General features: G+C 43.5%; 69 protein-coding genes (1 of these 69 only partly in view). 16 read left to right on the top strand and 53 right to left on the bottom strand.

Features of this window, described 5'->3' with window-relative positions; all coding sequences use genetic code 11:
• The 3 genes in view from cysN to cobA are tightly spaced (at most 59 nt apart) and all read right to left on the bottom strand, a layout consistent with a single transcriptional unit that may run on beyond the window.
• On the bottom strand, positions 1–627 hold the 5' end (the start) of the coding sequence (gene cysN, locus KI742_RS02635) for a sulfate adenylyltransferase subunit CysN (protein WP_285385112.1). It extends 804 nt beyond the left edge of the window; only the first 627 of its 1,431 coding nucleotides appear in the window; the start codon lies at positions 625–627; the stop codon falls past the left edge of the window.
• A gap of 18 nt (positions 628–645) precedes the next feature.
• Positions 646–1,554 carry a sulfate adenylyltransferase subunit CysD gene (gene cysD / locus KI742_RS02630; protein ID WP_005379592.1) on the bottom strand — a complete coding sequence of 303 codons (909 nt, stop codon included), beginning with the start codon at positions 1,552–1,554 and terminating at the stop codon, positions 646–648.
• Between the two features lie 59 nt (positions 1,555–1,613).
• Positions 1,614–2,489 carry a uroporphyrinogen-III C-methyltransferase gene (cobA, locus tag KI742_RS02625; RefSeq protein WP_167415651.1) on the bottom strand — a complete coding sequence of 292 codons (876 nt, stop codon included), beginning with the start codon at positions 2,487–2,489 and terminating at the stop codon, positions 1,614–1,616.
• A gap of 275 nt (positions 2,490–2,764) precedes the next feature.
• Here cobA and cpdB point away from each other — a divergent pair, with 275 nt between their 5' ends.
• A complete protein-coding gene (cpdB, locus tag KI742_RS02620) occupies positions 2,765–4,726 on the top strand; it encodes a 2',3'-cyclic-nucleotide 2'-phosphodiesterase (RefSeq protein WP_167415650.1) in 1,962 nt (653 codons plus the stop codon).
• Between the two features lie 97 nt (positions 4,727–4,823).
• Positions 4,824–5,402: a Crp/Fnr family transcriptional regulator gene (locus KI742_RS02615; protein ID WP_033906009.1), complete on the top strand. Its 579-nt coding sequence runs from the start codon at positions 4,824–4,826 to the stop codon at positions 5,400–5,402.
• Positions 5,403–5,456: 54 nt separating this feature from the next.
• Here the strand turns inward: KI742_RS02615 and dbpA are convergent, their stop codons facing one another.
• Positions 5,457–6,836 (bottom strand): ATP-dependent RNA helicase DbpA, encoded by a 1,380-nt coding sequence (gene dbpA, locus KI742_RS02610; protein WP_005379583.1) that lies wholly within the window; start codon positions 6,834–6,836, stop codon positions 5,457–5,459.
• A 142-nt stretch (positions 6,837–6,978) separates the two neighbouring features.
• On the opposite strand from dbpA, the gene KI742_RS02605 reads away from it, so the two are divergent.
• Positions 6,979–7,440: a GNAT family N-acetyltransferase gene (locus KI742_RS02605; protein ID WP_167415719.1), complete on the top strand. Its 462-nt coding sequence runs from the start codon at positions 6,979–6,981 to the stop codon at positions 7,438–7,440.
• A 91-nt stretch (positions 7,441–7,531) separates the two neighbouring features.
• Here the strand turns inward: KI742_RS02605 and KI742_RS02600 are convergent, their stop codons facing one another.
• On the bottom strand, positions 7,532–8,128 hold the full coding sequence (locus KI742_RS02600) for a LysM-like peptidoglycan-binding domain-containing protein (protein WP_017820296.1): 597 nt from the start codon (positions 8,126–8,128) through the stop codon (positions 7,532–7,534).
• A 232-nt stretch (positions 8,129–8,360) separates the two neighbouring features.
• On the opposite strand from KI742_RS02600, the gene KI742_RS02595 reads away from it, so the two are divergent.
• Positions 8,361–8,981 carry an FKBP-type peptidyl-prolyl cis-trans isomerase gene (locus KI742_RS02595; protein WP_005383137.1) on the top strand — a complete coding sequence of 207 codons (621 nt, stop codon included), beginning with the start codon at positions 8,361–8,363 and terminating at the stop codon, positions 8,979–8,981.
• A 153-nt stretch (positions 8,982–9,134) separates the two neighbouring features.
• A complete protein-coding gene (locus tag KI742_RS02590; protein WP_017820297.1) occupies positions 9,135–9,614 on the top strand; it encodes a DUF2780 domain-containing protein in 480 nt (159 codons plus the stop codon).
• 135 nt (positions 9,615–9,749) lie between these two features.
• Here KI742_RS02590 and rplQ read toward each other — a convergent pair whose 3' ends face one another.
• From rplQ to rpmE, 29 genes are all read right to left on the bottom strand, one after another.
• Positions 9,750–10,130: a 50S ribosomal protein L17 gene (rplQ, locus tag KI742_RS02585; protein ID WP_005383141.1), complete on the bottom strand. Its 381-nt coding sequence runs from the start codon at positions 10,128–10,130 to the stop codon at positions 9,750–9,752.
• A 26-nt stretch (positions 10,131–10,156) separates the two neighbouring features.
• On the bottom strand, positions 10,157–11,149 hold the full coding sequence (locus KI742_RS02580) for a DNA-directed RNA polymerase subunit alpha (RefSeq protein ID WP_005383143.1): 993 nt from the start codon (positions 11,147–11,149) through the stop codon (positions 10,157–10,159).
• Positions 11,150–11,173: 24 nt separating this feature from the next.
• A complete protein-coding gene (gene rpsD, locus KI742_RS02575) occupies positions 11,174–11,794 on the bottom strand; it encodes a 30S ribosomal protein S4 (protein WP_005383146.1) in 621 nt (206 codons plus the stop codon).
• A gap of 27 nt (positions 11,795–11,821) precedes the next feature.
• Positions 11,822–12,211, bottom strand: coding sequence for a 30S ribosomal protein S11 (gene rpsK / locus KI742_RS02570; RefSeq protein ID WP_001118870.1), 390 nt, complete (start codon positions 12,209–12,211; stop codon positions 11,822–11,824).
• A gap of 18 nt (positions 12,212–12,229) precedes the next feature.
• The gene (gene rpsM, locus KI742_RS02565; protein WP_005383154.1) at positions 12,230–12,586 is read right to left on the bottom strand and encodes a 30S ribosomal protein S13; all 357 of its coding nucleotides are present in this window, start codon (positions 12,584–12,586) and stop codon (positions 12,230–12,232) included.
• A gap of 149 nt (positions 12,587–12,735) precedes the next feature.
• A complete protein-coding gene (rpmJ, locus tag KI742_RS02560; RefSeq protein WP_000868186.1) occupies positions 12,736–12,849 on the bottom strand; it encodes a 50S ribosomal protein L36 in 114 nt (37 codons plus the stop codon).
• A 38-nt stretch (positions 12,850–12,887) separates the two neighbouring features.
• Positions 12,888–14,222 (bottom strand): preprotein translocase subunit SecY, encoded by a 1,335-nt coding sequence (secY, locus tag KI742_RS02555; RefSeq protein WP_005379562.1) that lies wholly within the window; start codon positions 14,220–14,222, stop codon positions 12,888–12,890.
• Positions 14,223–14,242: 20 nt separating this feature from the next.
• Positions 14,243–14,677, bottom strand: a complete 435-nt coding sequence (gene rplO / locus KI742_RS02550; protein ID WP_005383155.1) for a 50S ribosomal protein L15 — start codon at positions 14,675–14,677, stop codon at positions 14,243–14,245.
• Positions 14,678–14,682: 5 nt separating this feature from the next.
• A complete protein-coding gene (rpmD, locus tag KI742_RS02545; protein WP_005379565.1) occupies positions 14,683–14,859 on the bottom strand; it encodes a 50S ribosomal protein L30 in 177 nt (58 codons plus the stop codon).
• Between the two features lie 7 nt (positions 14,860–14,866).
• Positions 14,867–15,370: a 30S ribosomal protein S5 gene (gene rpsE / locus KI742_RS02540; RefSeq protein WP_004745894.1), complete on the bottom strand. Its 504-nt coding sequence runs from the start codon at positions 15,368–15,370 to the stop codon at positions 14,867–14,869.
• A 14-nt stretch (positions 15,371–15,384) separates the two neighbouring features.
• Positions 15,385–15,738, bottom strand: a complete 354-nt coding sequence (gene rplR, locus KI742_RS02535; protein ID WP_005379568.1) for a 50S ribosomal protein L18 — start codon at positions 15,736–15,738, stop codon at positions 15,385–15,387.
• 9 nt (positions 15,739–15,747) lie between these two features.
• Positions 15,748–16,281, bottom strand: coding sequence for a 50S ribosomal protein L6 (gene rplF, locus KI742_RS02530; protein WP_005379570.1), 534 nt, complete (start codon positions 16,279–16,281; stop codon positions 15,748–15,750).
• Between the two features lie 13 nt (positions 16,282–16,294).
• Positions 16,295–16,687, bottom strand: coding sequence for a 30S ribosomal protein S8 (gene rpsH / locus KI742_RS02525; protein WP_005379572.1), 393 nt, complete (start codon positions 16,685–16,687; stop codon positions 16,295–16,297).
• Positions 16,688–16,716: 29 nt separating this feature from the next.
• On the bottom strand, positions 16,717–17,022 hold the full coding sequence (gene rpsN, locus KI742_RS02520) for a 30S ribosomal protein S14 (protein ID WP_004410442.1): 306 nt from the start codon (positions 17,020–17,022) through the stop codon (positions 16,717–16,719).
• 17 nt (positions 17,023–17,039) lie between these two features.
• Positions 17,040–17,579 (bottom strand): 50S ribosomal protein L5, encoded by a 540-nt coding sequence (gene rplE / locus KI742_RS02515; protein ID WP_005379573.1) that lies wholly within the window; start codon positions 17,577–17,579, stop codon positions 17,040–17,042.
• Positions 17,580–17,602: 23 nt separating this feature from the next.
• Complete coding sequence (gene rplX / locus KI742_RS02510) at positions 17,603–17,920, bottom strand: 50S ribosomal protein L24 (protein ID WP_005379574.1); 318 nt, start codon at positions 17,918–17,920, stop codon at positions 17,603–17,605.
• Between the two features lie 13 nt (positions 17,921–17,933).
• Positions 17,934–18,305 carry a 50S ribosomal protein L14 gene (gene rplN, locus KI742_RS02505; protein WP_004410450.1) on the bottom strand — a complete coding sequence of 124 codons (372 nt, stop codon included), beginning with the start codon at positions 18,303–18,305 and terminating at the stop codon, positions 17,934–17,936.
• 162 nt (positions 18,306–18,467) lie between these two features.
• Entirely contained in the window at positions 18,468–18,722 is a 255-nt protein-coding gene (gene rpsQ, locus KI742_RS02500; protein WP_005379575.1) for a 30S ribosomal protein S17, read from the bottom strand.
• Positions 18,722–18,913: a 50S ribosomal protein L29 gene (gene rpmC / locus KI742_RS02495; protein ID WP_005379576.1), complete on the bottom strand. Its 192-nt coding sequence runs from the start codon at positions 18,911–18,913 to the stop codon at positions 18,722–18,724. Before rpmC ends, rpsQ begins: the two co-directional genes overlap by 1 nt.
• The gene (gene rplP / locus KI742_RS02490) at positions 18,913–19,323 is read right to left on the bottom strand and encodes a 50S ribosomal protein L16 (protein ID WP_005379577.1); all 411 of its coding nucleotides are present in this window, start codon (positions 19,321–19,323) and stop codon (positions 18,913–18,915) included. Before rplP ends, rpmC begins: the two co-directional genes overlap by 1 nt.
• An 11-nt stretch (positions 19,324–19,334) precedes the next feature.
• Complete coding sequence (gene rpsC, locus KI742_RS02485) at positions 19,335–20,033, bottom strand: 30S ribosomal protein S3 (RefSeq protein WP_005383161.1); 699 nt, start codon at positions 20,031–20,033, stop codon at positions 19,335–19,337.
• 18 nt (positions 20,034–20,051) lie between these two features.
• Positions 20,052–20,384: a 50S ribosomal protein L22 gene (rplV, locus tag KI742_RS02480; RefSeq protein ID WP_005383164.1), complete on the bottom strand. Its 333-nt coding sequence runs from the start codon at positions 20,382–20,384 to the stop codon at positions 20,052–20,054.
• 10 nt (positions 20,385–20,394) lie between these two features.
• The gene (rpsS, locus tag KI742_RS02475) at positions 20,395–20,673 is read right to left on the bottom strand and encodes a 30S ribosomal protein S19 (RefSeq protein ID WP_004394525.1); all 279 of its coding nucleotides are present in this window, start codon (positions 20,671–20,673) and stop codon (positions 20,395–20,397) included.
• A gap of 21 nt (positions 20,674–20,694) precedes the next feature.
• Entirely contained in the window at positions 20,695–21,519 is an 825-nt protein-coding gene (rplB, locus tag KI742_RS02470; RefSeq protein WP_005383168.1) for a 50S ribosomal protein L2, read from the bottom strand.
• A 15-nt stretch (positions 21,520–21,534) separates the two neighbouring features.
• Positions 21,535–21,837 (bottom strand): 50S ribosomal protein L23, encoded by a 303-nt coding sequence (rplW, locus tag KI742_RS02465; protein ID WP_004398471.1) that lies wholly within the window; start codon positions 21,835–21,837, stop codon positions 21,535–21,537.
• Complete coding sequence (gene rplD, locus KI742_RS02460; protein ID WP_005379556.1) at positions 21,834–22,436, bottom strand: 50S ribosomal protein L4; 603 nt, start codon at positions 22,434–22,436, stop codon at positions 21,834–21,836. The genes rplW and rplD overlap by 4 nt, the downstream gene beginning before the upstream one ends.
• Before the next feature lie 17 nt (positions 22,437–22,453).
• Positions 22,454–23,083 (bottom strand): 50S ribosomal protein L3, encoded by a 630-nt coding sequence (rplC, locus tag KI742_RS02455; RefSeq protein WP_005379555.1) that lies wholly within the window; start codon positions 23,081–23,083, stop codon positions 22,454–22,456.
• A 14-nt stretch (positions 23,084–23,097) separates the two neighbouring features.
• Positions 23,098–23,409: a 30S ribosomal protein S10 gene (gene rpsJ / locus KI742_RS02450; protein ID WP_004410492.1), complete on the bottom strand. Its 312-nt coding sequence runs from the start codon at positions 23,407–23,409 to the stop codon at positions 23,098–23,100.
• Positions 23,410–23,865: 456 nt separating this feature from the next.
• Positions 23,866–24,087: a 50S ribosomal protein L31 gene (rpmE, locus tag KI742_RS02445; RefSeq protein WP_005379546.1), complete on the bottom strand. Its 222-nt coding sequence runs from the start codon at positions 24,085–24,087 to the stop codon at positions 23,866–23,868.
• 296 nt (positions 24,088–24,383) lie between these two features.
• On the opposite strand from rpmE, the gene priA reads away from it, so the two are divergent.
• The 7 genes from priA (at position 24,384) to rraA (ending at position 33,177) form a co-directional block, all read left to right on the top strand.
• A complete protein-coding gene (gene priA, locus KI742_RS02440; RefSeq protein WP_167415648.1) occupies positions 24,384–26,588 on the top strand; it encodes a primosomal protein N' in 2,205 nt (734 codons plus the stop codon).
• Between the two features lie 303 nt (positions 26,589–26,891).
• Positions 26,892–27,920: a DNA-binding transcriptional regulator CytR gene (gene cytR, locus KI742_RS02435; RefSeq protein WP_254901949.1), complete on the top strand. Its 1,029-nt coding sequence runs from the start codon at positions 26,892–26,894 to the stop codon at positions 27,918–27,920.
• Positions 27,921–28,145: 225 nt separating this feature from the next.
• Entirely contained in the window at positions 28,146–28,694 is a 549-nt protein-coding gene (ftsN, locus tag KI742_RS02430) for a cell division protein FtsN (RefSeq protein WP_017820300.1), read from the top strand.
• A gap of 115 nt (positions 28,695–28,809) precedes the next feature.
• Positions 28,810–29,361, top strand: coding sequence for an ATP-dependent protease subunit HslV (gene hslV, locus KI742_RS02425; RefSeq protein ID WP_005383176.1), 552 nt, complete (start codon positions 28,810–28,812; stop codon positions 29,359–29,361).
• Positions 29,362–29,384: 23 nt separating this feature from the next.
• Positions 29,385–30,716, top strand: a complete 1,332-nt coding sequence (gene hslU, locus KI742_RS02420) for an HslU--HslV peptidase ATPase subunit (RefSeq protein ID WP_047101881.1) — start codon at positions 29,385–29,387, stop codon at positions 30,714–30,716.
• Positions 30,717–31,676: 960 nt separating this feature from the next.
• Positions 31,677–32,594 carry a 1,4-dihydroxy-2-naphthoate polyprenyltransferase gene (locus KI742_RS02415; RefSeq protein WP_154204879.1) on the top strand — a complete coding sequence of 306 codons (918 nt, stop codon included), beginning with the start codon at positions 31,677–31,679 and terminating at the stop codon, positions 32,592–32,594.
• A 76-nt stretch (positions 32,595–32,670) separates the two neighbouring features.
• Positions 32,671–33,177 carry a ribonuclease E activity regulator RraA gene (gene rraA, locus KI742_RS02410; protein ID WP_005379537.1) on the top strand — a complete coding sequence of 169 codons (507 nt, stop codon included), beginning with the start codon at positions 32,671–32,673 and terminating at the stop codon, positions 33,175–33,177.
• Positions 33,178–33,312: 135 nt separating this feature from the next.
• Here rraA and zapB read toward each other — a convergent pair whose 3' ends face one another.
• On the bottom strand, positions 33,313–33,555 hold the full coding sequence (gene zapB, locus KI742_RS02405) for a cell division protein ZapB (RefSeq protein ID WP_005379536.1): 243 nt from the start codon (positions 33,553–33,555) through the stop codon (positions 33,313–33,315).
• Between the two features lie 348 nt (positions 33,556–33,903).
• On the opposite strand from zapB, the gene glpX reads away from it, so the two are divergent.
• The 3 genes from glpX (at position 33,904) to KI742_RS02390 (ending at position 36,925) form a co-directional block, all read left to right on the top strand.
• Positions 33,904–34,911, top strand: coding sequence for a class II fructose-bisphosphatase (glpX, locus tag KI742_RS02400; protein ID WP_005383180.1), 1,008 nt, complete (start codon positions 33,904–33,906; stop codon positions 34,909–34,911).
• A gap of 882 nt (positions 34,912–35,793) precedes the next feature.
• A complete protein-coding gene (locus KI742_RS02395; protein ID WP_005379532.1) occupies positions 35,794–36,414 on the top strand; it encodes a metalloregulator ArsR/SmtB family transcription factor in 621 nt (206 codons plus the stop codon).
• Between the two features lie 160 nt (positions 36,415–36,574).
• Positions 36,575–36,925 (top strand): DUF3135 domain-containing protein, encoded by a 351-nt coding sequence (locus KI742_RS02390; protein WP_154204880.1) that lies wholly within the window; start codon positions 36,575–36,577, stop codon positions 36,923–36,925.
• On the opposite strand, the gene KI742_RS02385 is transcribed toward KI742_RS02390, so the two are convergent.
• From KI742_RS02385 to KI742_RS02370, 4 genes are all read right to left on the bottom strand, one after another.
• The gene (locus KI742_RS02385; protein ID WP_373417460.1) at positions 36,919–37,185 is read right to left on the bottom strand and encodes a GIY-YIG nuclease family protein; all 267 of its coding nucleotides are present in this window, start codon (positions 37,183–37,185) and stop codon (positions 36,919–36,921) included. The two genes, KI742_RS02390 and KI742_RS02385, sit on opposite strands and share 7 nt — an antisense overlap.
• An 861-nt stretch (positions 37,186–38,046) precedes the next feature.
• Positions 38,047–38,211, bottom strand: coding sequence for a hypothetical protein (locus KI742_RS02380; RefSeq protein WP_155486696.1), 165 nt, complete (start codon positions 38,209–38,211; stop codon positions 38,047–38,049).
• 391 nt (positions 38,212–38,602) lie between these two features.
• Complete coding sequence (locus KI742_RS02375) at positions 38,603–39,025, bottom strand: DUF805 domain-containing protein (protein WP_213872537.1); 423 nt, start codon at positions 39,023–39,025, stop codon at positions 38,603–38,605.
• A 162-nt stretch (positions 39,026–39,187) separates the two neighbouring features.
• On the bottom strand, positions 39,188–39,535 hold the full coding sequence (locus tag KI742_RS02370; protein WP_017820736.1) for a 5-carboxymethyl-2-hydroxymuconate Delta-isomerase: 348 nt from the start codon (positions 39,533–39,535) through the stop codon (positions 39,188–39,190).
• A 269-nt stretch (positions 39,536–39,804) separates the two neighbouring features.
• Here KI742_RS02370 and tpiA point away from each other — a divergent pair, with 269 nt between their 5' ends.
• Entirely contained in the window at positions 39,805–40,575 is a 771-nt protein-coding gene (gene tpiA, locus KI742_RS02365; protein ID WP_005384863.1) for a triose-phosphate isomerase, read from the top strand.
• Between the two features lie 95 nt (positions 40,576–40,670).
• Here tpiA and KI742_RS02360 read toward each other — a convergent pair whose 3' ends face one another.
• From KI742_RS02360 to KI742_RS02295, 14 genes are all read right to left on the bottom strand, one after another.
• Positions 40,671–41,837, bottom strand: coding sequence for a nucleotide sugar dehydrogenase (locus tag KI742_RS02360; protein WP_213912282.1), 1,167 nt, complete (start codon positions 41,835–41,837; stop codon positions 40,671–40,673).
• 151 nt (positions 41,838–41,988) lie between these two features.
• Positions 41,989–44,088 (bottom strand): YjbH domain-containing protein, encoded by a 2,100-nt coding sequence (locus KI742_RS02355; RefSeq protein WP_225491712.1) that lies wholly within the window; start codon positions 44,086–44,088, stop codon positions 41,989–41,991.
• Positions 44,089–44,256: 168 nt separating this feature from the next.
• Positions 44,257–46,245, bottom strand: coding sequence for a nucleoside-diphosphate sugar epimerase/dehydratase (locus KI742_RS02350; protein ID WP_262636643.1), 1,989 nt, complete (start codon positions 46,243–46,245; stop codon positions 44,257–44,259).
• Between the two features lie 275 nt (positions 46,246–46,520).
• Positions 46,521–47,696, bottom strand: coding sequence for a DegT/DnrJ/EryC1/StrS aminotransferase family protein (locus KI742_RS02345; protein ID WP_258484465.1), 1,176 nt, complete (start codon positions 47,694–47,696; stop codon positions 46,521–46,523).
• Positions 47,697–47,705: 9 nt separating this feature from the next.
• On the bottom strand, positions 47,706–48,125 hold the full coding sequence (locus KI742_RS02340; RefSeq protein WP_138939732.1) for a MaoC family dehydratase: 420 nt from the start codon (positions 48,123–48,125) through the stop codon (positions 47,706–47,708).
• Position 48,126: 1 nt separating this feature from the next.
• Complete coding sequence (locus KI742_RS02335; protein ID WP_138939731.1) at positions 48,127–48,774, bottom strand: acetyltransferase; 648 nt, start codon at positions 48,772–48,774, stop codon at positions 48,127–48,129.
• Entirely contained in the window at positions 48,771–49,367 is a 597-nt protein-coding gene (locus KI742_RS02330) for a sugar transferase (RefSeq protein WP_258484464.1), read from the bottom strand. The genes KI742_RS02335 and KI742_RS02330 overlap by 4 nt, the downstream gene beginning before the upstream one ends.
• A complete protein-coding gene (locus tag KI742_RS02325) occupies positions 49,351–50,481 on the bottom strand; it encodes a glycosyltransferase family 4 protein (RefSeq protein WP_258484463.1) in 1,131 nt (376 codons plus the stop codon). Before KI742_RS02325 ends, KI742_RS02330 begins: the two co-directional genes overlap by 17 nt.
• Positions 50,471–50,791, bottom strand: coding sequence for a hypothetical protein (locus tag KI742_RS02320; RefSeq protein WP_285445294.1), 321 nt, complete (start codon positions 50,789–50,791; stop codon positions 50,471–50,473). Before KI742_RS02320 ends, KI742_RS02325 begins: the two co-directional genes overlap by 11 nt.
• A gap of 8 nt (positions 50,792–50,799) precedes the next feature.
• Positions 50,800–51,624, bottom strand: coding sequence for a hypothetical protein (locus KI742_RS02315; RefSeq protein WP_285445293.1), 825 nt, complete (start codon positions 51,622–51,624; stop codon positions 50,800–50,802).
• A 3-nt stretch (positions 51,625–51,627) separates the two neighbouring features.
• On the bottom strand, positions 51,628–52,965 hold the full coding sequence (locus KI742_RS02310; RefSeq protein ID WP_258484462.1) for a hypothetical protein: 1,338 nt from the start codon (positions 52,963–52,965) through the stop codon (positions 51,628–51,630).
• Entirely contained in the window at positions 52,955–53,845 is an 891-nt protein-coding gene (locus KI742_RS02305; RefSeq protein WP_285385107.1) for a glycosyltransferase family A protein, read from the bottom strand. Before KI742_RS02305 ends, KI742_RS02310 begins: the two co-directional genes overlap by 11 nt.
• A gap of 6 nt (positions 53,846–53,851) precedes the next feature.
• The gene (locus tag KI742_RS02300; protein ID WP_285385106.1) at positions 53,852–55,054 is read right to left on the bottom strand and encodes a lipopolysaccharide biosynthesis protein; all 1,203 of its coding nucleotides are present in this window, start codon (positions 55,052–55,054) and stop codon (positions 53,852–53,854) included.
• Positions 55,044–56,081 (bottom strand): NAD-dependent epimerase/dehydratase family protein, encoded by a 1,038-nt coding sequence (locus KI742_RS02295; protein WP_285385104.1) that lies wholly within the window; start codon positions 56,079–56,081, stop codon positions 55,044–55,046. The genes KI742_RS02300 and KI742_RS02295 overlap by 11 nt, the downstream gene beginning before the upstream one ends.
• Positions 56,082–56,121: the final 40 nt, after the last annotated feature.

The following is a 56,121-nucleotide window of genomic DNA, read 5'->3' as shown; positions in this document are numbered from 1 at the left end:
CCCTTCAAGCGCTGAGATCGGGATGATTTGAATATCAATATCCCCTGTCAGATTCTCAGAGAACTTCAAATACTCGTCGCGGATCTCTTCAAAGCGCTCTTGGGAGTAATCCACTAAGTCCATCTTGTTGATCGCCACAACAAAGTGCTTCAAACCCAACAGGTTGGAAATGAAAGAGTGACGACGAGTTTGATCGAGAATGCTCTTACGTGCATCAACCAGAATCACAGCTAAGTCACATGTCGATGCACCTGTAGCCATGTTACGTGTGTACTGCTCGTGTCCAGGAGTATCTGCAATGATGAATTTACGTTTCTGCGTCGAGAAATAGCGGTAAGCCACATCAATCGTGATCCCCTGCTCGCGCTCAGCTTGTAAGCCATCGACCAACAACGCAAGGTCAGGCTTTTCACCCGTGGTGCCCACACGTTGGCTGTCTGAGTGCACTGCCGCTAGCTGATCTTCATAAATTTGTTTTGAGTCATGGAGTAAGCGACCGATTAATGTACTTTTACCGTCATCCACCGAGCCACAAGTCAAGAATCTAAGTAACGACTTGTACTGGTGTTGTGTTAAATAGCCTTCGATACCAAGCTCGGCTAATTGAGCTTCAACTGCACTGTTCATTATCTTTCCTTAGATCCTTTAGAAGTAACCTTGACGTTTCTTAAGCTCCATCGATCCTGACTGATCGTGGTCGATCGCTCGGCCTTGGCGCTCACTCGACGTTGCCACCAGCATCTCTTCGATAATGCCAGTTAAAGTGTTTGCTTCAGACTCGATGGCCCCGGTCAATGGATAACAACCAAGGGTACGGAAGCGCACGCTCTTCTCTTCAATCACTTCACCCGGTTGAAGCTCCATACGATCATCATCCACCATGATCAGCATGCCATCGCGTTCAACAACTGGGCGTTTGTCCGCGAGGTAAAGCGGCACGATCTCGATGTTTTCTAAATAGATGTATTGCCAGATATCAAGCTCAGTCCAGTTAGACAGTGGGAATACACGAATGCTCTCACCCTTATTAACCTGACCGTTGTACGTCTTCCATAGCTCAGGACGTTGGTTTTTAGGGTCCCATGTATGGTTCTTATCGCGGAATGAATACACGCGCTCTTTCGCCCGTGATTTCTCTTCGTCGCGGCGCGCACCACCAAAGGCAGCATCAAAACCGTACTTGTTCAGCGCTTGTTTTAAGCCTTGAGTCTTCATGATGTCAGTGTGCTTAGAAGAACCATGAACAAACGGGCTACAGCCCATGGCTAGACCTTCTGGATTCTTATGTACCAAAAGCTCAAAACCGTATTTGGCCGCGGTGCGATCACGAAATTCAATCATCTCGCGGAACTTCCAATCGGTGTCAACATGCAGCAATGGAAATGGAATCTTACCTGGGTAAAAAGCTTTACGCGCAAGGTGCAGCATCACTGATGAGTCTTTACCAATCGAATACATCATGACTGGGTTATCAAACTCAGCCGCAACTTCACGGATGATGTGGATACTCTCCGCTTCGAGTTGTTTAAGGTGAGTTAAACGTTGTTGGTCCATGTTTTGTATTTCCTTTTTAAGCTTGAAGGCGCATTACGTCTCTAATCTTTGGTCTGAAATTATATGGAGTTGGCAATAGCACTTTTGTTGAATTCAGTACTAGACAAAAACCAGTCTAACTTTTGAGACAGTCGCACTACCTCTCCGACAACAATCAAAGATGGCGACTGTGCTTCCTTCGATAAATCAGAGAGTTGGGAGAGTTCTCCCGTAAATACTTTTTGTTGAATCTGCGTGCCACGCTCAATAATGGCAATCGGAGTCGACGCTGAACGACCATGCTTAATGAGTTGATTCTGAATATAGTGTGATTTCATCAGCCCCATGTAGATCACTAAAGTCTGATTCCCACGCGCCAAAGTGGACCAATCCATCTCATCACTTTCTTCTTTCAAGTGGCCAGTCACAAAGATGGCCGATTGCGCATAATCACGATGAGTCAGTGGAATACCAGCATAAGCGGTTGCGCCAGCTGCTGCGGTAATGCCAGGGACAACTTGAAAACGAACGCCGGCATCAGCAAGCACTTCTAACTCTTCACCACCACGACCGAATACAAACGGATCCCCACCTTTAATGCGCACTACTTTGTAGCCCTGCTTGGCAAAATCCACCAAAAGCTGATTCGTCTTCTCCTGCGGCACACTGTGATGCCCAGCTCGCTTCCCAACGCACACCAAAATCGTATCGCTTGGAATCAATGCCATGATTTCTTCAGACACCAAGTAGTCGTACAAAACCACGTCAGCTTGCTGCAAGCAGTTCAGTGCTTTCACCGTCAGAAGTTCAGGATCGCCTGGTCCTGCACCTACTAAGGCAACTTCACCAGGCTGTAGCGATTGCTTTGCAAAACGAGTAACACCAGCGACTGGGTTGTCAGAAACTAACCAGGGCTTTGGTTTAGGAAAAGAAGTGACTGAATCGTTCGTTGCCATGTGCTTGCTCATCGTCCATTGATATCGTTATGCAAGCATTATGGCGGGGCGTTTATATTACCTGAAATTCTAAAATTTCATTTTTTATTCAAAAATCTGCTAAGAAGTTTTTGTTTGGTCTCATTCAAAAGCGTGAAAAAGTCGGCGGTTAATATAAATAAGGTTCAGTAAACTGATTAATGTTCACAGTTTTCTGTATCTTTATCATCGAGTTGCATCTGTGTTTGATACATTACGCAGTACGATTTCCCCTTATCATTGAATTGGAGCACCAAATGAAAGTGGCAGTTCATCCTATTTCCCTCGCAGTATTAAGTGGCATGCTAACGCTTGCTGGCCCAGCAATGGCCGATACCATCAAGCTTCGTATTATCGAAACTACCGACATTCACACCAACGTGATGGATTACGATTACTACAAAGACCAACCATCACAGCAAATCGGTTTAAGTCGCGCTGCGACAATAGTGAAACAGGCTAAGTCTGAGGCAGAAAACACGGTACTAGTAGATAACGGCGATTTAATTCAGGGCAGCCCAATGGGCGATTACATGGCGGCAAAGGGGATTAATCCCGGCGACGTGCACCCAGTCTACAAAGCGATGAACAAGCTAGACTACGATGTGGGCAACATTGGCAATCATGAGTTCAACTATGGCTTAGATTTCCTACAAACGACGTTGAAGGGGGCAAACTTCCCTTACATCAATGCAAACGTATTTGATAAACAAACCGGTGAGCATTACTTCAAGCCTTACCTCATCAAAACTCACACATTTACAGACACAAACGGCGAAGCGCATCAAATAAAAGTGGGTTACATCGGCTTTGTACCACCACAAATTATGGTGTGGGATAAGAAAAACTTAGAAGGCAAAGTCTTTGCTAAAGACATTAAGGAAACAGCAGAGAAACTGATTCCTCAAATGAAGAAAGAAGGCGCAGACGTGATTGTGGCGATTCCACACTCGGGCATTTCTACTGATCCATACAAGCTAGGCGCTGAAAACTCTGTTTACTACCTCACAGAAGTTGAAGGTATTGATGCGATTGCTTTTGGCCACTCTCACGCCGTCTTCCCAGGGAAAGACTTCGCAAACCTACCTGGTGTTGATATAGATAAAGGGACCATCAATGGTGTAACGTCCGTGATGCCGGGCCGCTGGGGAAGTCACGTAGGTGTGATGGATTTGATGCTGAAAGAGAAAGACGGCAGATGGCAAGTCGTCGAAGGCCAAGCAGAAGCACGCCCTATCTTCGATAAAGTAAATAAGAAGTCATTAGCTAAAGCCGATGAAGATATTGTGAAAGCGTTAGAAGAAGATCACAAAGGCACTCGTGAATTTGTAAACCAACCAATCGGCAAAGCAAATGATGTCATGTACAGCTTCTTGGCATTAGTGCAGGACGACCCCACCATTCAAATCGTTAACCTTGCTCAGAAAGACTACGTAGAACGCTTTATTCAAGGCGACCCAGACCTTTCTGACATTCCAGTACTGAGTGCGGCAGCACCATTTAAAGTCGGCGGTCGTAAGAACGATCCGAATAACTTTACAGAAGTCGAATCCGGTCAGCTCACCTTCCGTAATGCGGCCGATCTTTACTTATACCCAAACACCTTGGTTGCGATGAAAGTGAAAGGTAAAGAAGTTCGCGAATGGCTAGAGTGCAGTGCGGGTCAATTCAACCACATCGACATCAACAATCCTAAACCGCAATCTTTGATTGATTGGGATAATTTCCGTACTTACAACTTCGATGTTATTGATGGGGTTAACTACCAAATCGACGTTACCCAACCGCCGAAGTACGATGCGGATTGTAAAGTGATTAATCCAGATTCTCAGCGTATTGTGAATCTGACGTTCAATGGTAAGCCTGTCAATCCGAAGCAAGATTTCATCATCGCAACCAATAACTACCGTGCTTATAGCAATACTTTCCCTGGTACAGGCCCAGATTTCATTGCATTTGACGCACCAGATGAAAACCGCTCTGTCGTCGCCACTTATATTTCTCGCGTGAGTGAAGAAAAAGGAGAAGTGACACCAAGCGCTGACAACAACTGGTCTTTCGCACCGATTAAGTCCGATAACAAGCTAGATATTCGTTTCGAAACCTCCCCTAGCGATAAAGCGGCGCAGTTCATCAAAGAGAAAGGACAATACCCAATGAAACGCGTGTCAACAGACGACATTGGTTTCGCAATTTATCAAATCGATCTGAATAAATAAGGTTGATTTGACAGCAACACTAAGCGGCTCTCATGAGCCGCTTTTTTGTTATCAATAAAACCCGTTAAAATAAAGAAAACCGTTTCCGAGTTATCACATGCACAGCGATCTTTTTTCAGACTTAGTCAATCATGGCTTTTTAGAGACAGAAGCAAACCAACTTATTGAAAATGGTGAGTTGCTCGAACTGCCTACACGCCACATTCTTAATCACCAAGGAGAGTTGAGCTCACACCTTTACTTCATCATTGAGGGGTTATGCCACGCAAGCTATCTCACGGAGCACGGCAAAGAATTCAGTAAAGAATTTTATTGGGAGAAGGACTGGGTTATCGGGTTTGAGAGCATAATAAAGGACCAACCTTCGCCTTACTTATTGGAAACGCTGAGCGCTTGTCAGCTATTTTGCTTGCCAATTGAAACGTTGCATCACTGGCGAGCAGAAAAGCACGCCATTTACTTAAAGCTACTCGAAAACCAACTGGTTAATAAAGAGAATAAAGAACGCTTTATGTTGCTCTACTCTCCAGAGGAACGATATCAATTATTTTGCGCTCATTACCCAGATTTAAAGCAACGTATTACCGATAGTCAAATTGCGGCCTACCTGGGCATTACGCCAATCAGTTTGAGTCGAATCAAAGCACGCTTAACCAAAGATCACACTCTCAAATAAACTCAAAAAAGAAAAAAGCTCTTCAAACGAAGAGCTTTTTCTCTGCTATTTGAGCTATTTAAGAATTCGCGCCCGGAACTGGCGCCCTTTCATCTTGCCGTTACTAATGGTTTGTAGAGCCTTTTTAGCCACAGATTTTTCGACGGCAACATAAGCGCGCACAGGGAACAGGTGAATCTTTCCGACTTGAGAGCCTGGAATACCATTTTTTCCTGTCAAACAACCTAAAATATCACCCGGTCGTACTTTCTGTTTCTTACCGCCATCAATGTTAATCGTCACCATTTTCGCTTGGTATGGCTGCTGATTTGATTTGGCAGGCAATGTTGCTGGTACCACGTCCATCTCTAGGTATTCTTCAATACGAGCTACACGTAAACCGTCTTTCTCACCAAAAAAGCTGAACGCTAAACCTTTACTACCCGCACGACCTGTACGACCAATACGGTGCACATGAACCTCAGGATCGCGCGATAGCTCAAAGTTAAAGACAGCGTCAAGATTATCAACGTCCAAACCACGCGCCGCAACGTCTGTTGCAACAAGGATAGACACACTCTTGTTAGCAAACTGCACCAATGCTTGGTCGCGTTCACGCTGCTCTAAGTCCCCATGGATATCGATAACGCTGAATCCTTTGTGATGCAACTCATCTGCGACACTTTGAACTTCTTTTTTGGTATTACAAAAAACCACCGCGGACTCTGGTTGGTGAGTCAGCAGCAAATTCGCCAACGCTTCATCACGTGCTTCCGAGCCTTCAACTTTATAGAAGTACTGCGCAATGCTTGAGGTATCATGCGTCGATTCCACCTTAATCACTTCCGGTGTCTGCATTATACGCTGCGCAATTTGCTCAATTTTTTCTGGAAAAGTAGCACTGAAAAGTAGAGTTTGACGCTGCTTTGGCGCTGCATCGATGATTGCATCTAATGCGTCTTGGAAACCCATGTCCAACATGCGATCAGCTTCATCTAGCACCAAGGTATTCAGTTCGCTAAGATCAATTCGGCCTTTCTCAAGGTGATCCAAAATACGACCAGGTGTACCAACTAGAATATGCGCACCATGCTCCAGCGAACCAATTTGTGGCCCCATTGGCATCCCACCGCAGAGAGTAAGCACTTTAATATTATGAATGCCGCGACCTAAAGTACGAATTTCCTTCGCTACTTGGTCTGCAAGCTCACGTGTTGGACACAATACTAATGACTGGACACGAAAGCGTTTGACGTTGAGGTTCGATAAAACCCCTAAACCAAATGCAGCGGTTTTACCTGAGCCCGTTTTACCCTGCCCGATGACATCACGATGTTTTAGGATTGCAGGCAAGCTCAAAGCTTGAATTGGCGTCATGTGGGTATAGTTCAGGGAATCAAGTGTGGCGAGTAACGCTGGGTTCAGCCCAACTTGATCGAATGTTTGTTTGCTCACGGGGATATCCTCAGGTGAGATGGAAAGAGGGCACATTATCACCAGATTTGGTGGGAAAACCAGTGCTAATTAACCTTTGTTAATGAGTATGAGCTCAAAACAAAGTAAAGTCAGTCACTCTATTCTCACTACGGATAACAACATGCTCACTTGGATTACTTTGCCCTTTGCTCAGCTAACAACCACACAGCTGTATGAAATGATGAAATTGCGTGTGGATGTATTCGTTGTTGAACAAACCTGCCCTTATCCTGAACTGGATGGTAAGGACACGCTGGAAGGTGTTTATCATCTAATAGGCTATCACGGTGATGAACTGGTTGCTTGCGCAAGATTACTGCCCGCAGGCACTACGTATGACAATGTGAGTATTGGTCGAGTGGTGACAAAGCAGACCGCGCGAGGCGGTGGCTTAGGTCATAAGTTATTGGACAAGGCCTTGGCACAATGCGAAACATTATGGCCAGGACAGACAATAGATATAGGTGCTCAAGAACACCTCATCCAGTTTTATGCTAGTCATGGATTCAATGTTATCTCAGAGTGCTATCTTGAAGATGGTATCCCTCATGTGGATATGCGGAAAGAATCCGTAGCGCTATAAGCTTCAACTCGATTGGTTACTATGAAAACTAATCGCTATGAAAAACTGACTAAAAAGACGCGATATCTTCGCGTCTTTTCATTTGAAGCGTTTACTTGTTACGTCCAAAGGTCCCATCCGATAAACGGAAAAACATAACGGACCGCCCGCTTTTTTCCAGCTGTAGCATATCTAACTCACCTTCGTCACTAAGCTTAAAGCGAATCAATTGTCCCTGCTTTATTTGGCTTAGCGGCTTATCACTGCCTTCTATTTTGACCAGAGCGCTAAGATCCGCCATAGAGAGCTGATTACTTCTGAAAACCTGCGCTAATGTATCACCATTTTTAACCGTGTACTCTTTCCAGTCTTCAGATTTCGGTCCAGAGTTCTGAGAGGTTCTCTGCTGGCTTAAACTCTGCGCGTTCAGCTCAATCGCTACGCGTTGATGATCGACCTCAGTCTGCTCAACTGGTTGATCTGTTTTATTTGGCAAAGGAATGACAAGGAGTACCAGAATCAATGGCACTAAGACCATCAAAGCACGCTGATGAAATTTAGGCAGACGCAACCAAAACTGCTTAACAGGCTGTATACGCTCCAACCATTGCTCTTTGTTGAACGGCTGCTTCCAGTCGATAGCAGCGAATTTTTGTTTAACCAATTCGACATAGTCGACTTGCTGCTTTTTCTTTCTGCGACGATTCATTGTAATGAGTCCCTTAATACTTCTACGGTCAGTATAAAAATACCGACGCGGAGAGTATATGTTTTTCACCAAACTAAAATGGAATTGGGATTAAATTAGCAGAAATTTCACTTGGAGTAAGAGATAAGTCACAACCTGGCCGCCTCATTTAAGCATTCAGTCGCAATCATTTAAACCTAAGCTCGAAACTGATATCCTGTTACCTTTATCACTCCTAATAAGAGCGACATTCATGTCTGAAATTAAATTTGAAACTGCAGAACAAAAAGCAAGCTACGGCATTGGTCTGCAAATGGGTCAGCAACTTGCAGGCTCTGGTCTTGAAGGTCTTAGCGTTGATGCTATCGCAGCAGGTATTGCAACAGCACTAACTGGTGACATGCCATCAATCGAAATTGATGAAATCAACAAAGCACTACAAGAACTTCACACTCGTGCAGAAACAGCTCGCCAAGAAGCAGCAAAAATTGCGGCAGCAGAAGGCGAAGCGTTCCTAAAAGACAACGCTCTACGACCTGAAGTTAACGTTCTAGACTCTGGTCTTCAGTACGAAATCATTTCTGAAGGTACTGGTGCAGTTCCTACAGCAGAAAGCTCAGTTCGCGTTCACTACCACGGTGAGCTAACTGATGGTACTGTATTCGATAGCTCTGTATCTCGCGGTCAACCTGCTGAATTCCCTGTTACAGGTGTAATCAAAGGTTGGGTAGAGGCACTACAACTAATGCCTGTTGGCTCTAAGTGGAAGCTATACGTACCACAAGATCTTGCGTACGGTGAGCGTGGCGCTGGTGCGGCTATCCCTCCATTTGCAGCTTTAGTTTTCGAAGTAGAACTATTAGATATTATCTAATTGAAACCATTTTCAATTATGATTAAATAAAACGGCGCACTAGCGCCGTTTTTTTGTCTAAACTGAATAGACTTTCTCACCTCTGAACCTTTCACTCTGATAGCCTTTAAAAATAAAATCACTTTTAAAAAACGCTCAACCTTTGGAGGTACTATGCGTAAAACACTCCTAACTCTAGCACTCCTATCAATCAACATTGGTAGTGCGCACGCATTCTTAGATTCAGTCACTCAAAAAAGTAAAGAAAGTGGCCTGATGGACATGGTCGGCAGCAGCTTGAACACCGAGTCATCTCCATTAACAGACATGCTAACTAGCCAATTACCAGTATCCACTGAGCAAGCAGCCGGAGGCAGTGGTGCGCTACTCGCTTTGGCTCAAAGCCAGCTTTCGCAAGAAAATAGTAGTGAATTACAGTCTTTGATTCCTGGACTTTCAAACTTGCAAGGGGCACAAAGCTTACTAGGAAATATTGAGAATATCAGTGCAGTAAAAAGTGCATTCGATACGTTAGGTTTAGACCCATCTATGATCAGTCAGTTTGCTCCAGTAATCTTGGATTACTTGAACAAGCAAGGCGCTAGCGAAGGGCTTCTAAGTTCGTTGGGCGGGTTGTGGAATACTAGTAAATAAGCGCAAGTGATAATCACTTTTTAAATTGCCAGTCTGCATGGGTTGAAATAAATGCAGGCTGGATATAAAGGTTTACTGAATTACAGATACAAAAAAGCCGAGCTAATGCTCGGCTTTCTCGTTCTTACGAACTGATTACTCAGCAGCTTCTTCAGCAGCTGGGCGATCTACAAGCTCAATGTAAGCCATTGGAGCTTTATCACCAGCACGGAAGCCAGCTTTTAGGATACGAGTGTAACCGCCCTGACGAGCAGCAAAACGTGGACCTAGTTCGTTAAATAGTTTTGCAACTACTTCGTTGTCACGAGTACGTGCAAATGCTAGACGACGGTTAGCAACACTGTCAGTCTTAGCTAGTGTAATCAAAGGCTCAACTACGCGACGTAGCTCTTTTGCTTTTGGCAAAGTAGTCTTGATAACTTCATGACGTACTAGAGAGCTAGCCATGTTGCTGAACATCGCTTTGCGATGTGAGCTGTTGCGGTTGAGTTGACGACCACTCTTACGATGGCGCATGACCTAATCCTTCTAACTAGTATCGATTAATCTTCAGCGATTGATGCAGGTGGCCAGTTTTCTAAGCGCATGCCCAGAGACAGACCACGTGACGCAAGTACGTCTTTAATCTCAGTAAGAGATTTTTTACCAAGGTTAGGCGTTTTAAGTAGCTCAACCTCAGTACGTTGTACTAGATCACCGATGTAGTGAATCGCTTCTGCTTTCAGACAGTTAGCAGAGCGAACTGTTAGTTCAAGATCGTCTACAGGACGCAGTAGGATCGGATCGAATTCTGGCTTCTCTTCCTTCTCCTCAGGAACTCGTACATCACGAAGATCTACGAATGCATCCAATTGTTCAGCTAGGATTGTAGCTGCACGACGGATTGCTTCCTCAGGTTCTAGAGTACCGTTTGTTTCCATATCGATAACAAGCTTGTCTAGATCAGTACGCTGTTCTACACGAGCTGCTTCTACAGCGTAGGCAATTTTGTCTACTGGGCTGTAAGTAGCATCTACTAGTAGGCGACCGATAGGACGCTCGTCTTCTTCGTTATGGATACGCGCAGAAGCTGGAACATAACCACGACCACGTTCAACTTTGATACGCATTGCGATCTCAGCGTTGTCATCCGTTAGGTGACAAATTACGTGTTCAGGGTTAGCGATCTCTACATCACCATCATGGGTGATGTCACCTGCAACCACAGGGCCCGAGCCTGATTTGTTCAAAGTAATGAACACTTCATCTTTGCCTTCGGCAACGCGCACAGCCAAACCTTTAAGGTTTAGAAGAATTTCAAGAATATCTTCTTGAACGCCTTCTTTCGTGCTGTACTCATGAAGTACGCCTTCAATTTCTACTTCTGTTACAGCACAACCTGGCATAGAAGATAGAAGGATGCGGCGAAGTGCATTACCCAGAGTATGACCAAAGCCACGCTCTAATGGCTCAAGAGTTACTTTTGCGTGAGTCGAGCTGATTTGTTCGATGTCAACTAGACGTGGCTTAAGAAATTCTGTTACAGAACCCTGCATTGTGTCCTCTCTTTAGTTTAAACCTTACTTAGAGTAAAGCTCGACGATCAATTGTTCGTTGATGTCAGCTGATAGATCAGAACGCTCAGGCATACGCTTGAATGTACCTTCCATCTTGCCACCATCTACTTCAATCCAAGTTGGTTTTTCACGTTGTTCAGCAACTTCTAGAGCTGCTTTGATACGAGCTTGCTGTTTAGCTTTCTCGCGAATAGAAACAACGTCATTAGCCGCTACTTTGAAAGAAGGAACGTTTACAACTTTACCGTTTACTAGGATAGCTTTGTGGCTAACTAGCTGACGTGCTTCTGCGCGAGTTGCGCCAAAGCCCATGCGGTAAACTACGTTATCAAGACGACCTTCAAGAAGCTGAAGTAGGTTTTCACCAGTGTTGCCTTTTAGGCGAGCAGCTTCTTTGTAGTAGTTACGGAATTGTTTTTCTAGAACGCCGTACATACGACGTACTTTTTGCTTCTCACGAAGCTGAACGCCATACTCAGATAGACGACCGCGACGAGCGCCGTGTACACCTGGTGCGTTATCAATTTTACACTTGGTATCGATCGCGCGAACACCAGACTTAAGGAATAAGTCAGTGCCTTCACGACGGCTAAGCTTCAGCTTAGGACCCAAATATCTTGCCATGATTCTTCTCCAATTGTCCTAGAAACGTTATACGCGACGTTTCTTAGGTGGACGACAACCGTTATGAGGGATTGGTGTAGCATCAACGATGTTTGTGATGCGGAAACCAGCGGCGTTTAGTGCACGAACAGTAGATTCGCGACCTGGACCAGGACCCTTAACCATAACTTCCAAGTTCTTTAGGCCATATTCTTTAGCCATTTCAGCACAACGCTCAGCAGCAACCTGTGCAGCGAACGGAGTAGACTTACGAGAACCACGGAAACCAGAACCACCTGCAGTAGCCCATGCAAGAGCGTTACCTTGACGGTCAGTAATGGTTACGATTGTGTTATTGAAAGAAGCATGGATGTGCGCAACGCCATCTGCAACTTGCTTGCGTACGCGCTTACGAGCGCGAGTTGGTTGTTTAGCCATTGTACTCTACCTTCCCGATTATTTCTTGATCGGCTTACGCGGACCCTTACGGGTGCGAGCGTTGGTTTTAGTACGCTGTCCACGTAGTGGTAGACTGCGACGATGACGAAGACCACGGTAACAGCCAAGGTCCATAAGACGCTTGATGTTCATAGATACTTCACGACGTAGATCACCTTCTACAGTGTACTTAGCTACACCATCACGCAGTTGATCGATCTGCTCTTCAGTTAGTTCACTGATCTTAACATTTTCAGCAATACCCACTTCAGCTAGGATAGCTTGAGAGCGAGTTTTACCGATGCCGTAGATCGCTGTTAGAGCGATTACTGCATGTTTCTGATCAGGAATGTTAATGCCTGCTATACGGGCCATTATTCACTCCTAAGTGTTTCTATAAAAGAATTAGCCGCAGCAAAGCCCGTTATGGATACGCTGCGGAATACTACTTCTTTTGCACGCAAAAGGTAGGCCGAGGAATATACTCGACCCAACCTTCATTTTCAAGTAAAAATTTCTGCTAATTAGCCTTGGCGCTGTTTGTGCTTTGGCTCACTGCAAATCACGCGAACGACACCGTTACGCTTGATTACTTTACAGTTACGGCAGATTTTTTTAACGGAAGCACGAACTTTCATTGCTAAACTCCGTAAATGAAACTGAGTCTACCGCCGGATTAACGGCCGTAGCCTTTCAGATTCGCTTTCTTCAACACAGAATCATACTGTTGAGACATCAGATGAGTCTGTACCTGTGCCATAAAGTCCATAATTACAACAACTACGATTAGTAGCGATGTACCGCCGAAGTAGAAACGTACGTTCCACGCGACCATCATGAACTCGGGAATCAGACAGATAAAGGTAATGTACAGTGCACCAGCAAGGGTTAAACGTGTCATTACTTTATCAATGTATTTCGCTGTCTGCTCACCTGGGCGGATACCGGGTACGAATGCACCAGACTTCTTCAAGTTATCTGCTGTTTCACGCGGGTTGAAAACCAACGCCGTGTAGAAGAAACAGAAGAAGATAATTGCTGCTGCATAAAGCATTACATACAACGGTTGACCAGGGCTAAGAGCCAAAGACACGTCAGTTAACCAACCGAACGCGCTGCTCTCACCGTTTTGACCAAACCACTGAGCCAATGTTCCTGGGAACAAGATAATACTTGATGCAAAAATCGCTGGAATTACACCTGCCATGTTAATTTTAAGAGGCAAGTGCGAGCTTTGCGCAGCAAACACTTTACGACCTTGTTGACGTTTCGCATAGTTAACGACGATTCGGCGTTGACCACGTTCCATGAAAACAACGAAGTAAATTACTGCAAAAGCTAATACCGCGATTAGCAACAGAAGAAGTACATGCAATTCACCTTGACGCGCTTGCTCGATTGTTTGACCGATTGCAGAAGGCAATCCAGCAACAATACCTGCAAAAATCAGTATCGAAATACCGTTACCAATTCCGCGCTCTGTAATTTGTTCACCTAACCACATCAAGAACATGGTACCGGTTACTAAACTTACGGTAGCAATTAGCGTAAACATGGTTTGGTTGATAACAACCAGATTGTCGACCATGTTTGGTAGGCCAGTTGCAATACCTATAGCTTGGAAGGTTGCAAGTACAAGCGTGCCGTAGCGTGTGTATTGGCTTATCTTACGACGGCCTGCTTCACCCTCTTTTTTGAGTTCAGCTAACGCTGGATGAACTACAGTTAGCAATTGGACAACAATAGATGCCGAAATATACGGCATGATGCCCAATGCTAATATAGATGCACGCTCAAGAGCACCACCGGAGAACATGTTAAACATTTCAACGATGGTACCTTTTTGCTGTTCGAACAAATCGGCAAGTACAGCAGCGTCAATACCAGGAATCGGCACAAAAGAGCCGGCTCGGAATACTAAAAGTGCACCAATTACGAATAACAAGCGCGACTTTAGTTCACTTAAGCCGCTCTGAGCACTACGAAAATCTTGTCCTGGTTTCTTAGCCATCTGTACCTCGTTCCTCGAGATTATTCCTCGATTTTACCGCCTGCAGCTTCGATTGCAGCTTTAGCGCCTTTAGTCACACGTAGACCTTTAACAGTCACTGCTTTGTTGATTTCACCAGAAAGAACAACTTTTACAAATTCGATGTTCTTAGTGATGATGTTAGCAGCTTTAAGACTGTTTAGATCAACTACGTCACCAGAAACTTTCGCTAGCTCAGCTAGACGAACTTCAGCAGACACTAGGCTCTTACGAGAAGTGAAACCGAATTTTGGTAGACGTTGTTTCAGAGGCATCTGACCGCCTTCGAAACCTGGACGAACACTGCCGCCAGAACGTGATTTTTGACCTTTGTGACCACGGCCACCAGTTTTACCTAGGCCTGAACCGATACCACGACCTACTCGCTTCGCAGAAGTTTTCGCGCCAGCAGCCGGTGCTAGAGTATTCAAACGCATTCTGATTACTCCTCAACTTTAACCATGTAGTAAACCTTGTTGATCATACCGCGAATACACGGAGTATCTTCAAGTTCTACTGTGTGGTTGATTTTACGAAGACCTAGACCGCGCAAAGTAGCTTTGTGCTTTGGCAGACGACCAATTGAGCTTTTAGTTTGAGTTACTTTAATAGTTGCCATGGTGTTCTTACTCCGAAATAGATTCAACAGTTAGACCACGTTTAGCAGCAACCATTTCTGGTGACTTCATGCTACCTAGTGCATCGATCGTTGCACGAACGATGTTGATAGGGTTCGTAGAACCGTACGCTTTAGATAGTACGTTGTGTACACCAGCAACTTCTAGTACTGCACGCATCGCACCACCTGCGATAACACCAGTACCTTCTGCAGCAGGCTGCATGTAAACTTTAGAGCCCGAATGGCGACCTTTCACTGGGTGGTGAAGAGTGCCTTCGTTTAGAGCGATCGTAGTCATGTTACGACGCGCTTTTTCCATTGCTTTTTGAATCGCTGCAGGTACTTCACGAGCTTTGCCGTAACCGAAACCTACACGACCGTTACCGTCACCAACTACTGTTAGTGCAGTGAAGCTCATGATTCGACCACCTTTAACCGTTTTAGAAACACGGTTAACTGCGATTAGCTTTTCTTGCAAATCATTCGCTTGAACTTGTTGTTCTTTAGCCATCTTCCAACCCTACCTTAGAATTTCAGACCAGCTTCGCGAGCAGATTCTGCTAGCGCCGCTACTCGACCGTGGTATTGGAAACCAGAACGATCAAATGCAACTGCAGTTACGCCCTTCTCTAGAGCGCGCTCAGCAATAGCTTTACCCACTGCTTTAGCTGCATCAACGTTACCAGTGTATTTCACTTGCTCACGGATCGCTTTTTCTACAGTAGAAGCTGCTGCGATAACCTCAGAGCCGTTAGCCGCGATAACCTGTGCGTACACGTGACGAGGAGTACGGTGTACAACTAGGCGAGTCGCACCCAGTTCTGCAATCTTACGACGTGCACGTGTAGCACGACGGATGCGAGATGCTTTCTTATCCATAGTGTTACCTTACTTCTTCTTAGCTTCTTTAGTACGCACATTTTCATCTGCGTAACGAACACCTTTGCCTTTGTATGGCTCAGGCTCACGGTAAGAACGAATGTCAGCCGCAACTTGACCAACTAGTTGCTTGTCAGCACCAGTGATCACGATTTCAGTTTGGCTTGGACATTCAGCTTTAATACCCGCTGGCAACTCGTGCTCAACTGGGTGTGAGAAGCCTAGTGTTAGACCTACAGCGTTGCCTTTGATAGCAGCACGGTAACCTACACCTTTAAGAGTTAGCTTCTTAGTAAAGCCTTCAGTAACACCAACAACCATGTTGTTAACTAGAGCGCGAGCAGTACCTGCTTGAGCCCATGCGTTAGCAACACCTTCTTTAGGACCGAAAGTCAGGTTATTTTCTTCCTGAGCGATTACAACTGCGTTGTTAAGAACGCGAGTTAGTTCGCCTTTCGCACCTTTTACAGTGATTTCTTGGCCGTTTAGTTTCACCTCTACGCCAGCTGGAATAGCGACAGGTGCTTTTGCAACACGAGACATAGTCTACTCCTTATTAAGCTACGTAAGCGATGATTTCACCACCAAGACCTGCTTTACGTGCAGCGCGGTCTGACATAAGACCCTTGGAAGTAGAAACGATAGCAATACCAAGACCACCCATTACAGAAGGAAGTTCATCTTTCTTCTTGTAAACACGTAGACCTGGACGAGAAACACGTTTAAGTTGCTCGATTACTGGTTTAGCTTGGAAGTACTTAAGTGTAACTTCTAGCTCAGGTTTTGCTTCGCCTTCAACAGCGAAGTCAACGATGTAACCTTCAGCTTTTAGTAGTGCAGCAATTGCAACTTTAAGCTTTGAAGAAGGCATTTTTACAGCAACTTTGTTTGCTGCCTGACCGTTACGAACGCGGGTCAGCATATCCGAAATCGGATCTTGCATGCTCATATGATTTACTCCAAATGATTAAGTGGCAATTACCAGCTAGCCTTACGAAGACCCGGAATCTCGCCTTTCATGCAAGCTTCACGAACCTTAATACGGCTTAGACCGAACTTACGTAGGTAACCGTGTGGACGACCAGTTTGGTTGCAACGGTTGCGCTGACGTGATGCACTTGAATCACGTGGAAGAGATTGCAGTGTAAGAACCGCGTTCCAACGATCTTCTTCAGATGCGTTTACATCGCTGATGATAGCTTTTAGCGCTGCACGCTTTTCAGCGAACTTAGCTACTAGCTTCGCACGTTTTGCTTCACGTGCTTTCATTGAATTTTTAGCCATAACAGTAACCCTTCACCTTACTTACGGAATGGGAAGTTAAAGGCAGCCAGCAGAGCACGGCCTTCCTCATCAGTACCAGCAGACGTCGTAATAGTGATGTCTAGACCGCGTACTCGATCAACTTTATCAAAGTCGATTTCCGGGAAGATGATTTGCTCGCGAACGCCCATGCTGTAGTTACCGCGACCGTCAAAAGACTTAGCGCTAACACCACGGAAGTCACGTACACGTGGAAGAGCGATGTTAATTAAACGCTCAAGAAAATCCCACATACGTTCGCCACGCAAGGTTACTTTACAACCGATAGGGTAGCCTTCACGGATTTTGAAACCTGCAACAGATTTGCGCGCTTTTGTGATAAGTGGCTTTTGACCAGAGATCGTTGCCATATCAGACGCTGCATTTTCTAGCAGTTTCTTATCGTTGATTGCTTCACCAACACCCATGTTTAGGGTGATTTTCTCGATTCTAGGGACTTGCATGACGCTTGTGTAACCGAACTGTTTGGTCAGTTCAGCGACTACAGACGACTTGTAGTAATCATGCAGTTTCGCCATAGTAGAACTCCAAATTACTTCTATTAGTTAGAAACGGTTTCGCCGTTAGACTTGAAGAAACGAACTTTTTTGCCGTCTTCAAAACGGAAACCGATACGGTCAGCTTTACCAGTAGCTGCGTTAAAGATAGCCACGTTAGAAACGTCGATAGCTGCTTCTTGCTCTACGATACCGCCTTGGATACCCATAGCTGGAACAGGTTTCTGATGTTTCTTAACTAGGTTGATACCTTCAACGATAACTTTACCAGTTGCTAGAACCTTAGTTACTTTACCTTTCTTGCCTTTGTCTTTACCAGCAAGAACGATTACTTCGTCATTACGACGGATTTTAGCTGCCATTTCTACGTGCTCCTTACAGAACTTCTGGAGCCAGTGAAACGATCTTCATGAACTTATCGCCACGAAGTTCGCGTGTCACAGGACCAAAGATACGTGTACCGATTGGTTGCTCAGTATTGTCGTTTAGCAATACGCAAGCATTTCGGTCGAAGCGAATGACAGAACCGTCAGGACGACGTACGCCTTTACGGGTGCGCACTACCACCGCCTTCAGAACATCACCTTTTTTAACTTTACCGCGAGGGATTGCTTCCTTCACAGTAACTTTGATGACGTCACCGATATGTGCATAACGGCGGTGAGAGCCACCCAGAACCTTAATACACATTACGCTGCGTGCGCCTGAGTTATCAGCTGCGTCCAGCATACTTTGCATTTGGATCATGTTAGTGCTCCGCTAAATATTAATAACTAGACCCATCACGGGTCGGGCTGCCTCTTTAAAAGGGACGCGAATTGTACCACCCTTTTTTGTGATTGGGTAGTCAAAAAATAAACGGCTCCAAAAATATTTTGGAGCCGCTTTAGTTTCATAGAATTAACGAGATTAAATCTTCGCCTTTTCTAGAACTTTTACCAAAGTCCAAGACTTAGTCTTAGACAGTGGACGACACTCTGCGATTTCAACTGTGTCGCCTAGGCCACACTCGTTGTTCTCGTCATGTGCGTGTACTTTAGTCGTACGTTTTACGTATTTACCGTAGATTGGGTGTTTTACGAAACGTTCGATAGCAACAGTGATAGACTTGTCCATCTTGTCGCTAACAACACGACCTTGTTGAGTACGTTTTACTTCGCTCATTATGCGCCTGCCTTCTCAGTCAAAACAGTTTTCACACGTGCGATATCACGGCGTACAGCTTTCAGAGTATGAGTTTGCTGTAGTTGACCAGTCGCAGCTTGCATGCGCAAGTTGAACTGTTCGCGTAGCAAATTCATTAGCTCAGCGTTAAGCTCTTCAACGCTTTTCTCGCGTAGATCTTGTGCTTTCATCACATCACCTGCTTAGTTACAAATGTAGTTTTGAAAGGCAGTTTACGTGCCGCAAGACGGAACGCTTCACGTGCCAATTCTTCAGGTACACCACCCATTTCGTACATAACCTTACCAGGTTGGATTTGGGCTACCCAGTACTCAACGTTACCTTTACCCTTACCTTGACGAACTTCAAGTGGTTTTTCTGTGATTGGTTTGTCTGGGAACACACGGATCCAGATTTTACCTTGACGCTTAACGTGACGTGTCATTGCACGACGTGCCGCTTCGATTTGACGAGCAGTTAGACGACCACGGCCAACAGCTTTAAGACCGAATTCGCCGAAGCTTACATCAGTACCTTTAGCTAGACCACGGTTACGACCAGTCTGAACCTTACGGAACTTAGTACGTTTAGGTTGTAGCATCTGTCGACTCCTTACTTACGGCCTTTACGCTGCTTCTTAGGCTTGTCGCCTTTAGGCTCTACAGCGTTAGCTGCTGGCATACCACCTAGGATTTCACCTTTGAAGATCCAAGTTTTAATGCCGATCACACCGTATTGAGTGTGAGCCGAAGAAGTTGCGTAATCAATGTCAGCACGTAGAGTGTGTAGAGGCACACGGCCTTCACGGTACCACTCTGAACGTGCGATTTCAGCGCCGCCTAGACGACCGCTTACTTCCACTTTGATACCTTTAGCGCCTAGGCGCATTGCGTTTTGTACTGCGCGCTTCATAGCACGACGGAACATAACACGACGCTCTAGCTGAGACGCGATGCTGTCACCAACAAGTTGCGCATCTAGTTCAGGCTTACGTACTTCAGCGATGTTAATTTGCGCTGGTACACCTGCAATTTTAGCTACAGCTGCGCGTAGCTTCTCAACGTCTTCACCTTTCTTACCGATAACAACGCCTGGACGAGCAGTGTGAATAGTCACACGGATGCTCTTAGCAGGACGCTCGATAACGATACGTGATAGAGACGCTTTTTTCAGTTCACTTGTAAGGAACTGACGTACCTTGAAGTCGCCGTCTAGGTTGTCAGCGAAATCTTTGGTGTTAGCAAACCATGTAGCATTCCAAGGCTTAACGATGCCTAGACGAATACCATTTGGATGTACTTTTTGACCCATTGCTTACTCTCCTAGTCTCTAGCGATCTGCTACAACAACAGTGATGTGGCTTGAACGCTTCAAGATACGATCCGCACGACCTTTAGCACGAGGCATAATACGCTTCATGGTTGGGCCTTCATCTACAAAGATTTTTGCGACATTCAGATCGTCAATATCTGCACCTTCGTTGTGCTCCGCGTTAGCGATAGCAGACTCTAGAACTTTCTTAACTAGTGCAGCAGCTTTTTTGTTGCTGAACGTTAGGATTTCTAGAGCTTGGTCAACAGATTTACCACGGATTAGATCCGCAACTAAGCGAGCTTTCTGAGGCGAAATGCGAGCAAAGTTATGTTTAGCAATTGCTTCCATTATCTACTCCTTAGCGCTTCTTAGCTTTCTTATCCGCAGCGTGACCGCGGTAAGTGCGTGTTGGTGCGAATTCACCCAGTTTGTGACCGATCATTTCATCAGTTACAAATACTGGTACGTGCTGACGACCATTATGGACAGCGATGGTCAAACCGATCATCGTAGGGATGATCATTGAACGACGGGACCAAGTCTTAATAGGCTTTTTGTCTCCGCTTTCCACCGCTTTCTCTACCTTCTTCAGCAAGTGTAGGTCAATAAAAGGACCTTTCTTGAGAGAACGTGGCATGGCGATTCCTCTTTATATAGATTACTTGTTACGACGACGTACGATGTACTTGTCAGTGCGTTTGTTCTTACGAGTCTTGAAGCCTTTAGTAGGCATACCCCAAGGAGATACTGGGTGACGACCACCAGAAGTACGGCCTTCACCACCACCATGTGGGTGGTCAATCGGGTTCATTACAACACCACGAACCGTTGGACGGATACCGCGATGACGTGATGCACCTGCTTTACCAAGTTCACGTAGCATGTGCTCAGAGTTACCAACTTCACCGATTGTTGCACGGCCTTCAGAAAGAACTTTGCGCATCTCGCCAGAACGTAGACGGATAGTTACGTACGCACCGTCGCGAGCAACGATTTGAGCGTAAGCACCAGCCGAACGAGCTAGCTGACCACCTTTACCAGGCTTAAGTTCAACGTTATGTACTGTTGAACCTACTGGGATATTACGCATTGGTAGAGTGTTACCAGCTTTGATTGGTGCATCAACACCAGACTGAATAACATCACCAGCTACAACACCTTTAGGTGCTAGGATGTAGCGACGCTCACCGTCTTTGTAAAGAACTAGAGCAATGTTTGCGCTACGGTTTGGATCGTATTCAAGACGCTCAACTGTCGCTGGAATACCATCTTTAGTACGTTTGAAGTCAACTACACGGTAGTGGTGCTTGTGACCACCGCCGATGTGACGTACTGTGATACGACCCTTGTTGTTACGACCACCGTTCTTAGAGTTTTTCTCTAGAAGAGGTGCGTATGGCTTGCCCTTGTGTAGGTCAGCGTTAACAACTTTAACAACGTGACGACGACCAGGGGAAGTCGGCTTACATTTAACAATAGCCATTTTTAACTACTCCTGTTATTCCGCGCCGCCAACGAAGTCAAGATCTTGACCTTCTTTCAAAGTAACGTACGCTTTCTTAACGTCGCTGCGGCGACCTTGGCGTAGACCTTGACGTTTGGTTTTACCCTTAGTGATAAGAGTATTTACAGACTTAACTTCAACTTCAAATAGCTTTTCTACAGCTGCTTTGATCTCTTTTTTAGTCGCATCTTTAGCTACTTTGAAAACGATAGTGTTCGCTTTCTCAGCTGCCATAGTTGCTTTTTCAGAGATGTGCGGTGCACGTAGAACTTTTAGGATACGCTCTTCAGTGATCATGCTAGCATTTCCTCTACTTGCTTAACTGCTTCTGCAGTCATTACAACTTTGTCAAACGCGATTAGAGATACTGGATCGATACCAGCAACATCACGTGCGTCAACTTTGTATAGGTTACGAGCAGCTAGGAATAGATTCTCATCTACTTCGCTAGTCACGATTAGAGCGTCAGTTAGCTCAAGCTCTTTAAGCTTAGCAACTAGCTCTTTAGTCTTTGGTGCTTCAACTGAGAAGTTATCAACAACGATTAGACGCTCTTGACGAACAAGCTCAGAAAGAATGCTCTTCATAGCACCACGGTACATTTTTTTGTTTACTTTTTGGCTGTGATCTTGTGGTTTCGCAGCAAAAGTAACACCACCTGTACGCCAGATTGGGCTACGGATTGTACCAGCACGCGCACGGCCAGTACCTTTTTGACGCCATGGCTTAGCGCCACCGCCAGAAACTTCTGAACGTGTTTTTTGAGCACGAGTACCTTGACGAGCACCTGCTGCGTACGCAACAACTACTTGGTGTACAAGAGCTTCGTTAAACTCACGTCCGAAAGTAGTTTCGGAAACAGTTAGTGCATCGGCACCTTTAACCATTAGTTCCATTACTTACTCCTGAGACGTTATGCTTTAACAGCTGGTTTAACGATCACGTTGCCGCCAGTTGCGCCTGGGACTGCACCTTTAATAAGAAGCAGGTTGCGCTCAGCGTCAACACGTACGATCTCTAGGTTTTGAGTCGTTACACGCTCAGCACCCATGTGACCTGCCATTTTCTTGCCTTTAAATACGCGACCTGGAGTCTGACATTGACCGATAGAACCAGGAGCACGGTGAGACAATGAGTTACCGTGAGTCATATCTTGAGTACGGAAGTTCCAACGCTTAACAGCGCCTTGGAAACCTTTACCCTTAGATGTACCAGTAACGTCTACTTTCTTAGTTTCGTTGAATAGTTCAACAGTTAGTTCTGAACCAACTTCGAACTCTTCGCCGTTTTCTAAACGGAATTCCCAAAGACCGCGACCAGCTTCAACGCCAGCTTTAGCAAAGTGACCTGCTTCAGCTTTGTTTACACGGTTAGCTTTCTTAGAACCAGCTGTAACCTGGATTGCTGCGTAGCCGTCAGTTTCAAGAGTTTTCACTTGAGAAACACGGTTAGCTTCAACCTCAACAACTGTTACTGGGATAGAAACGCCTTCTTCAGTAAATACGCGGGTCATGCCCACTTTACGACCGATTAGACCAATCATACTTCTAATCTCCCTTAACCTAGGCTAATTTGAACGTCAACGCCCGCAGCAAGGTCTAGACGCATTAGAGCATCAACAGTCTTGTCTGTTGGCTCAACGATGTCGATTAGACGCTTGTGAGTACGGATTTCGTACTGGTCACGTGCTTTCTTGTTAACGTGTGGAGAGATAAGAACTGTGAAACGCTCTTTACGAGTTGGCAGTGGGATTGGACCACGAACCTGTGCGCCAGTGCGCTTAGCTGTTTCAACGATTTCCGCTGTAGAAGCATCGATTAGTTTGTAATCGAAAGCTTTTAGGCGGATACGGATACGTTGGTTCTGCATGAGACAGAGCTCCAAATTTAATAAATTACACAAACAATATCGCCACTCAAACTCGTCAAGACGAGAGAATGCCGATTGATTTATGTGAAACCGTAGCATCCAAGATTAGGACGCATTGTCAGTTAATTTTCGATTAACTATCCCTATATGCCAAAGTCACCTTTGAGGATAGTTTTTCCGAAGAAAAGATAGCTAATTGTATTAACCGCGAACATAAGCTGAGTATACATTACCTCGCAAATCCTTAGATTTGCTCGCTCCTCACTGCTCATTGGTTCACAACTGGCTTAACCAGTGCGCTGCATTATACAGATCACACTTTAGGTTGCAAGCGCTGAGTGAAAAATAATCGGGAATATTCCAAACCCCATACGTTCCTCTTCGCTTGGTAGCCATTAAAACAAAAAGGACGCCGAAGCGTCCTTTTCTAAACTGTAATCGTAATAGCGGCTGCTATTATTTCTTACCGCTTGATAGTGCACCGAAACGCTTGTTGAAGCGATCAACACGGCCGCCTGTATCAACGATACGTTGCTTACCAGTGTAGAATGGGTGACACTTGTCACATACGTCTAGGTGGATAGACTCTTTACCTAGAGTAGAGTTGAACTCAAAAGAGTTGCCGCAAGAACAAGTCGCTTTTACTGCTTTGTATTCTGGGTGGATACCAGCTTTCATGGGATAACCTCAATAGTAGGCCGTGTCGCTATACGAATCTAAGCCGCACACCACACGCAATTAATAATAAAATGGGATACCGCATCAACTAATTGCCGAAGCCATATCTCAAGGCGCGATATAGTAAAGAATCACATTGCTCGGATCAACACATTTGGCAACTTTTTCGCCACTTTTTTAGCCAGACTAATCATAGAGGCACGATTCACGCTGAATAGCATTGCTTTACTCGAATTTCCATACCGATTTTAATAGACTCTCATTTCCTTTCCCTCTTTTTTAATAGCTAAAAATTTATGCGTCCAACCATTGCTAGAGTGGCATTACCCGTTCCGCTCGACAAACAATTTGATTACGCTATTCCGGGGCACCTGTTTCCGATCATTGGTGGACGCGTTTCCGTACCTTTTGGACGCCAAACGTTAGTTGGCATCGTCACCGCGATGGTTAATCACTCGGACTTTCCCAAAGATCAACTCAAGCCAATCAAAGCAGTTCTTGATTCTCAGCCGATATGGTCTGAAAAGCTTTATTCGTTGCTGACTTGGTGCAGCAAGTTCTACCAATACCCACTTGGAGATACGCTACACAATGCGATGCCAGCAGCTCTACGTAAAGGAAAGCCTGCAGATTTTGCGACGCTACAAGAGTGGCAAATTACCGAATCCGGTAAAGACAAGCTGATGCAAGGGCTTGATCGTCGAGCGGTCAAACAACAGAAGGTCTTGCAAATGTTGGTTAACGGCGCTTTGCCTCACCAGGAATTTGTCGACCAAGAGATAGCCTCAACAGTACTAAAGTCTTTAGAAGAGAAAGGCTGGATTGAACGTATCGAGAAGAAGCCTGTAACCACCCAGTGGGGACAGCACGTTGAATGCGACGTCGAGAAGCCAAAACTCAACCACGAACAAGCGCTGGCTATTGCGAGTGTAAATAGCCAAACAGGTTTTGCCTCCTATTTATTAGAAGGCGTCACGGGCTCAGGTAAGACAGAAGTGTACCTCAACCTTATCAAGCCAGTTTTAGAGCAAGGGAAACAAGCCTTGGTTTTAGTACCAGAGATTGGCTTAACGCCCCAAACCATCAACCGCTTTAAACGCCGTTTTAATGTGCCAGTTGACGTCATCCACTCCGGGTTAAACGAGACGGAGCGTCTGAATGCGTGGCTTTCTGCACGCGACAAAGCGGCCGGAATCATTATCGGCACACGCTCTGCCCTACTCGCGCCTTTTGCTGATCTCGGGATTATCATTGTGGACGAGGAACATGACACCTCTTACAAACAGCAAGATAGCTTGCGTTATCATGCACGCGATGTTGCTGTAATGCGCGCTCATAAAGAACAAGTTCCGATTGTTCTGGGCTCAGCCACACCTGCACTGGAGACATTGCACAATGCTTTGTCAGGCAAGTATCACCATTTAACACTAACCCAACGAGCTGGCTCTGCCGTACCAACCACCAATAAAGTGTTAGATGTAAAAGGTCAGTATTTAGAAAGTGGCTTATCTGCCCAACTGATTGCCGAGATGCGCAAGCATTTAAAAGCTGGCAATCAAGTAATGTTGTTTCTTAACCGTCGAGGCTTTTCGCCCGCTTTGATGTGCCATGAATGCGGTTGGATTGCAGAATGTAAACGCTGTGATGCGTACTATACGTTCCACCATTACAGCAACGAAATACGCTGCCATCACTGCGGCTCACAACAACCGGTAATTCATCAGTGTCAGGGGTGTGGTTCAACTCAACTGGTTACCGTCGGCGTAGGAACGGAACAACTCGAACAACAATTGACTCAGTTATTTCCAGAATACAACGCCATTCGCATCGACAGAGACAGCACACGCCGCAAAGGCAGTTTGGAAGATGCCCTTGAATCGATTCGTAAAGGTGAACATCAAATTCTGATTGGCACCCAAATGCTGGCTAAGGGGCACCATTTTCCAAATGTAACACTCGTTGCTCTTTTGGATGTTGATGGCTCTCTCTATAGTAGTGACTTCCGCGCTTCCGAACGACTAGCGCAGTTGTTTATTCAAGTCGCAGGTCGTGCCGGCCGCGCAAGTAAACCTGGCGAGGTTATTCTACAAACCCACCATCCTGAGCACAGCTTGCTGCAGGCCCTGCTTCAAAAAGACTATCGCCACTTTGCTATGACTGCTCTGGAAGAACGCAAACTGGCTCAGCTTCCGCCTTATAGTTTCTTGACTCTGTTTAAAGCAGAGGCGAACCAAAGTGAGGTAGTTGAAGACTTCCTGCGTCAGGTTCGCTTTACGTTAGAGTCACACCCTCTGTTCGATGATTCCTGCATGGTGTTAGGCCCTACTCCTTCACCTTTGGCCAAGCGGGCTGGTAAATACCGTTGGCAACTATTACTGCAAACTCAGCATCGTTCATTGATGCAAAAGTTATTAACCAGTGCCAAACCTGCTATTGAGTTGTTGCCAAATGCTAAGAAAGTACGCTGGAATTTAGACATAGAACCACAAGATCTCAGCTAGCAAACGTTTAACTATGTAATGAATTACCATTTAATGTGACCAGAATCACACCAAGATTACAATTTTTGTTAAACAGACCGTAACTTTCACTTTAGAAATGAATAGACTATCCAAATTAGAAAAGTCTAAAGTGACTTGTTTGCACAGGCTTAGATTAAAACAATGACTATTCCCACAAATTGATATCGCGGTGAAGAATCCATTTTCCCACTCGTTAACACGAACTGAGCGAAGAGCAAATACAGCTCTAACTCGGTTTGATTACTCTGATTTCAAACCGGAATAACGTCATCTTGGCAAAAAATAAATGAGAGGTTAAAAACTATGGCGACAATGAAGGATGTTGCCCAGCTTGCGGGAGTGTCTACGGCTACGGTATCTCGAGCCTTAATGAATCCAGAGAAAGTCTCTTCTTCTACAAGAAAGAGAGTAGAAGATGCCGTACTTGAAGCGGGTTATTCTCCAAACTCATTAGCGCGTAACTTACGTAGAAACGAATCAAAAACCATTGTTACTATCGTTCCCGACATCTGTGATCCTTATTTTTCTGAAATTATTCGCGGTATTGAAGATGCAGCCATGGAACATGGCTATCTAGTCCTGCTGGGCGATAGCGGACAACAGAAGAAACGCGAAAGCTCTTTCGTTAACCTCGTATTTACTAAGCAGGCAGATGGAATGCTACTGCTTGGTACAGATCTACCATTCGATGTCAGTAAGCCAGAGCAAAAGAACTTACCTCCGATGGTAATGGCGTGTGAATTTGCGCCTGAACTCGAGCTTCCGACAGTACATATTGATAACCTGACCTCTGCATTTGAAGCGGTGAATTACCTGACCCAATTAGGTCATAAACGCATTGCTCAAATCTCTGGACCAGATACAGCAATATTGTGTCAGTTCCGCCAGCAAGGCTACCAACAAGCCCTGCGCCGTGCCGGCATCAATAAAGATCCACAATATAGTGTCATTACTGAGTTCTCTTTTGATGGCGGAGCAAAAGCCGTTCGTAAACTGCTCGAATTGCCAGAACCACCAACGGCTATTTTCTGTCACTGTGACACAATGGCCATCGGCGCAATTCAAGAAGCGAAAAAGCTTGGCTTACGAGTACCGCAAGATCTCTCTGTTGTGGGCTTTGATGACATTAACTTCGCTCAGTACTGCGATCCCCCGTTGACCACCATCTCTCAACCTCGCTATGAGATTGGTCGACAAGCGATGCTAATGATGCTCGAGATGTTAAAAGGCCACGACGTGCATTCAGGCTCGCGTCTGCTTGAAACTAATCTCGTCATTCGTGGAAGTGCAGCGCCACCACAGCGCCCTTAACCTAAAGATTAGGTATTCATCCCCAAAGCGGTGCTAAGGCGCCGCTTTTTTATTTACCCCTCCTGCTTTTTGTATATCCCCGAATAAATATAAGCGAGAACAGAAACACACTCCTACACTCGGGCGTTGTCGCGCTTTAGCTATCAAGATTCTATCAATAGGGTGTTTTCTCAACTCGTTCTGGATTAACATATTTGCAAGAATCCTTGGTGACCAGAAATAACCGTGGCAAATAGAGATTATGTAAGACGGGGGCGAGGCGCCCCAAAAAAGTCGACAAAAAAACAGCCGCCGAGAAGAAAAAAACCTTGGCGCAGTGGCCTGCTCGCTATCTTGCTCGTGGGCGGTTTTGGCTATGGTCTTTACCTTTTGAGTAGCGACCCAGAACCTAAACAACCCGTCGTGAAGCAGCCAACAACCACTGTAAGCAAACCAAAGCCGAAAAAAGACTTGCCGCCACCACCAGAAGAAAAATGGGAATATGTTGAGTCACTACCGAAACGTGAAGTTGAAGTTGTGGCCAAAGAAATTGAAGTTTCTAAAATTCCTTACATCATGCAGTGTGGCGCGTACAAAACTCAGGCACAAGCCGAAGAGCGCAAGCTTGCAATCGCGTTCCAAGGGATGTCGAGCAAGATTCGTAAGAAAGAAGGCAGTTCATGGTATCGCGTGGTGCTAGGTCCGTATAAGTTCAAACGTGATGCAGAACGTGACCGTCATAAACTGCAACGCGCGAAAATCGAGCCGTGTGCGATTTGGAAAGAAAATCTTTAAACTCAGGCCCTAGGAGCTAAGATCCTAGGGCCTTTCTTTTTGCCCCCTTGAATCCCCATTTCTCCTCCCCCATATACTGAATTAAATCCAAAGAGAAATAATCAAGAGGTCGACTGTGACTACCATTGTATCTGTACGTCGAAATAATAAAGTCGTCATCGCGGGTGATGGCCAAGTATCTCTAGGCAATACCGTAATGAAAGGTAATGCGCGCAAAGTTCGCCGCCTATACAACAACCAAGTACTAGCGGGCTTTGCCGGCGGTACTGCGGATGCCTTCACCCTTTTTGAGCGCTTCGAAAGCAAACTGCAAATGCACCAAGGTCACCTAACCAAAGCGGCAGTTGAGCTAGCCAAAGACTGGCGTAGCGATCGTGCTCTGCGCAAGCTCGAAGCCTTACTTGCCGTTGCCGACGAAACCGCATCGTTAATCATTACCGGTAATGGTGATGTCGTACAGCCAGAACACGACCTGATTGCGATTGGCTCTGGTGGTGCTTACGCACAAGCTGCCGCAACCGCCCTACTAGAAAACACAGATCTAGATGCTCGTGAGATCGCGGAAAAAGCTCTCAATATCGCGGGTGATATTTGTGTCTTCACTAACCATCACCACACGGTAGAAGAGCTAGACTCAACAGTAGAGCCTGAAAAACCAACCGCGTAATCGTAACGAAGTAAGGAAAGAATATGTCTGAAATGACGCCTCGCGAAATCGTTCATGAATTGAACCGCCACATTATCGGTCAAGAAAAAGCCAAACGTTCGGTTGCGATTGCACTTCGTAACCGCTGGCGCCGCATGCAGCTTGAAGAAAGCTTGCGTGCCGAAGTGACGCCAAAAAACATCTTGATGATTGGCCCTACTGGTGTTGGTAAGACTGAAATCGCACGACGCCTCGCAAAACTGGCAAATGCCCCTTTCATCAAAGTTGAAGCGACAAAATTCACCGAAGTGGGTTACGTTGGTAAAGAAGTTGAAACCATCATCCGTGACCTAACCGATGTCGCTGTGAAAATGACGCATCAACAAGCAATGGAGAAAGTGAAATTCCGCGCAGAAGAGCAAGCGGAAGAACGCATTCTTGATGCGCTACTGCCACCAGCACGTGATAGTTGGGGTCAAGCAGAGCAAACGGAAGAGTCTTCTCACACTCGCCAGATCTTCCGTAAGAAACTGCGTGAAGGCCAACTAGACGATAAAGAAATTGAAATCGACGTAGCCGCACCGCAGATGGGCGTAGAGATCATGGCGCCTCCTGGTATGGAAGAGATGACTAACCAGCTGCAAGGCATGTTCCAAAACCTGGCAGGCGACACTAAGAAAAAACGTAAGCTGAAAATCAAAGACGCAATGAAAGCGTTAGCGGAAGAAGAAGCGGCGAAACTGGTAAACCAAGAAGAGCTAAAAGAAGCAGCGATTTTCAACGTTGAAAACAACGGCATCGTATTTATCGATGAGATCGACAAGATCTGTAAACGCGGCGAGAGCTCAGGCCCAGACGTTTCACGCGAAGGTGTTCAGCGCGACCTACTTCCATTGATTGAAGGCAGCACGGTATCAACCAAGCACGGCATGGTAAAAACAGACCACATTCTGTTTGTTGCATCTGGTGCATTCCAAGTGGCAAAACCATCTGACTTGATCCCAGAATTGCAAGGCCGTCTACCAATTCGTGTTGAGCTAGAAGCACTAAGCAGCAACGACTTCAAACGCATTCTGACAGAACCAAAAGCCTCTCTAACAGAGCAGTACGTTGCGTTGATGAAAACGGAAGATGTGGACATCGAATTCACAGAAGACGGCATCACGCAAATCGCGGAAGCGGCATGGACGGTCAACGAAAGCACAGAAAACATCGGTGCTCGTCGCTTACACACCGTAATGGAACGCTTGATGGATGAAATCTCTTACGACGCAGCGGAGCAATCTGGCGCTAAATTCGTTATTAATTCCGCTTATGTGAAAGAGCGCCTAGGCGACACGATTGAAGATGAAGATCTAAGCCGCTTTATTCTTTAACCGCAATCTATCCCACCAAAGCCCAGAACCTTGTTTCTGGGCTTTTTGTTTAGAATGGCGGTGACTTTGACAACATCTAAATCAAAAGCTCTCGTCATTCTAGCGAGCTCAAGCGAGACTAAGAATCTGCTAACAACAGACGCCTACTCTTCCTCGCTCACCTTAATCACCGCACAATCGGACGATAGATTCTGAATCACACTCGTTCCTCGCTGTTCAGAATGACGGTTACTGTGACAACACCTAAATCAAAAAGATCTCGTCATTCTAGCGAGCTTAAGCGAGACTAAGAATCTGCTAACAGCAAACGCCTATTCTTTCTCTCTCACCGTAACACTTCACAATCGGATGATAGATTCTGAATCACACTCGTTCCTCGCTGTTCAGAATGACGGTGACTTAGACAACATCTAAATCAAAAAGATCTCGTCATTCTAGCGAGCTTAAGCGAGACTAAGAATCTGCTAACAGCAAACGCCTTTCTTTCCAACTCACCTTCACCACTTCACAATCGGATGATAGATTCTGAATCACACTCGTTCCTCGTTGTTCAGAATGACGGTGACTTTGACAACATCTAAATCAAAAGATCTCGTCATTCTAGCGAGCTCAAGCGAGACTAAGAATCTGCTAACAGCAGACGCCTTTCTTTCCAACTCACCTTCACCACCGCATAATCGGATGATCGATTTTGAATCACACTCGTTCCTCGCTGTTCAGAATGACGGTTACTGTGACAACACCTAAATCAAAAAAGATCTCGTCATTCTAGCGAGCTCAAGCGAGACTAAGAATCTGCTAACAGCAAACGCCTTTCTTTCCCACTCACCTTCACCACTGCACAACCGGACGATAGATTCTGAATCGCCCTTTGACTTCTAGTTGAGTTGTTTTAGGTCAATAGCGTATCTGCCTCTTTGTGCTTATACTGGGCACATTGGTTACTAGCACGAAATTTCCATGAAACAATCTCTACAGATCTGGCTTGAAGCCGCTCGTCCAAAAACGTTACCTCTGGCATTGGTCTCTATCTTAACAGGTAGCGTGCTCGCCTACTCGGCGGGTCATTTCTCACTGACGATTGCCATCATGGCTTTCGTAACCGCGACATTGCTGCAAATTCTGTCCAACCTGGCAAACGACTATGGCGATACCGTTCAAGGTACAGATAACGACAAACGCCTCGGTCCATTACGAGCGATGCAGTCTGGCGCGGTAAGTGCTAAACAGATGAAACACGCGATTATCTTTAACATCGTTCTGACCGCCATTTCAGGCTTGGTGTTGGTTTTCTATTCACTAAGTTCACTGGAAAGCATTGTCACATTTATCGGGCTGGGAATTCTGGCCATTCTCGCCGCCATTGCTTATACCATGGGTAGCAAACCATACGGTTACGTGGGGCTTGGCGATATATCAGTGTTCTTGTTTTTTGGTCTACTCGGCGTATCCGGTACCTACTTCTTGCATACTGGTCACGTAGACACCACGCTATTCTTACCTGCTTTAGGCTGCGGTTTACTCGCCGTTGCAGTACTCAATATCAACAATATGCGTGATATAGAGAACGACCGAGAGTGTGGTAAACGCACGGTGGCGGTACGCTTAGGTCAACGTAAAGCCAAACAGTACCACTTTGTTTTACTTGGCGGAGCTATCCTTGCCTTTGCGGCTTACTTGTTAATTCAAGACAAACCCGTTTGGATTAGCTTGCCATTCTTACTTAGCATTTATTTCGTGGCCGATCATGGTAAAGCGGTTTGGCATACACAAAAGCCTGCTCAAATAGCACCAATGATGCCAGTCATCGTGAAATGCTCTCTAGTCACCAACGTTTTGTTTGCAACAATTGTGGTAGCTCAAACTCTAGTAAGTTAAAAAAGGATTGTCATTGCATTGACTTAATGCCTAGATATACTCAAAGACAACCAATTTCTGTTTAGAAAGGTACGCTATGGAATACAATACCTCAGCACTCTGTGATATCTACCTCGATCAGGTAGATGTGGTTGAACCAATGTTCAGTAACTTTGGCGGTCGCGCTTCATTTGCCGGGCAAATCACCACCATCAAGTGTTTTGAAGATAATTCGTTGATCCGCGAGACATTAGAGCAAGATGGACTTGGTCGCGTTTTGTTAATTGACGGTGGCGGTTCCCTACGTAAAGCCCTTATCGATGCAGAAATCGCAACCATTGCGGAAGAAAACGAGTGGGAAGGCATTGTCGTTTACGGCTGTGTTCGTGAAGTAGATGAACTTGAAGATATGAACTTAGGCATTCAAGCCCTCGCCTCTATTCCTGTTGGAGCGACCAGCCAGGGTATTGGCGAATTAGATGTACCAGTCAACTTTGGCGGCGTCAGCTTCTTACCTGAAGATTATATTTATGCCGATAGCACCGGAATTATCCTGTCGCCTGAACCATTGAATATTGATTTAGAGTTGGATGAAGAAGCATAGCGAGTCTTAGGTGTCTAAGTTATAGGGTCTTCTCTTAGCTATCAGCGCCTAGCCTTGTCTTAACATTTTCTACTTCCCTAAAACACAAACACCCGCTTAGCGCGGGTGTTTTTAATTTGGAATGAAGAAGCTGAATTATTCCACTTCGTCCATTTTGCCAAGTAGTGCACGAATGCGCTCTTGCCATTGTGCGTGCTCTTGCTGTGCTTGTTGTGCTTTTTGCTCTAGCTCTTCACGTTGAGAGCGAAGCTCGTTAGCTTCTTCCGCAAGTTTAGCTTTATCTTCTTTCAGCTCTTCGACTTCCATCTGAAGAAGAGTGATTGTGTCAACTGCAGTTTGAATTTTAGATTCTAGTTGTTCTAGTACTTCAAAAGACATCTTGGCCTACCTATGTTATTCCGTTGGGACGATGTGCGAGATTGATGCACACCTAACCTATATAAGGTTCATTCTACTCAGCGTCGCGATGAGAAACACTCACTATATTCGATATTTTGCATCATTCGGTCAAAAAATCAGCGCAATCTCACTAAACGCTGACTTTTCTTGTCGCCGAAGCATTTTTGAGCAAGGATTTTGCGTCTCGCTACGCTGAAAATCGCCCTAAGTATTGATCAAATTCAAGTTAGATAAAGTAAAAGCCTCGCAAAAAGGCAAACGTTTACTCGACCTTGTGATAGAATCGCCGCGCAAATTCTTCTTCCCTCTTGCTTACTTGGAGACATCATGAAACGCGATTTAGCAATGGCATTTTCCCGTGTGACTGAAGGTGCAGCTCTGGCTGGTTACAAATGGCTTGGCCGTGGCGATAAAAACGCAGCCGATGGCGCAGCTGTTGAAGTTATGCGCACGCTACTGAACAAAACAGATATCAGTGGTGAAATTGTCATTGGTGAAGGTGAAATCGATGATGCGCCAATGCTGTACATAGGTGAGCAAGTGGGTATTGGTGGTGATGAAGTGGATATCGCTGTCGACCCGATTGAAGGGACGCGTATGACGGCAATGGGACAATCGAACGCACTAGCCGTACTTGCCGCAGGTGAGAAAGGCAGCTTTCTTAAAGCGCCAGATATGTACATGGAAAAACTGGTTGTTGGCCCTGGTGCAAAAGGCGTAATTGACTTAGAAAAGCCGTTAAAAGAAAACCTAGAGAACGTAGCAAAAGCCCTGAACAAGCCACTTGATACCCTAGTCGTTATTACCCTTGCGAAACCTCGCCACGATGACGTTATTGCAGAAATGCAAGCAATGGGCGTACGTGTTTTTGCGGTGCCTGATGGTGACGTCGCTGCCTCTATTCTAACTTGTATGCCAGACAGTGAAGTGGACATGATGTACTGTATTGGCGGTGCGCCAGAAGGGGTTGTATCAGCAGCGGTAATTCGAGCGCTAGACGGTGACATGCACGGTCGCCTGCTTCCTCGTCATGAGGTAAAAGGCGATACTGAAGAAAACCGCATTTACGGCGCAGATGAACTAAAACGCTGCGATGAAATGGGCGTAAAAGCGAATGTTGTCCTCAAAATGGAAGACATGGCTCGTAGCGACAATGTGGTATTTTCAGCAACAGGCATTACTAAAGGTGACTTGCTGGAAGGTATCTCTCGTCAAGGCAATATAGCGACCACAGAAACGCTGCTCGTGCGCGGTAGATGCCGAACTATTCGCCGCATCAAATCGACTCACTACTTAGATCGTAAAGATCCAGAAGTGCGTGATATTATTCTTTAAGCATTTCTCGAGGCTCTCGCTCAGTCTGAGTTTGAGCCTTTCTTTCCGCACAACGGGCAATAGATTCTGAATCACACTCGTTCCTCGTTGTTCAGAATGACGGTGACTTTAATAAGCTCTAAATCGAAAGAACTCGTCATTCTAGCGAGCCCCAGCGAGACTAAGAATCTAGTAGTAACAAGCTCCTATTCTTTCCTGAACACCTCAACCACTACTCAACCGGACGATAGATTCTGAATCACCTCGTTCCTCGCTGTTCAGAATGACGGCTACCATAGCAAGCTCTAAATCGAAAAAACTCGTCATTCTAGCGAGCCCCAGCGAGACTAAGAATCTAGTAGTAACAAGCTCCTATTCTTGCCTGGTCACCTTAACCACTACTCAACCAAAAGATAGATTCTGAATCACCTCGTTCCTCGTTGTTCAGAATGACGGTGACTTTAATAAGCTCTAAATCAAAAGAACTCGTCATTCTAGCCAGCTCCAGCGAGACTAAGAATCTGGTAACAGCAAACTCCTATTCTGTCCTGCTCGCCTTAACCGCTGCTCAACCAGAAGATGGATTCTGAATCACCTCGTTCCTCGTTGTTCAGAATGACGGTGACTTTAATTAGCCCTAAATCAAAAGAATTCGTCATTCTAGAGAGCCCCAGCGAGACTAAGAGTCTAGTAGTAACAAGCTCCTATTCTTTCCTGATCGCCTTAACCGCTGCTCAACCAGGAGATGGATTTTGAATCACCTCGTTCCTCGCTGTTCAGAATGACGACATATATTGGCTCATATGAACATAGCCCCTACAAATCCACACTCAAATTAAGTCAACACTTTTCTTTACTAACCCTATCGCGCATAATATGTACTGACGTATAAATGGTGGGTATATGAAGACCGTAGATAGGATATTGCAAATCGTTAAGCGTGATGGCTCCGTCACTGCAAAACAACTCTCTTCTGAGCTAGGTATGACAACCATGGGGGCTCGTCAGCACCTGCAAAGTTTAGAAGATGATGGCATTCTTTCTATCCATGACGTAAAAGTAAAAGTTGGTCGCCCTGCTCGTCATTGGTCTCTCACTCAAAAAGGTCATGAGCAATTTGCTGACCGTCACGGTGAGTTGACCATTCAGTTTATAGAAGCTGTCGAACATATCTTTGGCAAAGATGGACTGGAAAAAGTCACATCAGAGAGGGAAAAACTCACGTTACAAAGTTATCGTCAGCATCTTGAGCAATGCGACTCTCTGCAAAGCAAACTAGAAACACTCGTCACATTAAGAGAGCAAGAAGGCTATATGGCTGAACTCGAGAAAGATGAGAACGGATTTATCTTAATCGAAAATCACTGTCCGATTTGTAAAGCAGCAACTCGCTGCCCAAGCTTGTGCCAATCAGAATTAAGTGTCTTTCAGTCTTTACTTGGACGTGACACCAAAGTAGAGCGTACCGAACACATCATTAGTGGCCAAAGACGCTGCGTTTACCGCATCCAACAACTGCAGTAACCACCACAACAAAACATCGACATGCCGCACTTATTCAATCTCAAGCTTGAAAGCTTCTCTTATAAGTGAGACGGCTGAAGAATTCATCCTCTCTCCTCTTTCTAGTGGTATAGGCTTTTAGTAACTAAAAGCAATTTCCATAAGGATTTGGAGAGCATCGATGTCTACTCTACGTCATATCCCATCCCAAACGCTTCCGCCATTCGATGAAATGGTTCGAATGGCAGAGCGAGACCCAGAAGCTTTTGAGCAATTTCGTCATGAGATGGCGAAAGAAATGATCGAGAGCGCATCAGAAAATATGAAAGAAAGATTGTGGGCTCAACAAAGCCACATCGATAGAGTCATCAGCACGTGTAAAAACCCTCATCACACCAATGTGGTATTGATGAACGAGTTGCAAAAACAGGTCGTGAAGTTCAAAGCAGCGCTACAAGGGGAAGCCGCACCGACACAAAAAGCGGATGTGGTTAGCTTAAACGCGTTTAAAGATAGGGATGATTTTTACTGATACTCAGTAGATAGATCGAGAAAGTTAGGGTTCGTTTCTCTTACCAAGGCTAACTTCCACTCACGCTTCCACTGCTTGAGCTGCTTTTCTCGGTTTATAGCCATAGCCATATCGTCGAATAACTCAAAGTAAACGAGCTTATGAACGTTGTATTTCTTAGTAAATCCTTCCACTACTCCATTTTTATGTTGCCATATTCTTTGGGGCAGCTGACTGGTAACGCCTATGTAGAGAACGGCGTTGTTATTTGACGTTAGGATATAAACGCAAGGTGCCTTATCGATGATTCATTCTCCTTCATTATTCGCTGTTACTTTTCCATTGTAATTCGCGAGCTCAGTCAGTTTATTTCAAACTCGGAGCACTCTGTGCGTAGATTCTGAATCACACTCGTTCCTCGTTGTTCAGAATGACGATGACTTTAAGAGCCTCTAAATCAAAAGAGTTCGTCATTCTAACGAGCCTCAGCGAGACTAAGAATCTGGTAACAGCAAGCTCCTATTCTTTCCCGCTCAGCTTAACCACTGCTCAACCGGACGATAGATTCTGGACCACGCTCATTCCTCGCTGTTCAGAATGACAGTGGCTTTAACAGCCTCTAAATCAAAAGAGTCCGTCATTCTAGCGAGCCTTAGCGAGACTAAAAATCTCGTCACAGCAAGCTCCTATTCTTTCCCGCTCAGCTTAACCACTGCTCAACCGGACGATAGATTCTGAATCACGCTCGTCCCTCGCAGTTCAGAATGACGATGACTTTAACAGTCTCTAAATCAAAAGAATTCGTCATTCTAGCGAGCCTTAGCGAGACTAAAAATCTCGTCACAGCAAGCTCCTATTCTTTCCCGCTCAGCTTAACCACTGCTCAACCGGATGATAGATTCTGAATCACCTCGTTCCTCGTTGTTCAGAATGACGATGGCTTTCACAGACTCTAAATCAAAGGAGCTCGTCACTCAATCGAGCTTTAGCGAAACTAAGAATCTGGTAACAGCAAGCTCCTATTCTTTCCCGCTCAGCTTAACCACTGCTCAAACGGACGATAGATTCTGAATCACGCTCGTCCCTCGCAGTTCAGAATGACGGTGAGTTTAACAGCCTCTAAATCAAAAGAGTCCGTCATTCTAGCGAGCCGCAGCGAGACTAAGAATCTGGTAACAGCAAGCTCCTATTCTCTCCCGCTCACCTAAACCACCGCACAATCGGATAATAGATTCTGAACCACCTCGTTCTTCGCTGTTCAGAATGACGATGGCTTTCACAGTCTCTAAATCAAAAGAATTCGTCATTCTAACGAGTCTCGGCAAGGCTAAGAACCTGCCAACAGCAAGCTCCTATTCTTTTGCTCTCACCTTAGTCATTCTCAACCGGATGATAGATTCTGAATCACGCTCGTTCCTCGTTGTTCAGAATGACGGTGAGTTTAACAACCTCTAAACCAAAGGGGAGCGTCATTCTAGCGAGCCTTAGCGAGACTAAGAGTCTCATAACAGCAAACTCCTATTCTTTCCCGCTCAGCTTAACCACTACTCAACCGGATGATAGATTCTGAATCACCTCGTTCCTCGTTGTTCAGAATGACGATGACTTTAAGAGCCTCTAAATAAAAAGAGCTCGTCATTCTAGCGAGCCTTAGCGAGACTAAGAATCTACTTTCAGCACGCACGATACTTGAAGCAATTACTCCGGCTCAGGGCCATATTGGTTTGGTCCTGATGTTCCTTTTAAGAAGCCACATTCAATTAGAATCCATAAACCACAAATCAGAGAAATGGAAGCAACGAACATCTGTGGGGTCGACGGCTCTTGCGCGGCAGGGCTAGTCATTGGCGTGGCAATTCGTCCGATAATCAACGGAATATTCAGTGCTAGCCAATAGATCGATTTGTTGCGGTCGTGCCAACGCTTGGTAGTTATCGCCAAATCAGGGAGCAACAGAACCACCAAGAAAATAGGAAGAAGCACATAGGAGAGAGTAGGAAGCAGCTGGCTAATACCGGCACCAAAGCCTAGAATGGACACATAGTAAATGACGTTCCAAATCCAGTAGGTTTTACGGTTTATACGTCCTTGAAAAGAAAACAGTAACTCTTTAGTCGACATCAAATTTCACCCCAAAATAGAAAGGTTATAGATTAGCCGAGTCAATATAGTTTGGAAAGGACACCGATAGCTTGGGTGCCCACAACGCCCATATAACAAGCAGAGCCAGGCTGAGAATTCGTAACAATAACCCCTCGCTATTCTCGGGCAATCCAGCACCACCTAGTTCACTACCTTTTGGAAGCTATCTATATCCATGTCTCGGATATTGACCGTTAAACTGTGCACGTGACTAGCTTGCTCTTGAAGTGTCGCCATCAAGGCTCGTGACAGTTCTCGCTTTTGTTCTTGGGAGCGACCAGATAACAAATCAAAGTTGATATGGATAAAGTCGAGGCTATCACCCTCCTCTCCTATTAACCAATTGTGGCACCGGAGCGTTCTAGATTTCACTGACGCGAGTTCAAAAAGGCCACTTTCTAACGCCGTTTTATGTAAATCCTCCAGCAACCCCTGAACATTGACGCGTTCTTCCACCGAGTTTGAATACTCTAAAACGAGATTTGGCATTTTGATTCCTTTCTACAACAATTAATTCCAGCGCGTAGTAATACCAATCTCAGCAGCAATTTCCGAGGAATGAACTATCATTCTGTCTACGCGATCACCAATCGGTTGCTTTTGACAAAAATAACAGGATCGATGCTTGGTCGAATCAACAAATAAAGCCGGACAAGACATGACGCCAATCATGATCTGTTCACATTATTCTGTTATATTCCTACGTAGATTTTTTACATTAATTGACTATTTACATTAAAGATAAGGGAGATATTCCTATGCGTCGTCCTGTAGTGATGGGTAACTGGAAACTAAACGGCAGCAAAGCAATGGTAACTGAGCTGCTAACTGGTCTTAACGCTGAACTTGAAGGCGTTGAAGGTGTTGACGTAGCAGTCGCTCCACCAGCACTTTACATCGACCTAGCAGAGCGCGTAATCGCTGAAGGCGGTAACAAGATCATCCTAGGTGCTCAAAACACTGACCTAAACAACAGCGGTGCGTTCACTGGCGATATGTCTCCAGAAATGCTGAAAGATTTCGGTGCTACTCACATCATCATCGGTCACTCAGAGCGTCGTGAATACCACAACGAATCTGACGAGTTTATCGCTAAGAAATTCAACTTCCTAAAAGAAAACGGCCTAACACCTGTTTTCTGTATCGGTGAGTCTGAAGCGCAAAACGAAGCTGGCGAAACTGAAGCTGTATGTGCACGTCAAATCAACGCAGTTATCGACACTTACGGTGTTGAAGCTCTAAACGGCGCAATCATCGCTTACGAACCAATCTGGGCTATCGGTACTGGTAAAGCAGCAACTGCTGAAGACGCACAACGCATCCACGCTTCTATCCGCGCACTAATCGCAGCGAAAGACGAAGCAGTTGCAGCACAAGTAATCATCCAATACGGCGGTTCTGTTAAGCCAGAAAACGCTGAAGCTTACTTCTCACAACCAGACATCGACGGCGCTCTAGTTGGCGGTGCTTCTCTAGACGCGAAAAGCTTCGCAGCAATCGCTAAAGCAGCGGCTAAAGCAAAAGCTTAATCTCGTTTTTACTGAGAGTAAAAATAACAAAGGGATGCATCATGCATCCCTTTTTGTTTGTGTATTAGATTACACACGATCATCTTAACTAAAGTCTAATCACTACCAAATAGGTCTCGCGTGTACACCTTATCAGCCACATCAGTAAGTTCTTCAACCATACGGTTAGAGACAATCACATCGGCGCTTTGTTTAAACTCATTCAGGTCGTTGATTACACGTGAGTTAAAGAACTCGTCTTCCTGAAGTACTGGTTCATACACCACCACTTCAATACCCTTTGCCTTGATACGCTTCATAATACCTTGAATAGACGAAGCGCGGAAATTATCTGAGCCAGCTTTCATTATCAAACGGTATATCCCAACCACTTTAGGTTCTCGTTTGAGAATAGACTCAGCAATAAAGTCTTTACGAGTTCGATTGGCTTCCACTATGGCCCCAATAATACTGTTTGGGACATCTTGATAGTTTGCACGAAGTTGCTTGGTATCTTTTGGTAAACAATAACCACCATATCCAAATGAAGGATTGTTGTAGTGGTTACCAATACGGGGGTCCAAACCAACACCTTCGATAATTTGGCGAGAGTCAAGATTATGCGTCTCAGCGTAAGAATCTAACTCATTGAAATAAGCTACGCGCATTGCAAGGTAAGTATTTGAGAACAACTTAACCGCTTCAGCTTCTGTAGAATCAGTAAACAAAACTGGGATGTCTTCTTTTACCGCCCCTTCAACTAGAAGATTGGCGAATGTCTCAGCACGTGAACTGCGCTCACCAACAATGATGCGAGATGGGTGGAGGTTATCGTAAAGTGCTTTGCCTTCGCGAAGAAACTCTGGCGAGAAAATAATATTTTCACAACCTAACTCTTGCTTAATGCGTGCAGTATAACCCACAGGCACTGTAGACTTAATTACCATTACAGCATTTGGATTAATCGCCATTACATCTTTTATCACCGCTTCGACGGAAGCCGTATTAAAGTAATTGGTTTGTGGGTCATAATCCGTTGGCGTTGCTATAACAACAAAATCAGCACCTTTGTAGGCGAGCTCTTTGTCCGTGGTAGCAGTAAAGTCTAGTTCTCGATTAGACAGAAAATCTTCAATTTCTTTATCTACAATGGGTGAACACTTGTTGTTAAGCAACTCAACTTTTTTTTCTACAATATCAAGTGCAACAACTTGGTGGTTTTGGGCTAACAACATCGCATTAGAGAGCCCGACATACCCCGTACCGGCAACCGCTATTTTCATTCCAATACCCTAATCTTTAGTTCTTATATCAGAATATCAATAGTTTTAATTTTTGGATAGTGAAACAATATTGTGCAACCTAAGCTTCATACATTAGAAAATAAAAAAGCGGCACATTGGCCGCTTTTATACATCGTACTGATCTATGGGTTTAGTCTAACTGAGTTGATAAGTAACGCAGGTAGGCGTTACGTAAGCGAATCTTATTCTCTTCAAAGTAATCGCTACCATAACGACCACGGTTGAAGTAACGACGTAGCATGCTGTTGTCCATGATAAGCTCATCACCTTGTCCATCACTTAAGAAATTGACGTCATTGCCTACTCGCGTCATCACATTAAAGTCATAAGCTTCGTTACCTCGAACCTGCAATAAGCCAGGTGACATATCTCGCCAAGGTGTTAGTGGTAGCTTGACTGACACAGCGACAAACTGCTCTTCATCAGTATCTTTGTACTTAGTAACCTGATAAGTAGCAGAAACCTCAATATCCTCAAACCAATGCGATGTTGTTAGCTTAGCACCAACATCCCCCCGCCAAAACTCACCCGCTGTCGCGTTAAACTGCCAATCCCATTCGGGCATTGAAAAAGTATAGCGAGCTAGCGAAGTTTGACGATCGAGAGTTTCATAGCCATTTTCATCTTTCTCATCGACGTGCTGGAAGTAGCTCATTTCCAAACTCAAAGCGTGCGCACCAGACTGAGAAAACCATGTAGACTCACTTCTCGCGCCAATATAATCTGTTTTCGCCAGACCGACGGATACTTGGTTCGCAATATCGACATAAGGTAAACGGAAGAATTGGTGCAACATTGCGCGTTCGATATCATTTTCGTAAGCACTATCCTCAAAGTATCCCCATTTTTCATAATCGTCAGTTTCCGCTAACGGCAAAATATGGCGAACATCGACAGCCGCGCCAGACCAAAGGTAGGTATATAAGTTACTCGACATCGCAAAAGAGTAGTCATAAACACCAAACTCGGTCGCAACGGCATGACGAACCATTGGTGAAAAGACAAGTTGAGAGTCTAGTGCGCCGCTATTTACGCGCTCTGTTTTCCAGTTAACCAACTCAAGTTTTTCGGCTAAATCTCGTGTCGTGAACTTAATATCCTCGCACGCAGCAGAACCATTGATAAAACTCTGATAGCACGTTGAATTCGCTTGCACACTAACAACGGGCTTTTGGTTTGCGAGCATAAATAGCTCAATACGCTCTGAATCACCACCCACTTCTGATACCGCGTTTTGACCTAGGTGGCTAGAGATGATCCCCATAGCAACACCTAAACCATCTACTTGGTTATGGTTATAACGACGGTTTTCTAGCGCCACTACTGTTGTTTGATTCAACAAACCGATTTGAATATTCACAAAGCCTTCATTACGAAGCGCGCTCACTAAAGCAGAGATAGAAGCCTCTTTAGCTTTATTCTGCTCCAAAGACAGCTTTTCCATTAACGTGAGATTATTGCGCGAGTAATCGCGAGAACGTGTATACCCAGTAACTAGAGGTACTGAAAGTGCCGCGTTCCAAATATTTTGTTCATCAGTATTGTGGCCAGAGTAGAGCTGATAACTGAGCGAGGCTGTCACATCATAAGGCAATGTGCCTTGTGGGGTAAAAAGCTTAACCGAAGAGTTAAACTCCACAGCATCGTATTCTCCGCTAACCTGCAAAAAGCTCAATGGTTGATATTCAATACCACCGAATGGGCCATCCATCACTCCTAATTCGATATCAGAAAGCCCATAACCTGCAGAAACGCGAACCGGAGCAAAGTCGAACGAGTAATCAGCAACCGCATATTTCGTACTGAACTGATTGGCTGAGCCACCTAAGTCCTGAATACCTAGAGCAAAATCGAGATTCTCCGATCCCCAAAAGTTAGGGACCTGATACTTGAAAGACATAGATAAATCACGGGTATCACCACAATCGTAAAAACAATTTGAAGTATAGTCATCCGTTACAATTCTTCCGTGAGCTTCCAAACCATCAAACATACCGAACGAGAATTTTAGAGAATCTAAATCTTGAACTGCCGTCCTAAATGGTAAGCCTTGAGCGTACGTAAAAGAAAAATCGCCGTAATTTAAAGACTGTGCATTGGGCGTAAAAGTCAATCCGGTAAAGCTTTGGTTCGAAGGTAGCGTCGCCAACTCCTGAGCGGTAAGAGAAGTACTTACCAATAGCGGCAGCGATAATGCTGCTATCCCTGTTTTTATCGTTTTCTGTGCCATCAGTTTTAGCCACTGTTAATGTATTGAATACAGAAAAAGGCACTCAGAAGTGCCTTTTTGAGATTACGACATGTTCACGTTACGCTCGTAGTAAACAAACCACCACTGCGAGCACCAAGACAACATATCTTATTAATTTTTCTATTATTTACCAACCAAACAAAAGCATCAAGTTTCACTTGCATTACTTTGCTTTGGTTCAAAAGTATATAACTCCGCAGTGCGAGTATTTTGCTTCCATACGAGATCTTCAATGCCGTCCACCGGATTAAAGCCTGTAGGAGCATCGAGTAACAAGCGACGAATCACTTCGTGTTGGAAGTTGTGACAGGCGACATCGAGCTTGTCGATTAAGATTTCATACTCTTTTAGTGGTAGGTAACTTTCTTGCGCTGTCATAATACGTGCGTGTGCCGTTTCGGAAACATTGTCATCTCCAATCAACAGCTCTTCATATAACTTCTCTCCCGGTCTCAAACCTGTGAAGAGAATCTCTATATCGCCATGAGGATTGTTTTCATCTTTAACTTCAAGTCCTGACAGGTAAACCAAGTTCTTCGCTAGATCGACAATCTTAACGGGCTCCCCCATATCGAGAACAAATACATCGCCACCTTTACCCATCGCCCCAGCTTGAATAACCAACTGGGCAGCTTCTGGAATTGTCATAAAGTATCGAGTAATGTCTTTGTGGGTGACCGTAATAGGTTCTCGCTTCTCAATCTGTTTTTTGAATACAGGAATTACCGAGCCAGACGAACCCAAAACATTACCAAAGCGCACCATACAGAAACGCGTACCCAGATTAGGGTTGCTCTCACGAATTCGGTTTTGTTGCTGTGCCAACGCCTGTAGGCCTAACTCAGCCATACGTTTAGTCGCACCCATCACGTTCGTTGGTCTAACAGCCTTATCAGTAGAAATAAGAACAAAATTCTTCACACCTGCATCAATCGCCGCTTGCGCTGTATAGTAAGTGCCAAACACATTGTTTCTTACACCTTCAACAACGTTGTACTCCACCAGCGGAACATGTTTGTACGCCGCAGCATGGTAAACCGTGTCCACTTCAAAGGCTTTCATGGTAGTTTCTAAGCGATTTTGTCTCTGCACAGAGCCAACCAATGGAACGACGACAATGCTCAGATTGTTAGCTTTAATGATTTGACTCAATTCACTGTGCACCTGATACAACGCAAATTCAGACAGTTCAAATAAGATCAATGATTTTGGCGAGTAGTTTAAAATCTGACGACATAACTCAGAGCCAATTGAACCACCAGCTCCCGTCACCATCACTACTTGATTCTTGATGTTCGCTTCCATTAATACTTGTTGCGGCTGAACAGGGTCTCGACCTAACAAATCACCAATCGGAACCTCTTTCAGTTCATCAATTTTCGCCTTACCCGTAAGGATATCTTTCATATCTGGAACGGTTTGGATTTCAACAGGCAGTTTCGAAATTCTATCTAAGACTTCCTTACGGCGTTTGTTTGAAGCGCTAGGAATAGCAAGTAAGATTTTTTTTACTTCATACTTTCTAATCGCCTTCATCGCGTTATCCGCTGTATAGACTCGGTAACCCATTAGCATTGTGTTTTGAAGCGTTTTGTCTTCGTCGACAAAGCCAATAACTCGGTAGGTTTCTGATTGTCGCAGCGCAAACGCAAGCTCACGACCGGCACTACCAGCACCATAAATAAGAACTGGCGCTCCAGCTTTGTGTACCGATTGAGCAACCAAGCTCCTTACCAGCAGACGGCTAGTCCCTACTCCGATCGCAAGAAAAGCGGCATAAATAAAAGGAATCGAGCGTGGTAGTTGGGCATCAAATGCGAAAGCAAAACTGGCCACACAAAGCGCAGATAGAATCGTACCCAACCCGACGACTGCCAGAACATGAAAGCCTAAATAGCGTAGCACCGCTCGATAGAGGCCAAACGAGACAAAAACAGCAAGCGTACACACAATGGTTGTCAACAGTACATAGTTACTGCTTGTATCTGGAAGTGGGCGGAATTCACCAATGCGAGACCAATAAGCAAACATAAAAGCAGCAGAGATAATAAAGAAATCCACTCCGATACTAATAAGGCGCTTTTGATATCTCGGTAAAGACCAAATGACGTTAAGTTTGGAATTATTTTCAATCATGACAGTATGTAAGCCTCATTACCCCAAGTTTATTTTTAGAGTTTGGTGGTAATGCTAGTTAATATTATGAGATAGCCTGAGCAAAGATTATACAACCTGATGATTATGTATAGAACCATTAATTGCATATTCTCTCACTGCATCGCATCTTTTAAGCAATCTGTGTAGCAGACATTTTACATTTTCATCAAGTGGTGGGACGCTGTTACAGGAAAACATAAATAACGACATATTAAAGCACTATTATTTATGCGTCCCACTTAGACTGAACTGGTTTACTTCTGCGCTTCTAACAACACTTCACGGATCACACCGCACGTTTTAGCGACTTCTTCTGACGATAATGTTGGATGAACCAAAAACATTAAACTGGTTTCACCTAACTGCACTGCATTCGGCAAACGTTTTTCTGGTCGCCATGGCGTATTATCAAATGCTTTTTCTAAATACACCTCAGAGCAGCTACCTTGATAAGCCGGAACACCACGTTCCACAATGGTTTCCACAATGCGATCTCTCGTCCAGCCCTCTGCCAAATGTTTAGGCTCAACAAAAAGGTAATGTTTGTATTCAGCGTGCTGCGAATGCTCAGGTACGTGAACGCGTCGAACAATATTGAGATCTGCAACAGCCTCATCGATTTGTGCCGCATTGGCTTGGCGTTTTGCCGTCCACTCTGACATGCGAGTCAATTGAATACGACCAACCACAGCTTGTAGCTCAGTCATACGCCAGTTGGTTCCAAAGCTGTCGTGCAACCAGCGAAAGCCTGGTGGATGCTGACGGTTATAAATCGCGTCATAGTTTTTACCATGATCTTTGTAAGACCACATTTTTGACCACAAATCTTTATCATTCGTGGTCACCATGCCGCCTTCACCACCTGTCGTCATGATCTTATCTTGACAGAATGACCAAGCACCAATGTGACCAATTGTACCGACACTGCGGCCTTTATATTTCGCGCCATGTGCTTGAGCACAATCTTCAATAACATAAAAACCATGTCTTTCTGCAAGCGCCATGATGGCATCCATTTCTGCCGGCATACCAGCCAAATGAACAACAATGACAGCTTTAGTCTGTGGTGTCAGCACTGCTTCAATTGACTCAGCAGTAATGGCTTGGCTGTTTAGATCTACATCCGCAAAAACAGGATTAGCACCAGCCGTAACAATCGAAGACGCTGAGGCAAGAAACGTTCTAGGTGTCGTAATAACCTCATCACCTTTACCTATATTTAATGCTTTAAGCGCTACATCAAGCGCAAGAGTTCCGTTACTAAGAGCAACGGCATGCTCACAACCAGCCCATGCTGCGAATTCTTTTTCGAACTCACGGCACTCACTACCCGTCCAGTAGTTTACTTTGTTTGACAGTAGTACACGACGCACTGCATCGGCCTCTTCTTGAGTAAAAGAAGGCCATGGAGAAAATGGAGTATTAAGCATTAGATAAACCTATGGAATGTAGATTTCAGCGGTACCGTCAATAACCGTTTTGTTTTTGACTTTACAAACGGTGTCAAAGTGTACTCGACGTTTTTTAAGATCGATCGATTTTACTGTTGCTGACGCTGTAACTGTGTCACCAATATAAACAGGTCGTTTAAAATTAAATGACTGACCAACGTAAACACATCCTGGGCCAGGTAATTTGGTGCCAAATAAAGCGGAAAAAAAACTACCAGAGATCAAACCGTGAGCAATTCTTCGTTTATACCTAGATTCAGCCGCATAAACTTCATCGAGATGAACTGGATTATGATCTCCAGATAAGCCGGCGAACTGCTTAATATCAGCATCAGTAATAGTTTGCGAATAAGAAACTGACATTCCAATCTCTATACTTTCAATTGGAACACTACCGCCAAGGTTCATATTACTTACCTCTCTTGATCGATTTGGCAGGAACACCAAAAACGACATCACCAGGCTTCACGCTTTTGGTTACTACAGCCCCCATGCCTACAACCGCTCCCTTACCAATAACAATTGGTTTCTCAGGAGTTCCTTGCTTGATCATTGCACCGGTTCCTATATAAGCATGATCTTCAATATGTACATTACCATTACACTTTACACTTGGAGCGAATGTAACGTAATCACCAATGACACAGTCATGTGCAACATAGCTATATATATTCGCGTGAAAACATTTACCTATTTTTGTATTAGAGGTAACGGTTGTAAATGGACAAAGAATCATCCCCTCTGATATCTCATTACAATCTAAAACAACTGCGTTATTAGACACTATTTGTAATTGCTGTATTCCATCTCGAGATAGTTTCTCAGATATAGTCTGGCGAACTTGAGAATTAGCGATGGCTATCACAATAGACTTACTTTCTTCTTCTCTAGCCAAAAACTGCTCGTAACTACAAACCAAGATATTATTTAACTCAGAGTAGCTGGCTCCATCATCAATAAAAACAAACTCATGTTCACTACCATACTGCTGTTTAGCAAGTGGCATGACTTCTTTACCGAACCCACTAGCCCCATAGACGCCGATTATTTTTTTCATTTTTTCTGTTTCCCTTCAAAGTATGGCATTGTAGCTTCACCTTCTGCACTAATGCCTTCTTTAATAAAAACCTTTTTTACTGTTAAGAACAAAACCTTAATATCTAACCATAGGTTACGATTATCGACATACCACACATCCAGCTTAAACTTATCTTCCCAGCTGATTGCATTACGCCCATTAATTTGAGCCCAGCCCGTTACGCCAGGCCTTACTTCGTGACGTCTTGCTTGCTCTTTATTGTAAAGTGGTAAGTACTGCATTAATAAAGGACGTGGCCCCACTAAGCTCATCTCACCCTTTAACACGTTCCACAATTCTGGAAGTTCATCGAGACTTGAATTTCTCAATTTATCTCCGAACGGAGTCATTCGCTCGGAATCAGGAAGTGGATTCCCTTGTGCATCGACCGCATCTTTCATGGTACGGAACTTAACCATTTCAAACGGCTTACCATGCAAACCAGGACGTGTTTGACGAAACAATACAGGCGAGCCTAAGTTCTTACGTATTTTCCAAGCCACGAGCGCGATAATTGGCGAAAGTAAAATAAGGCCACATAAAGAAGCCGTGAAATCAAATATCCTTTTCATTAGATAGTCCCATGATTTTTAAAATTTCCGCATTAACTTTATGGACATCAAATTTTTCATATGCCATATCGTGACTGCTTTTGCCCATTTCCTGCCACTTGTCTTGGTTCTCGATAAACCAGATCATTTTTTCTGCAAGCTGTTCTGCATTGGCTTTTTCAACTAACCAACCATTTTCGCCATCAATTACCGTTTCTCTACAACCTGGCACATCAGTGGTTAAGATTGGTCTACCCATCGCCATCGCCTCTAACACTGTACGAGGCATTCCTTCATGATAAGAGGGCAGTACATAAATAGCGCAGTTTTCAATAAATGGACGCACATCTGTGGTTGCGCCACTGTATTTAATCGCTCCAGACTTAGTCCATTGGTGAACCTCATCAAGCTTGATACCATCAGGAGATGGGTCTTCAGGGCCAACTAACTCAAATACTGCTTCAGGATACTTCTGCTTAACTAACTTAGCAGCTTGAGCGTATTCTCTTATCCCTTTATCGCCTAGTAACCGGGCAATTAACAGAAAGTGTGGAGTAGAAGGTAAAGGAGATAAGCTGTAATGGCTGAGATCGACCCCCGAACCATTTACGAGAAAACATTTTTCTTTTGGGATAATGCCTTCATCAATAAAGACTTGCATGTTGTCTCTGTTTTGAAAAATAACGCCTTTAGACTTCTTCAATGCTGAACGGTACAGGAATTTAACGAGAGTATTGAGTAAGTTCTTTGCCGCCCCACCTTTTTGAAAGGCATAGCCAAGACCAGTAATCATCGCATAAAAAGATTTGACGTTTGTAAACCTTGCTGCAAGGCCACCCCATATAATAGGCTTTATCGTGTAAGAGAGTACTACCTTTGGTTGAACCTTTGCTAAAATTTTTATGAGAGATAGTAATGTTAATATATCATGATATGGATTCAAACCATTTCGGAAAATAGGATAATTAATGTATTTGGCACCTAACTTTTCTATGTTCTCTATCTCTTTGCTATCTGCGTCAGAAGCCAATGCGAATACTTGATACTCTAAATTTCCTATCCTACGAACTAACTCCCCTCTAAAATTAACGATTGATTGAGGCAAAGCACCCAATAAAACAAAATTATCTTTCAAAACCTAGCCTTTTTTTATAACTATACATAGAAAACAAAAAAACGAAAAAAAAGAAGGGAATAATCATCCATTTCTGCCTAACAGCTATTCCCAAGTTTGCTGTAGTCATGGCCAAAATAGACCAACCCAAGACACCATAAATAATTAAGAAATAGTAATTCCTTTTATTTACATTGTTATTTTTAAAAAACCAATAGAAGCCAAAACAAAAAACAATCAAAATAAAAGTATTATCTACAGATGCCATCAAGGAAGAAAAGCTAGCAGCTTCATTAAGCAAGGGCCTAAACATATACGTAAACATTTTCATAGGATAACTCATCTGAGAGATATCAATCCCCCCCCCCCAGATTGATTATATTCTTGCCTTGTTTCAATATACTCCATTACGTCACTACTGCTAGAGGCATCATTTAAGCCAACATATTTAGTAATATAAGGGAAAAGAGCAAATAATAATCCTAGAGAAGAAGCAAGAATAGCAGTACGGTAGGCAATATTTACGTTTTTTTTAAAAAAAATCGACATTACTAGAGATGCAATTATTAGCCCACCCATATGTGGTCGGACAAGAAATATTATTAACAAGGAAGTGATTGCATACGCTAATCTCTCCCTCAAACTAATATAAGACCACAATAGCAAGCCAACCCCCATAAAGAACAATGAGTCTTTTCCTACTGCAGATGTCCAATAGCTTATCGAAGGTAGTAGTACAATGATGCGAGCAAGTATCTTACCATATTTCCCTCTATCCCCTACTGCATACATCAAACTGGCGTAGAACGCTAAAAGTCCAATTGAACCAAATATATTAAATAATAAATTAACAGCAATAAAAGGCATAGTAAGCAAACTACTAAAAGGCTCAACCAACCTAACGATCATACCAGAGCCCAAATAATATCCCTGAAGTGTTTCATTATTATCAATAGTCAAACTTTTAAGATAATAATCAAAAGCATCACCTCCATAATTAAGAATATAATTAAAATAAATAAAAGAAAAAACTGTATGCCAGATATATAAAAACACTCCCATTTTTGTAGATATTTTTAGCCATTTTGACAATAATAAAGAAAGCACTAAGCCAAAATTAAAAACAAAAAATGTAACTATAGCATCATAAGGAGTCTCCATCATAATCTAATCAACCAATCGCTTTACTATTCTAAACTTCCCACTAGCTTCTCTTTTAATATGTTGAACTTTAACAACATCAATAATCATATCTCCAAATCTAGATTCCAACGCTCTCTCGAATTTTTTTTGTTCTTCCTCATTAAATATTGGACCACTCTCAACATTGACTATTAAATTATTTTTAGATTCTTGTATAACCTGGAATCGCTTTATACCCTTAACTGATTTAGTTGAATTACTAATATTACCCAAGTTAACCTTTCCATATGTGGGTGATAATATGTAATCCGTAGTTCTACCTTCTAACTCTTCAACTATTGGAAATGATGAACCACATAAGCAAGAATTATTTTTTGCCAACTTAACTCTATCTCCAATTTTATAACGAATTAAAGGCGTCCCATGTGTAGTAAATGATGTAACTAACATTTCACCTTCACTTGACGGTTTCAAATCATCATCAACAACTTCAAAAACCCCCGTAAGCAAATTCATGTGTTTATGACCAAATTTACATTCTAATATAAAAGGAGCGCCTTCGGATGAGGCATATTGATCTACAATTTTACAACCTAGAACTTCACTAATAACATCTCTGTGAATTGGAAGCACATTTTCTGCGGTTGGAAAGAAAACATCTACTTTATTTGATAATCGCAAACCTCTTTCTTTTGCAATTATACATATTTCAAAAACGCTCGATGGAAAACCAACGACAAATCTAGCACCATATTTTTCCAAAGCACGCCAGTAGTGATAGAAATTATCCTCATTGATATGAAATGTAGAAAAGAACCTAATTTTATTAAAGATGTCGTCTTTATAAAATCGCCCCGCAGAAATATCCTTTCTATTAACAAGATCTTTTCCACTAAACCAAGCGGTCTTTATACCTAACTTATATCCATACTGAGCTCTAAATGAATCCAAGACAGCAAATCGCTCTTGCATATCTTCTTTAGTATAGACGACTTTCATAGAGGCCCCTGTCGTTCCTCCAGTTTTACTAACTATCCCTTGATTATCACTAATTGTTTGTATTTCAGATAAATTATCCATCAAATCATATTTGGTCAAAATAGGGAAATCCTGTAAATTTTTCGCACTATTATATTTACTATACCATTTTGATTTTTCTTTAGAGTAACGAAGAAAGCTAGATAACTTATGTTTTATATAATCTTCAATTTCTTTATTCGACATATCTCTATAATTACTATAGAACTCCAACCTTTCTTTATAAACTCCAGAATGTCGTTGGTTATACAACCAGGAGTTATATATTGATATAATCAGATTTTGAATAAAAACAGGCATGTAAAAAAATAATTTATTTAACATATTCACGCACCTTGAGAGTTAATAAGGGCAAACCTAGAGAAAAATATAACATCGGAAAAACATTCCTGATTGAACTTCTTCTAGCTTTAAAAGACGTAAGATTGGATTCTTTAAAAGATAAAAACAAATGTGATATTATAATTTTCCTCAAATACATCTTAAGCCAAAAAGTCATTTTATTCCTCTCTGCCGAATCAGAGTAGTATAAAAATGGATAAGGTATACTAATATCCCTACCCGCTCTAGAGTAATCTGGAACAAAATACACATTCACAAGAGGGATGTTACAAAACGCCACAGGGTAGTTTAAAGCAAATTTTATCCATAAAAACAAATCTTCTCCGGACTTTTCTCCAACTGGAAAACCACCTAATTTAATGAATTTTTCTTTCCTTATGCAAACTTTAGAGCTATTTGCTATGCTACCTTTTAGGGATCTCTTAAAAAAATCATCAACGTACCCCATATAGTTATTAGGATAGGAGCTTTTGTTAATTTTAACTTTATTATCATCAGTACTTATCATTTTGTGTTGGACACAAAATAATGAGGCTTCGTCATAAGTATCAATTAGTTTTTTCATTGATTCCAGGAAATTAGAATCCCATTCATCATCTGCATCTAAAAAGCAAACAAATTCATAAGAAGATCGTTTAACTCCTATATTTCTAGCTTCAGAAACACCACTATTATTTTGGCTAAAAATTTTAAAATTGCATTTATTTTCTATATAGCCTTCAACAATTTTTTTACTGTTATCGGTTGAACCATCATCAATAATTATGACCTCGTAGTTTTTAAACGTTTGATTATATACAGAATCTAAAGAGCGTATTATTGAATACTCTTTATTAAACAATGGAATTACAATGGAAAACATTATTAACTAACGCCTTAATATATTCACAATTGATAAGGATAAAATCAAATAATGCATTGTGAACGTAAATATAAATACATCCACTAAACTATAAGAAATATTTACATAGCTTATAATCAATATAGGCATTACTCTTACAATAAAGCCAACAGTATTTAGAATAGAAAGAAAACCCTCTAAAGAAAACACATAAAACAATTTTGAATTAGATGAAAAAAACAAATACAAAAGAACACCAGGCAACATTTTAATAATAATATCCTTAACCAAAGCCCATTCATGGCCTAAAAAAATATCTATTAAAAAGTAACTAGATGTACCCAAGGAGAATATGATAAACAATGAAATTAAAAATGATAACTTAGCGAACCTTATAGCATTTCTTTTTACATCATAGACATCTTGAATTTTACATAATTTTGAATATGTAACTGATGAAAATGACTGAGAAAACATAGCCACTGGTATGTTTATAATCTTCATTGCTATAAATACAAAACCAGCTTTATCATCTTTAAGACCTATAATTAATATTGGCAACTGATATGAGGCAACATCCATAATCCCTTCTAACAAAGATAACTTGGCTCTTCTTTTATATAGGTAAAATGTTTTTTTTAAATCACAAAATTTGATATCTCTTAAATTAATTTTGGAGTTGTAAATCATATACAATGATGAGCATGCATGCATGGACAAATAACCAAAAACCAAACCTAGTGATTTAATACTTGTATATGCTAGAGATAACTGAGTCCCATTACTCACTAAAGACTGAAAAATTCTGGAAAACGCTATTTTTCCAAACCAATCCTTAGAAACAAAATACATATACATAGAGTTACTAATAGAATATGCAACCCCAACAAAGCATATAAGAAACCAAACTTCATATATATCTTTAGATATATAACTTTCTAATAACATACCTAAAATATATACAAAAAAACAAAAAAACATCGAAATGGATATTGATAATACCAATAACAACTTGGCTTCAGACTCGCTAGCTCTTGGCACAAAAATCTCAAATCTAAACGACGATATTACAATTAATATTGATATTACAGAAACAAAGATCGCAAACAGCTCAAAATCTTCAGGTGAGTACAATCTAGTGTATATAGGAAGTAAAATAAAATTTAAAACTTGAGAAAATAGAGTTGCCCCGGTAAGAACACCCATCGATTTTAATAACTTACCTTTCATTTGACGAGCACAAGTTGTTAAAATACCATTTAACCGATTCCAATATCCCCTCACCTATTTTGTAATTTGGCTTGTAACCCAAAGAGTTAAAAGATTTAGCTATACTCGCTTGTGAGTGCCTTACATCACCAGTACGGAAATCTCGATAAATTGGTTCCGCTTCTACTTTAATATCATTGTTATTCAGTGCTCCCTTGATGGCATAGAACAAATCATTCAGTGTCGTTCTATCACCAACAGCTACGTTGTAGACTTCGTCTTTTACGTCTTCTTCCGCTGTTGCTGCTAACAGGTTCATTTGTACTACGTTATCGATGTAGCAAAAATCTCGGCTTGTTTCACCATCTCCATTAATGTAGACATCTTCGTCATTGATCATTGCCGCTGTCCATTTCGGAATTACTGCAGCGTAAGCGCCGTTTGGATCTTGTCGGCGACCAAATACATTGAAATAACGAAGCCCTATCGTTTTAAAACCGTAAGTACGGGCGTATACACCGGCATAAAGCTCGTTTACGTATTTAGTTACCGCATAAGGAGAAAGCGGGTTACCAATATTTTCTTCCACTTTTGGCAATGCTGGATGGTCACCGTATGTCGAGCTGCTTGCAGCATAAGTAAAGCTGCTTACCCCTTCTTCTTTTGCTGCATCCAGCATATTTAAGAAGCCGGTGATGTTCGCTGCGTTTGTCGTTAGTGGATCAGCGATAGAGCGAGGTACAGAACCGAGTGCTGCTTGGTGTAGTACGTAATCAACACCTTTTACGGCTTGTTGGCATGTTTTCGGTTCTCGGATGTCTCCTTCAATAAAGGTAAAACGATCCCACTGTGCTTCACTTACTAGGCTTTTTACTTCATCTAAGTTGTGTTGATGGCCTGTTGCGAAGTTATCTAAACCCACTACGGTTTGGTCAAGCTTGAGTAGTTTTTCCAGTAGGTTTGAGCCAATAAAGCCCGCAACACCCGTTACTAACCACGTCTTTGGTGATTCAACTAGTTCTTGTTGGATTTGTTCGTATTTGGTCATTGTGTTTTTCCGTGTGGGGAAGGTCTAGGGTCTAGGGTCT

The organism is Vibrio sp. D417a, from assembly GCF_030248595.1.
In the GTDB taxonomy this organism is placed as follows: domain Bacteria; phylum Pseudomonadota; class Gammaproteobacteria; order Enterobacterales; family Vibrionaceae; genus Vibrio; species Vibrio alginolyticus.
This window is presented reverse-complemented; position numbering and strand designations above follow the sequence as displayed.

Bases quoted from the DNA above. Each gene is read 5' to 3' on its own strand.
- cysD (WP_005379592.1), bottom strand. From the start codon at position 1,554: ATGGACCAACAACGTTTAACTCACCTTAAACAACTCGAAGCGGAGAGT.
- cobA (WP_167415651.1), bottom strand. From the start codon at position 2,489: ATGGCAACGAACGATTCAGTCACTTCTTTTCCTAAACCAAAGCCCTGG.
- cpdB (WP_167415650.1), top strand. From the start codon at position 2,765: ATGAAAGTGGCAGTTCATCCTATTTCCCTCGCAGTATTAAGTGGCATG.
- KI742_RS02615 (WP_033906009.1), top strand. From the start codon at position 4,824: ATGCACAGCGATCTTTTTTCAGACTTAGTCAATCATGGCTTTTTAGAG.
- KI742_RS02605 (WP_167415719.1), top strand. From the start codon at position 6,979: ATGCTCACTTGGATTACTTTGCCCTTTGCTCAGCTAACAACCACACAG.
- KI742_RS02600 (WP_017820296.1), bottom strand. From the start codon at position 8,128: ATGAATCGTCGCAGAAAGAAAAAGCAGCAAGTCGACTATGTCGAATTG.
- KI742_RS02595 (WP_005383137.1), top strand. From the start codon at position 8,361: ATGTCTGAAATTAAATTTGAAACTGCAGAACAAAAAGCAAGCTACGGC.
- KI742_RS02590 (WP_017820297.1), top strand. From the start codon at position 9,135: ATGCGTAAAACACTCCTAACTCTAGCACTCCTATCAATCAACATTGGT.
- rplQ (WP_005383141.1), bottom strand. From the start codon at position 10,130: ATGCGCCATCGTAAGAGTGGTCGTCAACTCAACCGCAACAGCTCACAT.
- KI742_RS02580 (WP_005383143.1), bottom strand. From the start codon at position 11,149: ATGCAGGGTTCTGTAACAGAATTTCTTAAGCCACGTCTAGTTGACATC.
- rpsD (WP_005383146.1), bottom strand. From the start codon at position 11,794: ATGGCAAGATATTTGGGTCCTAAGCTGAAGCTTAGCCGTCGTGAAGGC.
- rpsK (WP_001118870.1), bottom strand. From the start codon at position 12,211: ATGGCTAAACAACCAACTCGCGCTCGTAAGCGCGTACGCAAGCAAGTT.
- rpsM (WP_005383154.1), bottom strand. From the start codon at position 12,586: ATGGCCCGTATAGCAGGCATTAACATTCCTGATCAGAAACATGCAGTA.
- rpmJ (WP_000868186.1), bottom strand. From the start codon at position 12,849: ATGAAAGTTCGTGCTTCCGTTAAAAAAATCTGCCGTAACTGTAAAGTA.
- secY (WP_005379562.1), bottom strand. From the start codon at position 14,222: ATGGCTAAGAAACCAGGACAAGATTTTCGTAGTGCTCAGAGCGGCTTA.
- rplO (WP_005383155.1), bottom strand. From the start codon at position 14,677: ATGCGTTTGAATACTCTAGCACCGGCTGCTGGCGCGAAAACTTCTGCG.
- rpmD (WP_005379565.1), bottom strand. From the start codon at position 14,859: ATGGCAACTATTAAAGTAACTCAAACTAAAAGCTCAATTGGTCGTCTG.
- rpsE (WP_004745894.1), bottom strand. From the start codon at position 15,370: ATGGCTAAAGAACAACAAGTTCAAGCGAATGATTTGCAAGAAAAGCTA.
- rplR (WP_005379568.1), bottom strand. From the start codon at position 15,738: ATGGATAAGAAAGCATCTCGCATCCGTCGTGCTACACGTGCACGTCGT.
- rplF (WP_005379570.1), bottom strand. From the start codon at position 16,281: ATGTCTCGTGTTGCAAAAGCACCTGTCGCTATTCCAGCTGGCGTAGAG.
- rpsH (WP_005379572.1), bottom strand. From the start codon at position 16,687: ATGAGCATGCAAGATCCGATTTCGGATATGCTGACCCGCGTTCGTAAC.
- rpsN (WP_004410442.1), bottom strand. From the start codon at position 17,022: ATGGCTAAAAATTCAATGAAAGCACGTGAAGCAAAACGTGCGAAGCTA.
- rplE (WP_005379573.1), bottom strand. From the start codon at position 17,579: ATGGCGAAACTGCATGATTACTACAAGTCGTCTGTAGTCGCTGAACTG.
- rplX (WP_005379574.1), bottom strand. From the start codon at position 17,920: ATGGCAGCTAAAATCCGTCGTAATGACGAAGTAATCGTTCTTGCTGGT.
- rplN (WP_004410450.1), bottom strand. From the start codon at position 18,305: ATGATCCAAATGCAAAGTATGCTGGACGCAGCTGATAACTCAGGCGCA.
- rpsQ (WP_005379575.1), bottom strand. From the start codon at position 18,722: ATGAGCGAAGTAAAACGTACTCAACAAGGTCGTGTTGTTAGCGACAAG.
- rpmC (WP_005379576.1), bottom strand. From the start codon at position 18,913: ATGAAAGCACAAGATCTACGCGAGAAAAGCGTTGAAGAGCTTAACGCT.
- rplP (WP_005379577.1), bottom strand. From the start codon at position 19,323: ATGCTACAACCTAAACGTACTAAGTTCCGTAAGGTTCAGACTGGTCGT.
- rpsC (WP_005383161.1), bottom strand. From the start codon at position 20,033: ATGGGTCAAAAAGTACATCCAAATGGTATTCGTCTAGGCATCGTTAAG.
- rplV (WP_005383164.1), bottom strand. From the start codon at position 20,384: ATGGAAGCAATTGCTAAACATAACTTTGCTCGCATTTCGCCTCAGAAA.
- rpsS (WP_004394525.1), bottom strand. From the start codon at position 20,673: ATGCCACGTTCTCTCAAGAAAGGTCCTTTTATTGACCTACACTTGCTG.
- rplB (WP_005383168.1), bottom strand. From the start codon at position 21,519: ATGGCTATTGTTAAATGTAAGCCGACTTCCCCTGGTCGTCGTCACGTT.
- rplW (WP_004398471.1), bottom strand. From the start codon at position 21,837: ATGATCACTGAAGAGCGTATCCTAAAAGTTCTACGTGCACCGCACATC.
- rplD (WP_005379556.1), bottom strand. From the start codon at position 22,436: ATGGAACTAATGGTTAAAGGTGCCGATGCACTAACTGTTTCCGAAACT.
- rplC (WP_005379555.1), bottom strand. From the start codon at position 23,083: ATGATTGGTCTAATCGGTCGTAAAGTGGGCATGACCCGCGTATTTACT.
- rpsJ (WP_004410492.1), bottom strand. From the start codon at position 23,409: ATGCAGAACCAACGTATCCGTATCCGCCTAAAAGCTTTCGATTACAAA.
- rpmE (WP_005379546.1), bottom strand. From the start codon at position 24,087: ATGAAAGCTGGTATCCACCCAGAATACAAAGCAGTAAAAGCGACTTGT.
- priA (WP_167415648.1), top strand. From the start codon at position 24,384: ATGCGTCCAACCATTGCTAGAGTGGCATTACCCGTTCCGCTCGACAAA.
- hslU (WP_047101881.1), top strand. From the start codon at position 29,385: ATGTCTGAAATGACGCCTCGCGAAATCGTTCATGAATTGAACCGCCAC.
- KI742_RS02415 (WP_154204879.1), top strand. From the start codon at position 31,677: ATGAAACAATCTCTACAGATCTGGCTTGAAGCCGCTCGTCCAAAAACG.
- rraA (WP_005379537.1), top strand. From the start codon at position 32,671: ATGGAATACAATACCTCAGCACTCTGTGATATCTACCTCGATCAGGTA.
- zapB (WP_005379536.1), bottom strand. From the start codon at position 33,555: ATGTCTTTTGAAGTACTAGAACAACTAGAATCTAAAATTCAAACTGCA.
- glpX (WP_005383180.1), top strand. From the start codon at position 33,904: ATGAAACGCGATTTAGCAATGGCATTTTCCCGTGTGACTGAAGGTGCA.
- KI742_RS02395 (WP_005379532.1), top strand. From the start codon at position 35,794: ATGAAGACCGTAGATAGGATATTGCAAATCGTTAAGCGTGATGGCTCC.
- KI742_RS02390 (WP_154204880.1), top strand. From the start codon at position 36,575: ATGTCTACTCTACGTCATATCCCATCCCAAACGCTTCCGCCATTCGAT.
- KI742_RS02380 (WP_155486696.1), bottom strand. From the start codon at position 38,211: ATGACGAATTCTTTTGATTTAGAGACTGTGAAAGCCATCGTCATTCTG.
- KI742_RS02375 (WP_213872537.1), bottom strand. From the start codon at position 39,025: ATGTCGACTAAAGAGTTACTGTTTTCTTTTCAAGGACGTATAAACCGT.
- KI742_RS02370 (WP_017820736.1), bottom strand. From the start codon at position 39,535: ATGCCAAATCTCGTTTTAGAGTATTCAAACTCGGTGGAAGAACGCGTC.
- tpiA (WP_005384863.1), top strand. From the start codon at position 39,805: ATGCGTCGTCCTGTAGTGATGGGTAACTGGAAACTAAACGGCAGCAAA.
- KI742_RS02360 (WP_213912282.1), bottom strand. From the start codon at position 41,837: ATGAAAATAGCGGTTGCCGGTACGGGGTATGTCGGGCTCTCTAATGCG.
- KI742_RS02355 (WP_225491712.1), bottom strand. From the start codon at position 44,088: ATGGCACAGAAAACGATAAAAACAGGGATAGCAGCATTATCGCTGCCG.
- KI742_RS02350 (WP_262636643.1), bottom strand. From the start codon at position 46,245: ATGATTGAAAATAATTCCAAACTTAACGTCATTTGGTCTTTACCGAGA.
- KI742_RS02345 (WP_258484465.1), bottom strand. From the start codon at position 47,696: ATGCTTAATACTCCATTTTCTCCATGGCCTTCTTTTACTCAAGAAGAG.
- KI742_RS02340 (WP_138939732.1), bottom strand. From the start codon at position 48,125: ATGAACCTTGGCGGTAGTGTTCCAATTGAAAGTATAGAGATTGGAATG.
- KI742_RS02335 (WP_138939731.1), bottom strand. From the start codon at position 48,774: ATGAAAAAAATAATCGGCGTCTATGGGGCTAGTGGGTTCGGTAAAGAA.
- KI742_RS02330 (WP_258484464.1), bottom strand. From the start codon at position 49,367: ATGAAAAGGATATTTGATTTCACGGCTTCTTTATGTGGCCTTATTTTA.
- KI742_RS02320 (WP_285445294.1), bottom strand. From the start codon at position 50,791: ATGAAAATGTTTACGTATATGTTTAGGCCCTTGCTTAATGAAGCTGCT.
- KI742_RS02315 (WP_285445293.1), bottom strand. From the start codon at position 51,624: ATGATGGAGACTCCTTATGATGCTATAGTTACATTTTTTGTTTTTAAT.
- KI742_RS02310 (WP_258484462.1), bottom strand. From the start codon at position 52,965: ATGTTAAATAAATTATTTTTTTACATGCCTGTTTTTATTCAAAATCTG.
- KI742_RS02305 (WP_285385107.1), bottom strand. From the start codon at position 53,845: ATGTTTTCCATTGTAATTCCATTGTTTAATAAAGAGTATTCAATAATA.
- KI742_RS02300 (WP_285385106.1), bottom strand. From the start codon at position 55,054: ATGAAAGGTAAGTTATTAAAATCGATGGGTGTTCTTACCGGGGCAACT.
- KI742_RS02295 (WP_285385104.1), bottom strand. From the start codon at position 56,081: ATGACCAAATACGAACAAATCCAACAAGAACTAGTTGAATCACCAAAG.